At 71.9% G+C, this 55,716-nt stretch carries 58 protein-coding genes and 2 pseudogenes (2 of these 60 cut by a window edge); 42 read left to right on the top strand and 18 right to left on the bottom strand.

Annotated features, from left to right (window positions below; genetic code table 11):
• On the top strand, window positions 1-54 hold the 3' portion of the coding sequence (locus QRX50_RS38940) for a methyltransferase domain-containing protein (RefSeq protein WP_285968068.1). 744 nt of this gene lie to the left of the window's left edge; only the last 54 of its 798 coding nucleotides appear in the window; the start codon falls outside the window, past its left edge; its stop codon occupies window positions 52-54.
• Between the two features lie 60 nt (window positions 55-114).
• Here the strand turns inward: QRX50_RS38940 and QRX50_RS38935 are convergent, their stop codons facing one another.
• Window positions 115-285 carry a hypothetical protein gene (locus QRX50_RS38935; protein ID WP_285968067.1) on the bottom strand — a complete coding sequence of 57 codons (171 nt, stop codon included), beginning with the start codon at window positions 283-285 and terminating at the stop codon, window positions 115-117.
• Window positions 286-539: 254 nt separating this feature from the next.
• Between QRX50_RS38935 and QRX50_RS50105 the strand changes: the two are divergent.
• Both QRX50_RS50105 and QRX50_RS38925 read left to right on the top strand, forming a co-directional pair.
• Window positions 540-650, top strand: a pseudogene (locus tag QRX50_RS50105) (LysR family transcriptional regulator); the annotation flags it as partial.
• 130 nt (window positions 651-780) lie between these two features.
• A complete protein-coding gene (locus QRX50_RS38925; protein WP_285968065.1) occupies window positions 781-930 on the top strand; it encodes a hypothetical protein in 150 nt (49 codons plus the stop codon).
• A 3-nt stretch (window positions 931-933) separates the two neighbouring features.
• Here the strand turns inward: QRX50_RS38925 and QRX50_RS38920 are convergent, their stop codons facing one another.
• From QRX50_RS38920 to QRX50_RS38910, 3 genes are read right to left on the bottom strand one after another with little or no spacing between them, the layout of a single operon-like run.
• Window positions 934-1,428 carry a nuclear transport factor 2 family protein gene (locus QRX50_RS38920; protein WP_285968064.1) on the bottom strand — a complete coding sequence of 165 codons (495 nt, stop codon included), beginning with the start codon at window positions 1,426-1,428 and terminating at the stop codon, window positions 934-936.
• Window positions 1,425-2,081, bottom strand: coding sequence for an enoyl-CoA hydratase/isomerase family protein (locus QRX50_RS38915; RefSeq protein ID WP_285968063.1), 657 nt, complete (start codon window positions 2,079-2,081; stop codon window positions 1,425-1,427). Before QRX50_RS38915 ends, QRX50_RS38920 begins: the two co-directional genes overlap by 4 nt.
• 14 nt (window positions 2,082-2,095) lie before the next feature.
• Entirely contained in the window at window positions 2,096-2,875 is a 780-nt protein-coding gene (locus QRX50_RS38910; RefSeq protein WP_285968062.1) for an enoyl-CoA hydratase/isomerase family protein, read from the bottom strand.
• Window positions 2,876-3,120: 245 nt separating this feature from the next.
• Here QRX50_RS38910 and QRX50_RS38905 point away from each other — a divergent pair, with 245 nt between their 5' ends.
• The 27 genes from QRX50_RS38905 (at window position 3,121) to QRX50_RS38775 (ending at window position 31,463) form a co-directional block, all read left to right on the top strand.
• Window positions 3,121-4,323: an ABC transporter substrate-binding protein gene (locus QRX50_RS38905; protein ID WP_285968061.1), complete on the top strand. Its 1,203-nt coding sequence runs from the start codon at window positions 3,121-3,123 to the stop codon at window positions 4,321-4,323.
• 5 nt (window positions 4,324-4,328) lie between these two features.
• Complete coding sequence (locus QRX50_RS38900; RefSeq protein ID WP_285968060.1) at window positions 4,329-5,840, top strand: ATP-binding cassette domain-containing protein; 1,512 nt, start codon at window positions 4,329-4,331, stop codon at window positions 5,838-5,840.
• A complete protein-coding gene (locus QRX50_RS38895) occupies window positions 5,837-6,688 on the top strand; it encodes a branched-chain amino acid ABC transporter permease (protein ID WP_285968059.1) in 852 nt (283 codons plus the stop codon). Before QRX50_RS38900 ends, QRX50_RS38895 begins: the two co-directional genes overlap by 4 nt.
• Window positions 6,685-7,758 carry a branched-chain amino acid ABC transporter permease gene (locus QRX50_RS38890; protein WP_285968058.1) on the top strand — a complete coding sequence of 358 codons (1,074 nt, stop codon included), beginning with the start codon at window positions 6,685-6,687 and terminating at the stop codon, window positions 7,756-7,758. Before QRX50_RS38895 ends, QRX50_RS38890 begins: the two co-directional genes overlap by 4 nt.
• A 13-nt stretch (window positions 7,759-7,771) precedes the next feature.
• Window positions 7,772-8,950, top strand: a complete 1,179-nt coding sequence (locus tag QRX50_RS38885) for an acyl-CoA dehydrogenase family protein (protein ID WP_285968057.1) — start codon at window positions 7,772-7,774, stop codon at window positions 8,948-8,950.
• Entirely contained in the window at window positions 8,947-9,768 is an 822-nt protein-coding gene (locus QRX50_RS38880; protein ID WP_285968056.1) for a cyclase family protein, read from the top strand. Before QRX50_RS38885 ends, QRX50_RS38880 begins: the two co-directional genes overlap by 4 nt.
• Window positions 9,765-10,397, top strand: a complete 633-nt coding sequence (locus QRX50_RS38875; RefSeq protein ID WP_285968055.1) for a TetR/AcrR family transcriptional regulator — start codon at window positions 9,765-9,767, stop codon at window positions 10,395-10,397. The genes QRX50_RS38880 and QRX50_RS38875 overlap by 4 nt, the downstream gene beginning before the upstream one ends.
• Complete coding sequence (locus QRX50_RS38870; RefSeq protein ID WP_285968054.1) at window positions 10,394-11,734, top strand: phenylacetate--CoA ligase family protein; 1,341 nt, start codon at window positions 10,394-10,396, stop codon at window positions 11,732-11,734. Before QRX50_RS38875 ends, QRX50_RS38870 begins: the two co-directional genes overlap by 4 nt.
• A gap of 52 nt (window positions 11,735-11,786) precedes the next feature.
• On the top strand, window positions 11,787-12,965 hold the full coding sequence (locus tag QRX50_RS38865) for a thiolase family protein (protein WP_285968053.1): 1,179 nt from the start codon (window positions 11,787-11,789) through the stop codon (window positions 12,963-12,965).
• Window positions 12,962-14,455 (top strand): 3-hydroxyacyl-CoA dehydrogenase NAD-binding domain-containing protein, encoded by a 1,494-nt coding sequence (locus QRX50_RS38860; protein ID WP_285968052.1) that lies wholly within the window; start codon window positions 12,962-12,964, stop codon window positions 14,453-14,455. Before QRX50_RS38865 ends, QRX50_RS38860 begins: the two co-directional genes overlap by 4 nt.
• Complete coding sequence (locus QRX50_RS38855) at window positions 14,452-15,552, top strand: CaiB/BaiF CoA transferase family protein (RefSeq protein WP_285968051.1); 1,101 nt, start codon at window positions 14,452-14,454, stop codon at window positions 15,550-15,552. Before QRX50_RS38860 ends, QRX50_RS38855 begins: the two co-directional genes overlap by 4 nt.
• Window positions 15,549-16,361 (top strand): SDR family NAD(P)-dependent oxidoreductase, encoded by an 813-nt coding sequence (locus tag QRX50_RS38850; RefSeq protein ID WP_285968050.1) that lies wholly within the window; start codon window positions 15,549-15,551, stop codon window positions 16,359-16,361. Before QRX50_RS38855 ends, QRX50_RS38850 begins: the two co-directional genes overlap by 4 nt.
• Complete coding sequence (locus tag QRX50_RS38845) at window positions 16,358-17,179, top strand: CoA-transferase (RefSeq protein ID WP_285968049.1); 822 nt, start codon at window positions 16,358-16,360, stop codon at window positions 17,177-17,179. Before QRX50_RS38850 ends, QRX50_RS38845 begins: the two co-directional genes overlap by 4 nt.
• Window positions 17,176-17,934, top strand: a complete 759-nt coding sequence (locus QRX50_RS38840; protein ID WP_285968048.1) for a hypothetical protein — start codon at window positions 17,176-17,178, stop codon at window positions 17,932-17,934. Before QRX50_RS38845 ends, QRX50_RS38840 begins: the two co-directional genes overlap by 4 nt.
• Window positions 17,931-20,087 carry an acyl-CoA dehydrogenase family protein gene (locus QRX50_RS38835; RefSeq protein ID WP_285968047.1) on the top strand — a complete coding sequence of 719 codons (2,157 nt, stop codon included), beginning with the start codon at window positions 17,931-17,933 and terminating at the stop codon, window positions 20,085-20,087. The genes QRX50_RS38840 and QRX50_RS38835 overlap by 4 nt, the downstream gene beginning before the upstream one ends.
• Window positions 20,084-20,830 (top strand): enoyl-CoA hydratase, encoded by a 747-nt coding sequence (locus tag QRX50_RS38830; protein ID WP_285968046.1) that lies wholly within the window; start codon window positions 20,084-20,086, stop codon window positions 20,828-20,830. Before QRX50_RS38835 ends, QRX50_RS38830 begins: the two co-directional genes overlap by 4 nt.
• Window positions 20,827-21,213 (top strand): hypothetical protein, encoded by a 387-nt coding sequence (locus QRX50_RS38825; protein WP_285968045.1) that lies wholly within the window; start codon window positions 20,827-20,829, stop codon window positions 21,211-21,213. The genes QRX50_RS38830 and QRX50_RS38825 overlap by 4 nt, the downstream gene beginning before the upstream one ends.
• Window positions 21,210-21,530, top strand: a complete 321-nt coding sequence (locus QRX50_RS38820) for a MaoC family dehydratase (RefSeq protein ID WP_285968044.1) — start codon at window positions 21,210-21,212, stop codon at window positions 21,528-21,530. Before QRX50_RS38825 ends, QRX50_RS38820 begins: the two co-directional genes overlap by 4 nt.
• On the top strand, window positions 21,527-22,360 hold the full coding sequence (locus tag QRX50_RS38815) for an FAS1-like dehydratase domain-containing protein (protein WP_285968043.1): 834 nt from the start codon (window positions 21,527-21,529) through the stop codon (window positions 22,358-22,360). The genes QRX50_RS38820 and QRX50_RS38815 overlap by 4 nt, the downstream gene beginning before the upstream one ends.
• Entirely contained in the window at window positions 22,357-23,277 is a 921-nt protein-coding gene (locus tag QRX50_RS38810) for an acyl-CoA thioesterase (protein WP_285968042.1), read from the top strand. Before QRX50_RS38815 ends, QRX50_RS38810 begins: the two co-directional genes overlap by 4 nt.
• Window positions 23,274-24,344 carry an NAD-dependent epimerase/dehydratase family protein gene (locus QRX50_RS38805; protein ID WP_285968041.1) on the top strand — a complete coding sequence of 357 codons (1,071 nt, stop codon included), beginning with the start codon at window positions 23,274-23,276 and terminating at the stop codon, window positions 24,342-24,344. Before QRX50_RS38810 ends, QRX50_RS38805 begins: the two co-directional genes overlap by 4 nt.
• A gap of 239 nt (window positions 24,345-24,583) precedes the next feature.
• On the top strand, window positions 24,584-25,477 hold the full coding sequence (locus tag QRX50_RS38800; RefSeq protein ID WP_285968040.1) for an FAD binding domain-containing protein: 894 nt from the start codon (window positions 24,584-24,586) through the stop codon (window positions 25,475-25,477).
• Complete coding sequence (locus QRX50_RS38795; protein WP_285968039.1) at window positions 25,470-25,976, top strand: (2Fe-2S)-binding protein; 507 nt, start codon at window positions 25,470-25,472, stop codon at window positions 25,974-25,976. The genes QRX50_RS38800 and QRX50_RS38795 overlap by 8 nt, the downstream gene beginning before the upstream one ends.
• Window positions 25,973-28,408 carry a xanthine dehydrogenase family protein molybdopterin-binding subunit gene (locus QRX50_RS38790; protein ID WP_285968038.1) on the top strand — a complete coding sequence of 812 codons (2,436 nt, stop codon included), beginning with the start codon at window positions 25,973-25,975 and terminating at the stop codon, window positions 28,406-28,408. Before QRX50_RS38795 ends, QRX50_RS38790 begins: the two co-directional genes overlap by 4 nt.
• Entirely contained in the window at window positions 28,405-29,892 is a 1,488-nt protein-coding gene (locus QRX50_RS38785; protein ID WP_434533184.1) for a CoA-acylating methylmalonate-semialdehyde dehydrogenase, read from the top strand. Before QRX50_RS38790 ends, QRX50_RS38785 begins: the two co-directional genes overlap by 4 nt.
• A 9-nt stretch (window positions 29,893-29,901) precedes the next feature.
• A complete protein-coding gene (locus QRX50_RS38780) occupies window positions 29,902-30,654 on the top strand; it encodes an SRPBCC family protein (RefSeq protein WP_285968037.1) in 753 nt (250 codons plus the stop codon).
• A 32-nt stretch (window positions 30,655-30,686) separates the two neighbouring features.
• On the top strand, window positions 30,687-31,463 hold the full coding sequence (locus QRX50_RS38775; RefSeq protein WP_285968036.1) for an IclR family transcriptional regulator: 777 nt from the start codon (window positions 30,687-30,689) through the stop codon (window positions 31,461-31,463).
• Between the two features lie 263 nt (window positions 31,464-31,726).
• On the opposite strand, the gene QRX50_RS38770 is transcribed toward QRX50_RS38775, so the two are convergent.
• Together QRX50_RS38770 and QRX50_RS38765 are read right to left on the bottom strand one after the other, a co-directional pair.
• The gene (locus QRX50_RS38770) at window positions 31,727-33,154 is read right to left on the bottom strand and encodes a UbiD family decarboxylase (protein ID WP_285968035.1); all 1,428 of its coding nucleotides are present in this window, start codon (window positions 33,152-33,154) and stop codon (window positions 31,727-31,729) included.
• Window positions 33,155-33,236: 82 nt separating this feature from the next.
• Window positions 33,237-33,387: pseudogene (locus QRX50_RS38765) on the bottom strand (YeeE/YedE family protein); the annotation flags it as partial.
• A 14-nt stretch (window positions 33,388-33,401) separates the two neighbouring features.
• Here QRX50_RS38765 and QRX50_RS50535 point away from each other — a divergent pair.
• Window positions 33,402-33,602, top strand: coding sequence for a hypothetical protein (locus tag QRX50_RS50535; protein WP_434533398.1), 201 nt, complete (start codon window positions 33,402-33,404; stop codon window positions 33,600-33,602).
• A 379-nt stretch (window positions 33,603-33,981) separates the two neighbouring features.
• Here the strand turns inward: QRX50_RS50535 and QRX50_RS38755 are convergent, their stop codons facing one another.
• The 4 genes from QRX50_RS38755 to QRX50_RS38740 all read right to left on the bottom strand — a co-directional run bounded on the left by QRX50_RS38755 (window position 33,982) and on the right by QRX50_RS38740 (window position 38,190).
• Entirely contained in the window at window positions 33,982-35,724 is a 1,743-nt protein-coding gene (locus QRX50_RS38755; RefSeq protein ID WP_285968034.1) for a thiamine pyrophosphate-dependent enzyme, read from the bottom strand.
• Between the two features lie 10 nt (window positions 35,725-35,734).
• Window positions 35,735-36,448 carry a flavodoxin family protein gene (locus QRX50_RS38750; protein WP_285968033.1) on the bottom strand — a complete coding sequence of 238 codons (714 nt, stop codon included), beginning with the start codon at window positions 36,446-36,448 and terminating at the stop codon, window positions 35,735-35,737.
• Window positions 36,449-36,584: 136 nt separating this feature from the next.
• Complete coding sequence (locus tag QRX50_RS38745; RefSeq protein ID WP_285968032.1) at window positions 36,585-36,851, bottom strand: ScoMcrA-related endonuclease; 267 nt, start codon at window positions 36,849-36,851, stop codon at window positions 36,585-36,587.
• A gap of 121 nt (window positions 36,852-36,972) precedes the next feature.
• Window positions 36,973-38,190 (bottom strand): PP2C family protein-serine/threonine phosphatase, encoded by a 1,218-nt coding sequence (locus tag QRX50_RS38740; protein WP_285968031.1) that lies wholly within the window; start codon window positions 38,188-38,190, stop codon window positions 36,973-36,975.
• 100 nt (window positions 38,191-38,290) lie between these two features.
• On the opposite strand from QRX50_RS38740, the gene QRX50_RS38735 reads away from it, so the two are divergent.
• The 5 genes from QRX50_RS38735 to QRX50_RS38715 all read left to right on the top strand — a co-directional run bounded on the left by QRX50_RS38735 (window position 38,291) and on the right by QRX50_RS38715 (window position 41,859).
• Window positions 38,291-38,743, top strand: coding sequence for an SRPBCC family protein (locus QRX50_RS38735; RefSeq protein ID WP_285968030.1), 453 nt, complete (start codon window positions 38,291-38,293; stop codon window positions 38,741-38,743).
• Window positions 38,740-39,090, top strand: coding sequence for an ArsR/SmtB family transcription factor (locus QRX50_RS38730; protein ID WP_285968029.1), 351 nt, complete (start codon window positions 38,740-38,742; stop codon window positions 39,088-39,090). Before QRX50_RS38735 ends, QRX50_RS38730 begins: the two co-directional genes overlap by 4 nt.
• On the top strand, window positions 39,087-39,536 hold the full coding sequence (locus tag QRX50_RS38725; RefSeq protein WP_285968028.1) for an SRPBCC family protein: 450 nt from the start codon (window positions 39,087-39,089) through the stop codon (window positions 39,534-39,536). The genes QRX50_RS38730 and QRX50_RS38725 overlap by 4 nt, the downstream gene beginning before the upstream one ends.
• Window positions 39,537-39,627: 91 nt before the next feature.
• Window positions 39,628-40,191, top strand: coding sequence for a carboxylesterase family protein (locus QRX50_RS38720; protein ID WP_285968027.1), 564 nt, complete (start codon window positions 39,628-39,630; stop codon window positions 40,189-40,191).
• 306 nt (window positions 40,192-40,497) lie between these two features.
• The gene (locus QRX50_RS38715; RefSeq protein ID WP_285968026.1) at window positions 40,498-41,859 is read left to right on the top strand and encodes an MFS transporter; all 1,362 of its coding nucleotides are present in this window, start codon (window positions 40,498-40,500) and stop codon (window positions 41,857-41,859) included.
• 171 nt (window positions 41,860-42,030) lie between these two features.
• On the opposite strand, the gene QRX50_RS38710 is transcribed toward QRX50_RS38715, so the two are convergent.
• Window positions 42,031-42,873 (bottom strand): SDR family oxidoreductase, encoded by an 843-nt coding sequence (locus QRX50_RS38710; protein WP_285968025.1) that lies wholly within the window; start codon window positions 42,871-42,873, stop codon window positions 42,031-42,033.
• A gap of 79 nt (window positions 42,874-42,952) precedes the next feature.
• On the opposite strand from QRX50_RS38710, the gene QRX50_RS38705 reads away from it, so the two are divergent.
• Window positions 42,953-43,873 (top strand): LysR family transcriptional regulator, encoded by a 921-nt coding sequence (locus QRX50_RS38705; protein ID WP_285968024.1) that lies wholly within the window; start codon window positions 42,953-42,955, stop codon window positions 43,871-43,873.
• Between the two features lie 145 nt (window positions 43,874-44,018).
• Window positions 44,019-44,465 (top strand): cyanase, encoded by a 447-nt coding sequence (gene cynS, locus QRX50_RS38700; RefSeq protein ID WP_285968023.1) that lies wholly within the window; start codon window positions 44,019-44,021, stop codon window positions 44,463-44,465.
• A gap of 64 nt (window positions 44,466-44,529) precedes the next feature.
• Here cynS and QRX50_RS38695 read toward each other — a convergent pair whose 3' ends face one another.
• Entirely contained in the window at window positions 44,530-44,943 is a 414-nt protein-coding gene (locus QRX50_RS38695) for a VOC family protein (protein ID WP_285968022.1), read from the bottom strand.
• A gap of 11 nt (window positions 44,944-44,954) precedes the next feature.
• Window positions 44,955-45,521: a dihydrofolate reductase family protein gene (locus tag QRX50_RS38690; RefSeq protein ID WP_285968021.1), complete on the bottom strand. Its 567-nt coding sequence runs from the start codon at window positions 45,519-45,521 to the stop codon at window positions 44,955-44,957.
• A gap of 132 nt (window positions 45,522-45,653) precedes the next feature.
• On the opposite strand from QRX50_RS38690, the gene QRX50_RS38685 reads away from it, so the two are divergent.
• The 4 genes from QRX50_RS38685 to QRX50_RS38670 all read left to right on the top strand — a co-directional run bounded on the left by QRX50_RS38685 (window position 45,654) and on the right by QRX50_RS38670 (window position 50,436).
• A complete protein-coding gene (locus tag QRX50_RS38685; protein ID WP_285968020.1) occupies window positions 45,654-46,664 on the top strand; it encodes a sigma-70 family RNA polymerase sigma factor in 1,011 nt (336 codons plus the stop codon).
• Window positions 46,665-46,806: 142 nt separating this feature from the next.
• The gene (locus tag QRX50_RS38680) at window positions 46,807-47,631 is read left to right on the top strand and encodes an alpha/beta fold hydrolase (RefSeq protein WP_285968019.1); all 825 of its coding nucleotides are present in this window, start codon (window positions 46,807-46,809) and stop codon (window positions 47,629-47,631) included.
• 124 nt (window positions 47,632-47,755) lie between these two features.
• Window positions 47,756-48,763 carry an NADPH:quinone reductase gene (locus QRX50_RS38675; protein ID WP_285968018.1) on the top strand — a complete coding sequence of 336 codons (1,008 nt, stop codon included), beginning with the start codon at window positions 47,756-47,758 and terminating at the stop codon, window positions 48,761-48,763.
• A 17-nt stretch (window positions 48,764-48,780) separates the two neighbouring features.
• A complete protein-coding gene (locus QRX50_RS38670) occupies window positions 48,781-50,436 on the top strand; it encodes an MDR family MFS transporter (RefSeq protein ID WP_285968017.1) in 1,656 nt (551 codons plus the stop codon).
• A gap of 2 nt (window positions 50,437-50,438) precedes the next feature.
• On the opposite strand, the gene QRX50_RS38665 is transcribed toward QRX50_RS38670, so the two are convergent.
• The 5 genes from QRX50_RS38665 to QRX50_RS38645 form a co-directional block, all read right to left on the bottom strand.
• Window positions 50,439-51,695, bottom strand: a complete 1,257-nt coding sequence (locus QRX50_RS38665; protein WP_285968016.1) for a cytochrome P450 — start codon at window positions 51,693-51,695, stop codon at window positions 50,439-50,441.
• Between the two features lie 517 nt (window positions 51,696-52,212).
• Window positions 52,213-53,388 (bottom strand): glycosyltransferase family 39 protein, encoded by a 1,176-nt coding sequence (locus QRX50_RS38660; RefSeq protein WP_285968015.1) that lies wholly within the window; start codon window positions 53,386-53,388, stop codon window positions 52,213-52,215.
• A 56-nt stretch (window positions 53,389-53,444) separates the two neighbouring features.
• Complete coding sequence (locus QRX50_RS38655; RefSeq protein ID WP_285968014.1) at window positions 53,445-53,834, bottom strand: hypothetical protein; 390 nt, start codon at window positions 53,832-53,834, stop codon at window positions 53,445-53,447.
• Entirely contained in the window at window positions 53,831-54,358 is a 528-nt protein-coding gene (locus QRX50_RS38650) for a SigE family RNA polymerase sigma factor (RefSeq protein WP_285968013.1), read from the bottom strand. Before QRX50_RS38650 ends, QRX50_RS38655 begins: the two co-directional genes overlap by 4 nt.
• 181 nt (window positions 54,359-54,539) lie before the next feature.
• A protein-coding gene (locus tag QRX50_RS38645; protein WP_285968012.1) for a ricin-type beta-trefoil lectin domain protein crosses the window boundary here: on the bottom strand, window positions 54,540-55,716 show its 3' portion. 212 nt of this gene lie beyond the right edge of the window; 1,177 of the gene's 1,389 nt are visible here — the last part of the coding sequence; its start codon lies beyond the right edge, outside the window; it ends in the stop codon at window positions 54,540-54,542.

The raw sequence follows: 55,716 nt of genomic DNA, 5'->3' as shown, positions 1-55,716 counted from the left end.
GGCCTCGATCTGGCTACCTCTCCGATGATCTCGGCTTCGGGCCGCCTTCCGTAGGCCGCCGGAAGAGCCGGCCACGGTCGGTGCCGGAAGCCGCGGCCACCGTCTCGACGCATCTCACCGCGCCACGAGGCACGGTTTCTTCGGATCGAACGTCCATCCCGACCGCAGGTACCGCATCGCCACCGCGTCGTCGCGCCGGCCCAGCCCGTGTGCCAGATACTGCTCGTGCGCGAGCTCCACCTGCTCCGGATCCAGCTCCACGCCCAACCCCGGCCGTGTCGGCATCGCGATCTCCCCGCCTTCGATGGGGAACGGGCGGTGGTCAGGCGCCGGCCGTCTTGCCAGATCCAGTGGGTGTCGATGGCCGTCATGGTGCCCGGGGCCGCCGCGGCGACGTGGGTGAACATCGTGAGGGAGACGTCGAAGTGGTTGTTCGAGTGCGAGCCCCACGTGAGGCCCCACTCGTGGCAGAGCTGGGCGACCAGGTGCTCGCGGCGCTGGACGAAACGCTGCCCGAAGGGCACGTCGAACTGTCCGAAATGGTCACCAACGACTGGCTAGACGCCCTCGCCCGCGACGAGATCGACCTCGGTCTGGCCCGCCCGGCCTTCGACACCGACGCCTTCGCCTCGCGGCTCGTCCACCGTGAACCACTGGTGCTCTGCGTGCCCGCTCGGCATCGGCTGGCCACCCTCGGCCGCCCGGTGACAGATCCAGACCATGGTCTGGCTGGTCGCCGCTCGCCAGGCCATCGCCTTCGTCCCCGCGTCCGCCACTCGCATGACCATCGACGGTGTGGCCTGGGCCGAGCTCGGCGGCCGCCCCGACCCGTCCGTCGAGCTCCACCTGCTGTGGCCGCGCGAGCACACGAACCCGGTGCTGGTCCCGGCATCGCAGGCGCTGGAGGTCATCCGCCCGGCAGCACGCTGACGGTCAGAACGGCGCGTCGAACCCGGCTGCCAGCCGCGCGATGCGCCACAGGCCGCGGTCGGTCCGGCGCAGCGTGAAGCGATACGGACCGGCGGACACCGGGGTGGTCGTGCGGTCGTGGCTGCTCAGCAGGACGAGGTAGGCATAGGCGAGCACTTCGCCGCCGTCGGGTTCGCCGACCACGATGTTGCTGAAGACGTGGCGCCGCTGGTCGATCTGGGCCGGCCAGAAGCCGGCGAGCCAGGCGGCGATGGCGTCGGCTCCGTGGATCGGCTCGACGTGGTCGCGGCCCATGATGATGCCCTGCCACACGCCGTCGGGGGTGAAACAGGCGGCCAGCGCCGCGCGGTCTCGCTCGTCGTAGGCCCAGCCGTAGCGCGCGATGGTCTCCGCGACGAGCAGCCGGTCGGCGACCGAGCCGGGGGCCGCCTCAGGCAGTGCGACGTGGCCCGACGCACCGGCCCAGCCGGGTTCGGGAAAGAGTTCTCCCTCGCTCATCCGGCGCCGCCCGCGGCGACGTCGGCCAGCCAGGCCTCGTAGTCCAGCACCGTTTCGAGCTCACTTCGCTGGCGCGTGCTGAGCGCGCGCTTGAGCGCCGACGAGCCGGCCGGGTCGGCCGCGAGCCGCTGTGCCAGCGCGCGCGCCGCCTCGGCGTCGCCGGGTCCGAGGAGGCCGCGGCGGGCCGCCTCGTCGGCCGACAGCGTCTCGCCGGTCCAAGCCAGCTGGGCGAACGTCCCGGTGCCGCAGGTCCGGCCGACCAGCCAGCCGGTGCCACCCAGCAGCGCGGCGGCCTTGAGGTCGCCCACCGACAGCGTCGTGCGGGCGGTGGCGAGCCGGACGTCGGCGGCGAGCGCGAGCGCCAGCCCGAACCCGCTCACCTGCCCGTCGAGCGCGACGACGACCGGGTACGCCAGGCCGAACAGATCCTTGACGAGCGACTGGTACCCGGCATCGACCCGGTCGCGGTCGAGCCGGGCCGACGCCACGTCCGGGGCGTGGTGCCACGCGTCGCCGTACACCCGCAGCAGGACCGCGCCCGGCGTCGCGCGGCGCCAGCCCCGGACCTCGCGGGCCAGCGCGGCGCGGACTTCGTCGCCCAGTCGCCCACCGGCACCGGGGTCTTCGAACTCCAGGGTCGCGAACTCGCTCATCGGTGCCGGCCTCCTCATCGTCCGGTGAAGCGCGCCGAGCGCTTCTCCAGAAAGGCGTCGATTCCCTCGAAATGGTCCTCTGTGGACAGAAGCGTGCCGAGCAGCGCCCGCTCGTGTTCCAGGCCGCCGGCCAGCGGCAGCTCCTCCGACGCGCGCACGGCCGCCTTGGACAGGCGCGTCGCGACCGGGCCGAACGCCGCGACCTCGCCGGCCAGCGCGACACCGGCCGCGACGACCCGCTCCGCGGGCACGACCCGGGCCACCAGCCCGTATTCGCGAGCAGTCCAGGCATCGACCGTGCGTGCGGCCAGCACGAGCTCCGCCGCGCGAAAGCGGCCGGCCACGCGGGCCCAGCGTTGGGTGCCGCCCGCGCCGGGCAGGATGCCGAGCCGGATCTCCGGCTGCCCGAACGTCGCCGAGTCGGCCGCGACGATGAAATCGCACGACATCGCCAGTTCGCAGCCGCCGCCGAGCGCGTATCCGGCGACGGCCGCGATCGAAGGCTTGGGGAAGCGCCCGAACCGCGCCCACGCGGCGAGGCGTTCGGACTGCAGGTAGCCGGCGGGTGAGGTGGTGCGCAGCTCCCGGATGTCGGCGCCGGAGGCGAAGATCTTCTCTCCGCCGGTGAGGACGACGGCGCGGATCTCGTCGTCCGCCTCCGCGCGGTCGAGCCCGGCGCACAGTCCGCGCAGGACGTCGGTGCTCAGTGCGTTGCGCGCGGACGGGCGGTCGATCGTGATCATCGCGACGTGGTCGCCCACGTCGTAGCGCACCGCCTGGTCGTCGTCGGCCACCTGGGTCTCCTCACTGGGGAACGCAGTCGGGAACAGGAGTGCCGAGAGACGTACCCCGGCGTATGTCCGAGGCAAAACATACGCGTGCGTATGTAGGTCGGTCAACCGCCAAAGATGATCATTTTTCCTTATGTAGAGCCATAACCGCCGACTAAATGGCTCTTGACGCCAGATTATCCGCCGCATACCTTCTGCTCTACATACGCTGAAGTATGGCGACAACGAGGTCGAAGCTGGAGGCTGGCGTGAAACGGACAAGGTTGTTCCCCGTGCTGGGCCTGGCGGTCCTGCTGGCCGGCTGTGCGAACACGGGCGCGAGCTCGTCCTCACCCAGCGCGGGCGACAGCGGGTCCGGTCCGATCAAGATCGGTGTGATCGTGCCGCTGAGCGGCCCCGCCGGCCCCAACGGCAAGGACGTGCTCGACGCGATCACCACCAAGGCCGACCTGATCAACAAGGCCGGGGGCGTGAGCGGCAGGCAGCTGCAGATCGTTTCGAAGGACGACAAGAGCGACCCGGCGACCGGGGTCAGCGCCGCCACCTCGATGGTCAACGACGGGGTCGCGGTCGTGATGGGCGGCTGGAACAGCCCGGTCACGCTCGCCATCCAGCCGGTACTGGTGCGCGGAGGCGTCCTCAACGTCACCTCGATTCCGCAGAACGCGTCGATCATCGGCCACGCGGATCCCGACGCGGTGCGGATGAACGCGGGCAACGCGGCCGGCGCCTACGCCGCGGCCCAGTACCTCGCGAAGGACCTCAAGGCCAAGCGCGTGGCGATGCTGCTGGAGAATGACGCCTACGGCAACGACGCCGGCTCGTTCCTCGGCAAGCAGCTGCAGGCCGAAGGTATCCAGGTGGTCAGCCAGCAGAAGTTCGACTACGCCGGGACCGATTTCCGCGTGCCGCTGTCGCAGCTGGCCGGCGCCAACCCCGACGTGGTCTTCTCCGCCAACGCCGCCGAGTCCTCCGGCATGCCGGCGCTCGCGGACCAGTACGCGGAATCCGGCATGCCGGCGCCCCACTTCGCCGCGCTGGGCACGGTTTCGCCGAAGGTCGTCGGCCTGGCCGGTGGCGCGAAGGTCGACGGGCTGCTGTCGGCGGACCTGTACTTCCCCGATGTGGCGCCCTTCAACGCCAACCAGGTCAACACCGAGTTCGTGAAGGCCTTCTCCGCGAAGACCGGGCAGCTGCCCGACAAGTACGCCGCGCTCGGGGCCGAAAGCGTGGACGTGTGGGCGAAAGCGGTCGATAAGGCCGGCGGCACCGACCGCGAAAAGGTCGCGGCCGCGATCCACGGCCAGAGCTTCACCGGCACCGTCCTCGGCGACGTCTCTTTCACCGCCAAGGGCCAGCTCAAGACGAAGGTGTACGCCTTCACCGTCAAGGGCGGCAAGGTGGCCGTGCTCGACGAGATCCCGATCCCCGACGCCATCTGGGAGCAGTGAGGCCGATGTCCTCATCGGACTCGGAAGTCCCCGCACTGCGGGTGGCGGACCTCTGCGTGCGCTACGGCAGCTTGCAGGCGCTGAACGACGTGTCCTGGACGGTGTCCGACGGTGAGATCCTCGGCATCATCGGGCCCAACGGCGCGGGCAAGAGCTCGAGCTTCGCGGCGGTGACCAACACCGTGCGCCGCACCGGCACCGTCGAGCTGTACGGCTCGAACGTCGATTCCGTGCCCACGCACCGGCTCTCCCGGCGCGGCCTGCGCCGCACCTTCCAGCAGAACTCCTTCTACAGTGGACTGTCTGTGCTGGACAACGCGGCCGCCACGTTCGCGGTGGAGAACGGGGTGCCGCTCGCCGGCAGCGTGTTCACGCCGTGGCGCGAAGCCAAGCAGCGGTCCCGCACCCGCGCCGCGGCCGCGGACCTGCTCACGGACTTCGGGATCCCGGCCCGCTACCACGGGATGTACCCCGACAACATCCCGTACGGGCTGCAGCGGTGCCTGTCGATCGTGTTCGCCTACGGCGCCGGCGCGAAGGTGCTGCTCGTCGACGAACCGGCCGCCGGCGTCGGCGGCGAGGACATGCACAACCTCGCGGAACTGTTGCTGCAGCTGCGTGACCGCGGCCTCGCCGTAGTGCTCATCGAGCACCACATGGACCTGGTGATGGAGATCGTCAACCGGCTCCTGGTGATCGATCGCGGTGAGCCGATCGCCTACGGCGAGCCGGAACAAGTGCAGCGGGACCCCGCGGTAACTCGAGGCGTACCTGGGCAGGGCGGCATGACGGCGCTGCTGGAAGTCGACGACCTGCGCGTGCGCTACGGGCGCAGCACCGCGCTGTCCGGAGTGGACCTGACCGTCTCCGACGGCGAGCTCGTCGCCGTGGCCGGTGCCAACGGCGCGGGCAAGAGCACCCTGGTCAACGCCGTCGCCGGGTGGTCCCGGGGCAAGGTGAGCGCCACGGGCGCGATCCGCCTCGGCGGCCACGACATCGCCACCTTGCCGGCGCACAAGCGCACGAAGCTCGGCGTGGTGCTCGTGCCCGAGGGCAAGAGCGTGTTCGAGCGCATGACGGTGGAGGAGAACCTCCGCATGGTCCGGCCGCCGCGCGAAGCCTCCGGCCGGCGTTACGAGGTCTCGGACGTCTACGACGTGTTCCCGCAACTGCCCGCCCGGGCCCACGCACGGTGCTCGACGCTGAGCGGCGGCGAGCGGCAGATGGTGGCCATCGGGCGGGCGCTGCGCGCGGCGCCGCGGCTGCTGATCCTCGACGAGCCGTCCGTCGGGCTCGCGCCGCGGCTCGTCGTCGAGGTGCTCGAACACATCCGGGAGCTCGTCACCAGTGGGCTGTCGGTGCTGCTGGTCGAACAGAACGTGCGCGCGACGCTCGAGGTCGCGGACCGGCTGTATCTGCTGGAGCAGGGGCAGGTCGTCGGTGCGGGCCCGTGCACCGAGATGCGGGACGACGACCGGATCGTCTCCGCCTACCTGGGAAGGCTGGGCCGGTCGTGATCCTCGCGCAACTCGTCAACGGACTCGCGCTCGGCGCCGGCTACGCCCTGCTCGCGGTCGGCTGGACCGTGCTGCTCGGCGCCGCTCGCCTGGTGAACTTCGCCCACGGCCAGCTGTACATGATCGGCGCGTTCCTCACCTTCCTGGTGATCACGAAGGCAGGGCTGCCCTACCTGGCGGCGATCCCGGTCGCCGTGGTCGCGGTCGCGGTGCTCGGCGGGATCATGCAGCTGCTGATGCGGCGGCTCACGCTCGACCAGAACATCGTCAGCCTGATGCTGGTGACGCTCGCGTTCGGCTACCTGCTCGAAGGCGGCGGTTCGCTGCTGTTCGGCGGCAACCCGCAGGTCATCGACAGCCCGTTCCAGAACGCGGGGATGTCGATCGGCTCGGCGCGCTTCACCGGGCAGGATCTGCTCATCGTGATCCTCGCCTTCGCGCTCTACGGCGTCACGTGGTTCGTGCTCGGGCGTACCAACATCGGGCGCCTCGTACGGGGTGTCGCGGAAGATCCGAAGCTGGCGCAGCTGTACGGCATCGACGCGGCCAAGGTGTACCTGGGCGTGTTCGTGTTCTCCGCCGCGTGCGCCGCGCTCGCCGGCGCGGTGGTGGCACCGCGCAGCCCTATCCTCACCTCGATCGGGTTCGACCAGCTGGTGATCACGTTCCTCGTGGTGGTGCTCGCCGGCATCGGCTACCTGACCGGTGGCCTGTTCGTGGGCCTGGGGCTCGGCGTGTTCACCGCCTTCTTCGGCGCCTACGTCTCGCCGGCCTACTCCACGGCCGCGGCTTTCGCCGTGCTGCTCGTGGTCCTGATCGTCCGACCTCAGGGGTTGACCGCCCGATGACGAACGCAGTGCGCGCCGGGCGAGCCCCGGCGGGGACCACGACCTCCGACGGCGCCGCGGGACGCTCGCGGCGGCCGGGACCGGGAACCCGGGTCACCGGCTGGCTGGTGCTGGCCGTGGCGGGGTTCCTGCTGCCCACCCTGCTCGGCGGCTCCACCCGTATCTACACGACGTGTGTGCTCGTGGCGATCTTCGCGATGATGTCCTATGGCGCCGACGTCGTGCTGTCCTATCTCGGCGAGGTGAGCCTCGGGCACACGCTCTTCTGGGCGGCCGGCGCCTACGCCACGGCGTACTTCACGGTGAAATCCGGCTGGGGGCCGCTGCCATCGCTGCTGGTGTCCCTGGCGATAGCGGCTCTGCTGGCGCTGCTCGTGGGCCTGGCGACGTTGCGCACGCGGGAGTTCGTGTTCTCGCTAGTGACGTACGCGACCGCGATCATCGGGCTCACCGTGGTGTCCAATGTGGGCGGTCTCGGCGGGTCCGACGGCATCGTCGGCGTCCCGTTGCTGACGCTGCCGGCGATCGGCGGCAGCTACGTCGCCCGGACCGACGTGGACATCTGGCCGATCGCCTATGTCCTGCTCGTGGTCGTGATCTTCTTCATCGCGCGGTTCCGCCGGTCCCGGCTCGGGGCCAACGCGCTCATGACCCAGATGAACCCGGGCCTGGCGACCACGATGGGTGTCGACGTGCGCCGCACGCGGGTGCTGGTGTTCGTCGTGTCGGCACCGATCAGCGCGCTCGCCGGCTGGCTGTACGCGTTCCAGCGCAGCTACGTCAGCCCCGACCTGCTGTCGGCGTCGTTCCTGCTGTTCATGCTCACCGCCGTGATCCTGCCGGGTCGCCGCCAGCTGCTCGGCCCGCTCATCGGGGCCGCGCTGATCACCGCGCAGCAGCAGCTCGCCTCGTTCGGCGGTGATGTCGACAAGATCGTCCTCGGCGGCGTCCTCGCCCTCGTGCTGTTGGTGTCGCCCAACGGTTTCGCGGGGCTGGGGCGCCTGCTGGTGCGCCGCCGCCACCCGGCGGCCGAAGCCTCTCCGGCAGCCACCGCTGCCGCCGACGAATGATGGGAGCCCGACCGTGTCCGTGATCTGGGAGCCGCCGCTGAGCCCGGAAGGTCAGCAGTGGCGGGAGCTCGCCCGCAAGCTGTCCGCGGAGCACTTCGCGCCGCTGGCCGAGGAGCTCGACCGCGAGCAGCGTTATCCGTGGGAGAGCGTGCAGGTCCTGGTCGAGTCCGGCCTTGCCGGCCTGTTCATCGGCACCGAGTACGGCGGCCAGGGCGCGAGCTTCGACGTGGTGTGCGCCGTGATCGAAGAGGTGTCGCGAGCCTGCGCGTCGACGGGCGCCATCCTGACGGCCTACGCGCTCGGTGGCACCCCGGTGGTGCTGGCGGGCACCGACGAGCAGCGCGATCGCTACCTGGGCGGCCTCGCGAGAGGCCAGGCGGTCAGCTTCGCGCTCACCGAGGAGGGCGCGGGCAGCGACGCCGCGCGCATCAAGACGACGGCCGTCCGCGAGGGGGACGGCTGGCGCCTGCGCGGCGAGAAGATCTTCATCGGCAACGGCGGCGCCTCGCAGCATTACGTCGTGTTCGCGCTGACCGATCCCGAAGCCGGAACTCGCGGCATGACGGCGTTCATGGTGGACAAGGACTCCGACGGGGTGGTCATCGACCACTTCGAGGACAAGATGGGCATCCGCGGCACGCAGACGAGCAACCTCAAGCTCGACACCGTCGTCGGCGACGACGCGATGCTCGGCGAGCTCAACAAGGGCATGAAGCTCGCGATGCTCACGCTCAACGCCGGCCGCATCACCGTTGCGGCGCAGTCGATCGGTGTCGGCCTCGCCGGCTACGACGTCGGGTCGCGAGAAGCGGCCCGGCGGCAGACGTTCGGCACGCCGATCATCGACAACCAGGGCATCTCGTTCCCGCTCGCCGACGTGGCCACCCGCCTCACCGCGGCCCGGATGATCACCCACCGCGCCGCCTGCACCTACCAGGAGGGCGGCGACGTCTCGATCCTGGGCGCGATGGCCAAGCTCGACGCCAGCGAAGCTGCCCACCGTGCGGTCGACACCGCCGTGCAGGTCTTCGGCGGCGCCGGCTACTGCAAGCCCTGCCCGGCCGAGCGGCTCTACCGTGACCAGCGGATCCTCGAGATCTACGAAGGCACCTCGGAGATCCAGCGGCTGGTGCTCGGCCGTGCCATCAAGGCGGAGGCGATCAAGGCCGGGGCAATCGGGGCCGCGAAGTGAGCGCTTCCTGGGAACAGCGGGTCGACTTCCCGCCGGCGGGCCGGTTCAAGGTCTACGACCTGGCGCAGCAGCTCTACACCGGCGTGCCGCACCACCCGAACCACCCGCCGTACAGCTTCTCGCTGACCAAGCGCCACGGCGAGGTGATGTACCCGGACGACGTCTCCGCGGCGGCCGAGATGATCACCACCGGCGGGCACGTCGGCACGCACGTCGACGGGCTGGCGCACGTCTCGAAGCTCGGCAAGGTCTACGGCGGGGTCGACATCGTCTCGAACCAGACCTACCCCGAGGGCATGCTCGAAGTCTCCGTGCACGAGCTCGCCCCGATGGCCGGCCGCGGCCACCTGGTCGACGCCACCCGTGCGCTCGGGCGGCCGCTCACGCCCGAGGACGGCGTGGACGCGGACCTGTTCGAGCGGTGGTTCGCCGACAAGCCGGTGCCTGAGCCAGGCTCGATCGTGCTCGTGCGCACCGGCTGGGACGGGCTCTGGGAGGACAACGCCGCCTTCCTCGGCACCAACACCGGGGCGCCGGGTGTGGTGCTTTCGGGCGCGCGATGGCTCACCGACCACGGCGTCGTGGCCAGTGGTTGCGACACCGTGGCCTACGAGCGGATGCCGAATCCGACGCTTCAGGTGCACTGCCATCTGCTCCTCGAACAAGGGGTGCCGATCATGGAGGCCATGAACCTTTCGACAATCGCCGAAGACGAGGTCTGGGACTTCTTCTTCACCGCCTCGCCCTTGTCCATCCGCGGTGGCACCGGATCACCGATCCGCCCGCTGGCCTTCGTGCCCGCCGGGGGCGCCGCATGACCGGCAGGACGTCCCGCTCCGGGACCGGGCCGGGGCCCCGGGAGATCCTCGAGGCCGCGGCGATCGCCTTCACCCGGACCGGGTATGAGGCGACCACGATCGACGGCATCGCCGAGCTGCTCGGCGCGACCAAGGGTCGCGTCTACCACTACTACCGCACCAAAGCGGACATCTTCCTCGACGTGGTCCAGACCGGCATGGAGGAGATGATCGCCGGGGTGGCGCCCATCGCGGCGACCGCGGACATCTCGAGCGCCGACCGGCTGTGGCGCATGGTGCACCACCACGCCGGGCTGATGATGACCCGCAACTCGTTCCAGCGGGTCGCGGTGCAGGCGGTGGAGATGCACCGCCTGCAGGAGAACCAGGCGCACCGCGAGGCGTACCAGAAGGTGATCGCCCTCCGGGACGAGTACGAGCAGATGTTCGCCGACGTGATCGACGAGGGCAAGCGCGAAGGCCTGTTCCGCGACGTCGACCCCCGGCTGGCCACGAAGCCGGCGCTGGGTGCCCTCAACTGGATCAGCCTCTGGTACGACCCCGAGCGCGGGGACTACGCGACCGTGCAGCGGGTGGCCAACGAGTACGCCGACTTCATCGTCAACGGCCTGCGCAGGAGCAGAACATGACCTCTCCGACCACCGTCCGCCCGTACTCCGACCGCTACTGGAGCGAGGTCGAGATCTCGCCCCTGGAGCAGCTCCGCGAACTGCAGCTGGCCGCGTTGCGCAAGCAGCTCGAGTACGTGGGGGCGCACAGCGCCTTCTACCGCGCGAAGTGGCGCGAGCTCGGGTTCGAACCGGGCGACGTGCGCACCCTCGAGGACCTGCGGCGACTGCCGGTGGTCACGAAGGCGGACTACGTCGCCGACCTCGACTCGGCGGCGCCGTGGGGCACCAACGTGACGGCCGATCGCCGCGACGTGCGCCGGGTGCACTTCTCCTCCGGCACCACCGGCAGGCCGACGCCGGTGTGCTGGTCCGCGGCGGATCTCACGCGGTGGGCCGACCTCTATGCCCGCACCGGGTACGCGCAGGGCGTGCGCGACCACGATGTGTACCAGTGCCTGTTCGGGTACGCGTGGTTCGTCGGCGGCCTGGGCGCGACGGCCGGCTACGAGCGGCTCGGGGCGACGGTGCTGCCCGGTGGGTCGAGCGAGACCGAGCGGCAGATCGAGACGATGTTCCGCTACGGCACCACGGCCATCAGCGGCACACCGTCGTTCATCCTGCACCTGGCGGAGGCCGCGGAGGCCAAGGGCACGCCGCTGGCGTGCTCGGCCGTGAGCCGCATCCAGGTCGGCGGCGAGCCCGGCGCCTGCGTGCCCGCGACCCGCGCGCACATCGAACGCCGGTGGGGCGCGAAGTGCTTCGACGGCTACGGCAGCCTCGAGTTCCAGCCGATCGCGTGGGAGTGCGAGGAGCAGGCGGGCGGGCACCTCGTCGAGGACTTCGCGTACGCGGAGATCGTCGACCCGGAGACGCACGAGCCGGTGCCGGACGGCACCCCCGGTGCTCTCGTGCTGACGCACCTCGACAAGCAGGCCACCCCGCTGGTGCGGTGGTGGACCGGCGACATCGTGGTGCGCGACAGCACGCGCTGCGGCTGCGGCCGCACCCACGGGCGGCTCGCCGGCGGAGTGGTCGGCCGAGCCGACGACATGCTCGTGGTACGGGGCGTGAACCTCTTCCCGAGTGCCGTCGAGCAGGTGGTGCGGCGGACCGCGGGCACCACGGGGGAGTACCTGATCGTGCTCGACGAGGACGTCACCGACCCCGCCACCGGTTACCTGACCGGCATCAAGCTGCGGGTCGAGGTCGAGCAGGGCGTGCCGGAGGACTTCGGCTCCCGGCTCGCCGCGGCGGTTCGAGCGGAGCTGACCGTGCGCTGCGTCGCCGAGCCGGTGCCCGAAGGCACCTTGCCGCGCAGCACGCACAAGACCAAGCGGGTGGTGCGCGCCGGCTGACCCATCCCGGGGACCACCTTTCCGCACGCACGCGAGGAACGAGAGGCAGAAGATGAGCAGGGAAGTGTTTCTGGTGGGCGGCGTCCGCACGCCGAACGGGCGCTACGGCGGCGCGTTGCGCGACGTGCGCACGGTCGAGCTCGGCGGCATCGCGGGCGCGGCGGCGCTGGAGCGGGCCGGGGTGCCGGCCGACGCCGTCGACGAGGCCGTGGTGAGCAACTGCCGGCAGGCGGGCAACGGACCGAACCCGGGCCGCCAGGTCGCGCTGCGCGCGGGGGTGGCGCAGCGGGTACCGGCCCAGACCATCAACATGGCGTGCGCTTCGGGCCTGAAGACGGTGCAGCTGGCCCACCAGTCGGTGCTTGGCGGCAGCGCCGACGTGGCGCTCGCGATCGCGGTCGAGAGCATGAGCACGATGCCGTTCATCGCGCCGTACACGCTGCGCTGGGAAGGCACGCGCCGCGGCGACATCACGCTCGCCGACGGCTGGCGCGACGGCGGCACCGACCCGATCTGCGGCATGAACATGGGGCAGACGGCGGAAAAGGTGTCGCGCGAGTTCGGGATCTCGCGCGCCGCGCAGGACGAATGGTCGGCCCGCAGCCACGAACGCGTGATGCGCGCGTGGGACGAGGGCAGGTTCGAAGGTCAGGTCGTGGCGGTCGAGAGCGAGCACGGGTCGCTCGCCACGGACGAGACCTACCGCCGCGACACCAGTCTCGAACGGCTCGCGAAGCTGCGCGCTTCGTTCGAACAGGACGGCACGGTGACCGCCGGCAACTCCAGCCAGATGGCCGACGGTGCCGCGGGCATCGTCGTGGCCAGTGGCGAGGCCGTGGAGCGCCACGGCCTGAAGCCCCGGGCCCGGATCCTGTCCTTCGCCGCCGTCGGGGTCGACCCGAGCATGATGGGCATCGGCCCCACGGCGGCGATCCCGGCGGCGCTCGCCTCGGCCGGACTGTCCACTGGCGACATCGACCTGTTCGAGATCAACGAGGCCTTCGCCGCGCAGATCGTGCAGAACGTCCGTGAGCTCAAGCTCGACGAGGAGCGCGTGAACGTCAACGGTGGCGGCATCGCGCTGGGCCACCCGACCGGGCAGAGCGGGCTGCGGCTCGTGGTGACGCTGCTGTCCGAACTGGAGCGCCGGGGCGCGCGGCTCGGCGTGGCGAGCCTGTGCGTCGGCGGTGGGATGGGCGTCGCCGCGGTGATCGAGGCGGTGGCGGCGTGAGCGATCTCGCCGGGCTGAAGGTCGTCGTGGCGGGCCTCGGGCCGATGGGCCGCGACATCAGCCGCGTCTTCGACCGGGCCGGGGCGGACGTGCGTGTGGTCGACGTCTCGCCGGAGGTGACCGAGGCCGGGCTGGGGAAGATCCGGGCCGAAGCCGAGTCCGCCGGCGAGGCCGTGTCGTCGATCTCGGCCGCCACGCTCGCCGAGGCGGTGCCGGACGCGGACGTGTTCCTCGAGGCGGTGGTGGAGGACATGGACGTGAAGCGGGTGTTGCTCGCCGAAGTGGCCGCACTCGGGCGCGACGAACTGCTGGTCGCGTCGAACACGTCCTCGCTGTCCGTGGGGGAGATGGGCAAGGCGTTCGGAGACCCGGGCCGGGTCGTCGGCATGCACTTCTTCAACCCCGCCACCAAGATGCGGCTCGTCGAGGTGATCGTCGGGGGCGGGACGAGCGAGGCGGTGGCCGAGCGCGCTCGCGAGCTGGCCGAAGCGCTCGGCAAGACCGCCGTGGTGTGCCGGGACTCGCCGAACTTTGTCGTCAACCGCGTGTGCCGGCCGTTGTACTACGAAGCGCAGCTGCTGGTGACGCAGGGCGTGCCGGCAGGTGTGGTGGACGCCGCCGCGTCCGGTGGCCTCGGGCACCCGATGGGACCGTTGACGCTGCTGGACTTCACCGGTCTGCACACGCACCTCGGCTCGTCCGAGACGGCGCTACGTGAGTTCGGCGACCCCCGCTACCGGCCGATCCCGCTGGCCCGCTCGCTGGTGCGCAGCGGCTTCACCGGCCGGGCCGCCGGCCGCGGGTTCTACGACTACGGCACGGAAAAACCGCGGGCCGCGATCGCCCGCCTGCGGCGCGAGCCGGGTTCCGAGGGCGCGGATGTGCGGGTGATCGCCGCGGGTCCGGACGCCCGGGCGTTCGACCTGCCCGCCACGACTGGCGGCCGCACGATCACGCTGTACCGCTGCCACGGCGGCCCAGGCGAAGGCGACGTCGCTGCGGTGCGGAAACTCGCGGGATCCGGCGAGGTCGTGGTGGACAGCTCCGACGGGCGCTGGCTCGACGTGCTGCCCGCCGGCGTCGGCTGGCTGCGCCTGCACCGCGCGCCCGCCGGTGACCTGTTCGCCGAGATCGTGCGCGACGACGTCGCGAAGGTGGCGCCGACACCCGCGGCCACCGCGGTGGTGGACGCCGTCGGTGCGACCTCGGTCGAGGTCCCGGCCCTGCCCGGGCTCGTGGTCGACCGGCTCGCGTACTGCATGGTCAACGAGGCGGCCGGGCTGGTCGAGGAAGGCACCGCGTCGGCCGGTGACGTCGACGTGGCCTTGACCCTCGGGATGAACCACCCGCGCGGCCCGTTCGAGACACTGCAGCTCGCCGGCGCGCCCGCGGTGTACGAGGCGCTGCGGTCGATGGCCGACCTCACGGGGGATCCGCGCTACCGGCCGGCGCAACTGCTGCGGCGGCAGGCGGCGGGAGCGCGGCCGTGAGTACTCCGCAGCCGTTGCGCGGCCGGCGGGTGATCGACCTGAGCCAGTACATCGCCGGCGCGGTGTGCGGGCAGGTGCTCGCGGACTATGGCGCCGAGGTCGTGAAGGTCGAGCCACCGGGCGGCGATCCGTCGCGGGCGCTGGCGGGCAGCCGCTTCGGCAGCAGCTACTTCCGCGCCTACAACACGGGAAAGTCGTCGGTCGCGCTCGACCTGCGCGACCCTGCGGACCGGCTGCGCCTCGACGAGCTGCTCGCCGGTGCCGACGCCGTGGTGCTGAACTTCGGCCGCCGCACCCGGGAACGGTTGCGGCTGGACGCGGCCTCGCTGCACGCCGGACATCCCGGGCTCGTGGTCACCGTAGTCAGCGCGTACGGCGCCGATGACTCGCGGACGTGCTTCGACTCGATCGCCCAGGCGGTGAGCGGGTTCGCCGTGCTGAACGCCGACGAAGAGGGCCGCCCGAGCATCGCGGCCGGCTACCCGACCGACGTGTTCAGCGGCCTGCACGCCGCCACGGCGACCGCGATGGCCCTGCTCGACCCGCAGCGTGCGCCGCGGCTGGAGATCGACGTGCCCATGATCGAGGTCGCGATGGCTTCCCTCACCGGTCCGGCGTCGCTCACCGCCGCCGACGACGCCGCTTTCACCGTGGGCCAGGGCAACCGCGACGCCGCCACCGCACCGTCCAATGTGTACGAATGCCGCGACGGCTTCTGCTACGTCTACGCCGGGCTGGACAAACACTGGGCCTTGCTGCGGCCGCTCGTCGATGGTCCGGACGCGCCCGCGCCGCAGCGGATCGCCGAACGCGCCCGCTTCGACGCGGCCGTCGAGGTCTGGACCCGCCGCCACACCGTGGCCGAGGTCTGCGAGCGGATGCAGGAGTTCGGCATCCCGGCCGGGCCCGTGCGCGACCCCGTCGTGGCACTGACCGCGACCACGGCCGAACGGCCGGGCGCGGTCGTCGCCCGGGAAGCCGGCGGTGAGGCCGTGCCGCAGTACCCCGTTTCGTTCTCCGGACACCGGCCGCGCCGCCGCCCCGCCCCCGTGCGCCCCGAGCACACCACCGTGAATCCCAAGGAGACAGCGCGATGACAGCAGCCACCACCGAACCCCGGGTCCTGGCGAGCGGCACGCTCGACGGCCTGTCCGCGCTGGTCACCGGAGCCGGCAGCGGAATCGGCCGGGCCGTCACGCAGCGGCTCGTGCAGCTCGGCGCCCACGTCACCGGGCTCGGGCGGCATGAAGACTCACTCAAGGAGACCGGCGACCTGCTCGACGGGCCGGGCGGCTACGACCACCGCGTGTGCGATGTCCGCGACACCGAAGCCGCCGCGGCCGCGCTCGTCGAGGTCGGCGAAAGCCGCGGGCTCGGCCTGCTGGTGAACAACGCCGGTGGCCAGTTTTTCGCCAAGGCGCTGGACATCTCGGTCAACGGGTGGAACTCCGTGCTGGACCTCAACCTCACGAGCATCTTCCATCTCACCAAGGCCGCGCATCCGTACCTGGCGCGCACGCACGGTAGCGTCGTCAACCTCTCGCTGTCCGGGGTGGAGCGGGGCGGGATGGGCATGGCGCACTCGATCGCCGCCCGCGCCGGCGTGCTCGGCCTGACCCGCACGCTGGCGCTCGAATGGGCCACCGACGGCATCCGCATCAACTGCGTGGGCCCCGGCACGGTCTTGACCCACGCGCTGAACGACGAGGCGAGCGACCACGTGCTCGGCAACCTCGTGCACAAGGCCACGCCCATGCAGCGCCCGACGCCGACGGCCGACGTCGCCGAGCTCGTCGCGTTCCTCGCGAGCCCGGCCGGTGCGTTGATGACCGGCCAGCTGCTGCAGATCGACGGCGGCGCGCACCTCGGCGCCGGCCTGCACATGCTGCCGGAGGCCTACCGGTGACGCGGCCGTTCTCACTGGCTGACGCCGTCCGGACCCACGTGCGTCCGGGCACGCGCGTGTATCTCGGCAATTTCGGCGCGCAGCTGTTCAGCGTCGGCCACGAGCTGATCCGCCAAGGGCTGCGCGATTTCGACGCGGTGATCGCCTCGGGTGGCTTGCTGCTCGACCAGCTCCTCGGCGCGGGTGTGCTGCGCTCGGCGACGTTCGGGCACTGCTGGAGCCCCGTCGGTCCGGCGCCGGCCTGGAACTTCCGCCGGCTGGCCGAATCGGGCGCCGGCACGGTCGAACTGCACGAGCTGAGCCTCGGCCTCTTCAGCAGCGCGCTGACCGCCGGCGCGCACGGGGTGCCGTTCCTGCCCGTCACGGGACTGCCCGGCACCGGGTACACCGACGAGGACTGGACCGGCGGACAGCTGGCCACTGTGGACAGTCCGTTCGGGAGCGCCACCGTGGTGCGCGCCGAGCGGCCGGACGTCGCGTTCATCCACGTGGACGTGGTCGATGCCGAGGGCAACGGCCACATCCGCGGGCCGCTGGGCGAGGTGCTGCTGGCCGCGCAGGCGGCGCAGCGCGTGGTGCTCGTTGCCGAGGAAGTCGTCCCTGCCGACGAAGTGCGCGCGTTGGGCGTGACCATCCCGGGGTTGCTCGTGGACGGGTTCGCGCGAGTGCCAGGCGCGGTCGCGCCCGACGGCACCGTCGGCCGCTACGAGCGCGACGTCGACGCCTACGAGCGTTACGCCGAGCGGTCGCGGACTCCGGCGGGGTTCCAGGAGTGGCTGGCGGACGAGGTCTTCGCCGTCGCGGAGGTGGTTTCGTGAACACGCCCACCGTGGACTTCCTCGTCCGCGCCGCCCGCGAGTTCCGCCGCGGCGGCTGGGTGTTCACCGGCTTCCACTGGCCGGTGCTGGCCGGTCAGCTCGCTCACGCGCTCGCCGGCGAGCCCTTCGTCCAGGTCTTCGAAGCCGGCGCCGGGTGCTGGGAGGCCGGGACAGCGGTACCGACGAGCACCACCGACTACCCGGCCTACGCCAACGCGCTGGGCTGGCGGGCCACGACGTCGGACGTGCTGCTGGGGATGGCCCGCCGGTTCGACCGGGTCGTGCTGGACGCGAGCAACATCGACGTCCTCGGCCGCGTCAACTCCTCGTTCCTCGGCCCTCGGGAGAAGCCGTCCGTGCGGCTGCCGGGCGGAGGCGGGGCGCCGGACGTCGCCGCGGCGGCCCGGGAGCTCGTGTGGCTGCACGGTGGCAGCGACCTGCGCCGGATCCAGGACCGCGTCGAGCACGTGACCGCCGCGCCCGGATCGCACTCGCTCGTCCGGATGCACACGCGCTGGGGCAGCGTCCGGCTCGGTGCGCAGCCGAGGCTCGAGGAGCTGGCTGAGGCCGCGCCCGGCACCGACGACTTCGTCGCCCACCTGCGCGGACTGGGCGTCGATGTCTCCTCACCGGAGTCGCGCACGGAAGTCTCATCGGAGGACCGCCGTGCGGCAGCACAGGTTCTGGCCGAAGCTGCTGGACGTGGGTACGCGGTGGCTCGCCGGGCCCACGCCGAACTGGAGGTGCTGCGTTGACCGAGGATCTGACGACGGATTTGACGACACTGCGGGCGCAGGTCCGGGCGTTTGCCCGGGAACGGGAGGAACAGGGCCGGTTCACGCCGAAGTGCGATGCCTGGCTGCGCGGGCACGACCCGGAGTTCAGCCGGGAGCTGGCCGCGCGCGGTTGGGTCGGCATGACGTGGCCGGCCGAGTTCGGCGGTGGCGCCCGGTCGAACCTCGCGCGGCTGGTGGTGACCGAAGAGCTGCTGCGCGCCGGCGCGCCGGTCGCCGCGCACTGGATGGGTGACCGGCAGATCGGCCCGGCCATCCTCCGCTACGGCTCACCCGAGCTGCAGAAGACCTACCTGCCGCTGATCATCCGCGGCGACGTGTCGTTCTGCCTGGGCATGAGCGAGACCGAGTCCGGCTCGGACCTCGCGTCCGTGCACACCGTGGCCGGGCCGGTGCTCGGCGGCTGGCGGGTGCGCGGGCGCAAGATCTGGACCAGCCACGCCCACCGCGCGACCCACGCGTACGTGCTCGCGCGCACCGACGCGAGTGGTTCGAAGCACGAAGGGCTCACCGAGTTCATCGTCGACCTCACGTCCGCGGGCGTGGACATCCGGCCGATCTTCGACCTGCGCGGCGACCACCACTTCAACGAGGTCGTGTTCGACGACGTGTTCGTGCCCGCCGACCACGTGCTCGGCGTGCCCGGCAACGGGTGGCAGCAGGTCACCGAGCAGCTCGCGTTCGAGCGCGGCGGCATGGAACGCGTGCTGAGCACCTACCCGCTGCTCGCGGCCGTCGTCGCCCACAGCACGGCGCCCACGCCGGACGCCGCGGTCCGCATCGGCGAGGCGCTCGCCCGGCTCGCGACCCTGCGGCAGCTCGCGTGGCGCGTCGCGGTGGCGATCGACGGCGGCGCGGCGCCGGTGCAACAGGCGGCGGTGTTGAAGGATCTCGGCACCATCTTCGAAGGCGACGTCAACGAACTGGCCCGCGCGGTCCTCGACCTCGAACCCGATCCCTTCGCCGAGGGCGAAGCGGGCCTGCTTGCCCAGGGCGTGCTGGCCGCGCCCGGGTTCACGATCCGCGGCGGCACGACGGAAGTGCTGCGCACGATCATCGCCCGCTCGGCCGCTGCCGCGGGCCGCCCGGCTGACGAGTCGGGGCTGCGCGCCGTCGCCGACGACGTGCTGAGCGGTCACGGCGGAGATCCCGGCGCCACCCTGCCTCCGGTGTGGACGACAGTGTCCGAGCTGGGCTGGCCCGGAGTCGGCACTCCGGAGGGCCTCGGCGGTTCCGGGGGAGGGCTGGCCGAGCTGGCCGAACTCGTCGAGGCATGCGGGCGGCACACGGTTTCGCTGCCGCTGCTGGAAACGGCGTGGGCGCGGCTCGTGGCCGGGGCGCTGCCGCCGGGCCCGGCGACCGTGGTGCTCTCTCGCGCCGGGGACGACCTGGTCGTGGCCGACGGGGTCCTCTCGGGCGCGGCGAGCCGAGTGCGGTGGGCCGGCGTCGTCGAGCGGTTCGTCGTGCCGGCGCGGACGCCGGACGGGGCGCAGGTTCTGGTCGTCGTCGAGGCGGACGCGCCGGGCCTCGAAATCGAGCCGGGGGCGAACCTCGCGGGTGAACCGCGTGATCTCGTACGGTTCGGGAACGTGCCGGCCTCGCAGGTCGGCGCGGTTCCGGAGTTTCTCGCCGCGATCGGTGCGCTCCTGCAAGCCGCGGCGATGGTGGGCGCGCTCGAAACGGCGGTCGCGCACACCGTGGCGCACGTGACGGTGCGTGAACAGTTCGGCCGTCCGCTCATCAAGTTCCAGGCCGTCGGCGCGACGCTCGCGCGGATGGAGTCGCAGCTGACGCTGGCGCGCACGGCGGTCGCTTCGGCTGTCGCGGCGAGTCGTGGCGAGGTGGCACTCGACCGCGTGGCGGCGGCGGTGGTGATCACGGCGGCCGCGGCCACCGAGGTCGCCCGCGGCGCACACCAGCTGCACGGAGCCATGGGCGTGACGCGCGAACATCCGCTGCACCTCGCCACCCGCCGGCTCTGGTCGTGGCGCGACGAGTTCGGCGGCGAGCGGTACTGGGCACGCGCGCTGGGCGAACGGTTCGCCCGGCTTGGCCCAGACGCGGTGTGGGACTGGGTCACCGAAGACCTCTCCGGAGCGGAGGACGGACGATGAGCAAGGTCGAACTGGAGAACAAGGACGGCCGGTGGTCGCTGACGCTGGCCGCCCCCGATCGGCGCAACTGCCTCGACGCGCGGATGTGCCAGGACCTCGCGGACGCGCTCGCCACGGTGGCGGCCGACGCGGACGCCCGGGCGCTGGTCGTCACCGGTGCGGGCAAGGCGTTCTGCGCCGGAGCCGACCTGCCGGCAGTGTTCGGTGAGACGGGCCGCGAGGTGGCGCAGATCCGGCGTGATCTGCACACGATCTACAACAGCTTCCTGCGGCTGCGCGGGCTGGCGATCCCGACGGTCGCCGCGGTGCAGGGTGCGGCCGTCGGCGCCGGGCTGAACCTCGCGCTGGCATGCGACGTCCGGATCGCCGGGCCCCGTGCGTCGTTCGCCGCGACGTTCTCGCGGATCGGCCTGCACCCGGGTGGCGGCTGCACGTGGTTCCTGGTCGACGTGCTCGGGTCCCAGCGGGCGTTGGCGGTGCTGCTCGACGGGGGAGCGCTCAGTGGCGAGGCGGCCGTGCGGGCCGGGCTCGCGTTGGAGCTGGCGGACGATCCGGTGGCCGTGGCGATCGCCTACGCGGACCGGTGGGCGGCCGCGGATCCCGTGTTGGTGCGCGACATCAAGAAGGCCGTCGGACTCGCGCGCACGGGTGGTTTCGAGGCCACGCTGGAGTTCGAGTCGTGGGCGCAGGCTTCCTCGGCGACGGGGCCGGCGGTGCAGGCGGCCGTCGCGAAGTTCCGATGAGCGCGCTGCTGAGCGTCGCCGACCTCGACACCGGTGGCGAATGGCTCCCGCTCGACGTCGGCGCCGAGCTGCTGCCGGCCTACTGCGCGGTCACCGGGTGGTCCGGCGCCGAACCCCCGGCCGGACTCGCGTCCGTGGTGGGACGGCTCGCGTACACCCGCGGCCGGGAGATGCCACCGGGCGGCGTGCTGCGGGAGATCTCGCAGACGACCCGGGGCCCGGTGCCGGCCGACGGCCGCTGGCAGGCGCGTATCTCGTCCACTGTGCTCGGTGAACGCTCCGGCCGCCGCCGGCTGGCGATCGTAACCGACCTGCGTTCCGCGCTCGGCGCACCGGTGGCCTCAGTGCGGTTCCTGGTGGACTGGCCGGCGGGTGCCGCATGAGCGAGCTCCCGCTCGGCCCCGCGCTGATCTCCGCGTGGGCCGACGTCGTCGACGACCACAACCCGCTGCACCTCGATCCCGCCTACGCCGCGACGACCCGCTTCGGCGTCCCGATCGTGCACGGCTCCCTGCTGTTCGCCCTGGCCTGTGACGCCCTGCAGGCCGGCGGCAGCCCGGGCGCGGTGACCCTGCGCTTCCGGGCACCGGTGCCGGTCGGCTCCACGGTCTCCCTCACCGTCGACGGCCCGGACCTGCGGCTGCGCTGCGGCGACGCGGAACCGGTCGAGGCGCACGTCGAACCGGAGGCCACGTCGTGACCGCATCGTGGGGCTACAGCCTCACCGACCTCGTCCGCTACTCCGGCGCGGCCCAGGACTTCAACACCATCCACCACGACGCGCCCGCGGCCCGCGACGCCGGATTCGCCGGCATCGTGGCCCACGGCATGCTGACACTCGGGTGCGTCCTCGCGCACCTCGCCGACGACGCCGGGCCGGCCGGCCTCACCGCCTGCCGGGCCCGCTTCCGCGCCCCGGTCTACCTCGACACGCCCATCACCGTCACGGCGAAGGACCGCGCCGGCGGTGCCGACCTCATCGTCACCTGCGGCGACACGGTCGCCCTGACCGTCGAAGCGGACCTCGGCTCCCGGCCACCGTTGCCGGCCCTGCCCGGCGAAGAGCCCGTTGCAGACCACTGCCTGTGCGTCGAACGCGGCGCGCTCACCAGGCTCGCCCACGCGGTCGACGCGAAGTCGCCGATCTGGTACGACGCGCGTGCCGCCGCCGAAGCGGGTTTCGCCGATGTCCCGGGCATCCCGACGCTCGCCTTCGCACTGCCCGCCCTCGGCTGGTACCCCGACGGGCAATCCGGCCCGGGCTCCGCACGCCCGGACCCCGTGGCCGATTCGGCGCGCTGGGCCCGCAGCAGCGGACCCGTCGTCCACGGTGGACAGACGTTCGCCTACCACCGCCCGCTCGTCGCCGGCGAAACCGTGCGTTCCCGGCACTGGATCACCGGCCGCACCACCAAAACGGGCCGCGCGGGGGAGCTGCGCTTCACCGACGTCACCCAGCTGATCACCGGCTCCGGCGGCGAGCCCGTCGTCTCGGCTACAGCCACCCTCCTCGCGACGGGGCCGGTATGAGGAGCCCGGCGCTGCAGTACCTCCTGCAGCGGCTCGACCTGGAACCCGTGGCACCGGGCGTGTTCCGCGACCCTGGCGGGGCCGACCCGTTGCACCGGCTCTTCGGCGGTGAAGTCGCCGCGCAGGCACTCGTCGCCATGGGCCGGACCGTCACACCGGACCGCCCGGTGCACAGCCTCCATACGCGCTTCATCCGGCCCGGCCGGAGCGGAGTCCCGATCGAACTGCACGTGACCACGGTCAAGGAGGGCCGCAGCTTCGACCTCCGCGGCGTCGAGCTGCGGCAGGACGGCGCCCTCGTCCTCACCGCGACCGCGTCGTTCCAGGTCCCCGAGCCCGGCCCCCGCCATCCCGGCCCGACCCCCGCGGCGATCGACCCGGAAACCCTGCCCCGCTGGGAAGAGCGCTTCGGTGACCGGCGCGACCGGCTCAGTCCACTGTGGACTCGGTCTCGTCCGATCGACCTGCGCTACGTGGACCCGCCACCACCGCTGGATCCGACCTTGCGCGACCGGCCGCGCCGCGCGCAGACCACCCTCGTCCGCGCTGACGGTCCGCTGCCGGACGATCTGCTGCTGCACGCGGCCGCCGTGGTCTACGCCTCCGACATGACGCTGCTCGAAACCGCGCTCCTGCCGCTCGGCGTGGTCTACGCCGACGGCGAGTTCGACTGCGTGAGTCTCGACCACACGATGTGGTTCCACCGTCCGCCGCGCGCCGATCGCTGGCTGCGCTACGAGCAGGGCGCCGAAGTCATGGCCGGCGCGCGCGGCCTGGCCTCGGGCCGGATGTACGACGAGAACGGAGAACTCGTGGTGACCGTGATGCAGGAAGGGCTACTCCGTCCCACCGGGGGCACCGGCAGCTGGCTCGCCGGCACGGCCGCGGACCGCACGATGCCGGAGCCCCGGCGATGACCGTGCTCGTCGCCGGAGCGAGCGGGCTGGTCGGCGCGGCGTGCGTCACGGCGTTCGCCCAGGCCGGGTGGGATGTCCTGGCTGTGTCGCGCCGCGCGCCGGAGACCGACGAGCCCTTCGAGCACGTGCCCCTCGACCTCACGGACGCGGCCGCCGTGGCCGGCGTGGCCGGGCGGTTCGCGGACGTGACTCACCTCGTCTACACCGCCGTCTTCGAAAAGCCCGGCCTGGTCCGCGGGTGGCGCGACCCGGACCAGATGCGGACCAACGAGCGCATGCTGCAGGCACTCACCGGCGCACTGGCCGCCGCGCCCCTGCAGCACGTGACCCTGCTGCAGGGCACCAAAGCGTACGGCGTGCACCGCCACTCCATCCGGATCCCGGCCCGTGAACGGCACCCGCGCGACGAGCACGAGAACTTCTACTGGCTGCAGGAGGACCACCTCCGCGCGCTGGCCGGCGAGCGCGGCTTCGGCTGGACGATCCTGCGCCCGCAGCTGGTGGTCGGCCCGACCCACGGCGTCGCGATGAACCTGCCGCCGGTGATCGGCGCCTACGCGGCCATCTGCCGGGCCGAAGGGCTGCCCTTCGGCTTCCCGGGCGGCGCGCCGTACGTGACGGAAGCCGTCGACGTCCGCCTCGTCGCGAACGCCGCGCTGTGGGCCGCCACGGCGCCCGCGGCCCGCGACCAGCACTTCAATCTCACCAACGGCGAGGTCTTCGCCTGGCGCGACCTGTGGCCCGCGCTGGCCGAGGAGCTCGGCGTCGAACCGGCACCGGACCACCCTCGGCGCCTCGCCGAGTTTCTGCCCGAGCACGCGGACACCTGGGACCGCGTCGTGGCCCGCCACGGCCTGCGGCCCACCCCGCTCGCCGCCCTGCTCGGCGAATCCCACCACTACGCCGACTTCCACTTCGCCGCCGGCGCGGAAACCGCGCCGCCACCGGCGTTCGTCAGCACCGTCAAGATCCACCAGGCGGGCTTCACCGAAACCTGCGACACCGAGGAGTCCTTCCGCCACTGGCTCCGGGTTCTCGGCGAGCGCCGGATCCTTCCGGTCCTCTGAGGACACCGTCGCCGGTGGCAGACCGCGCGGTCGCTCTACGACGACCTGAACCACCCGGCGGCCGAGACCGTCCGGGCCCGCATGGCGACCAGAGCGTACCGCCGCTGACCACCGAACGGGTGCCTCGAGCACCCGCTGAACTTGACAGCACCCCCGGCTCTTCAGAAGACTCGTTCTGGAAATCGAACAGCGTTCAGCATTTCGAACACTGACCGGAATGAGCAAAAGGGGGCGAATCGGTGAAACTGCCAGCTTTCGGCTATCATCGGGCCGAATCGCTGGGCGACGCGGTGGCGGTGCTGACCGAGCACGGGCCCGACGCGCGAGTACTCGGCGGTGGGCAGAGCCTCCTCCCGGTGATGGCGCTGCGCATGTCGAACCCGAGCGTGCTCGTGGACATCACCACGGCGAAAGACCTGCAGGGCCACGCTTTCCGCGACACCGACGGCCTCGTCGTCTCGGCCGCGGTCACCACGCGCGCGCTCGAGACCGACGCCGAGACCCGCCGGCGCCACCCGCTGGTCGTCGAAAGCCTCGCGCAGGTCGGGCACCCCGAGATCCGCAACCGCGGCACGGTGTGCGGCTCGCTCGCGCACGCCGATCCCGCGGCGGAGCTGCCCGCCCTGTTGCTCGCGCTCGGTGGGTCCGTGCGCGTCGCCGGGGCTGAGCGGCGGCGCCGGATCGCCGCGCGCGACTTCTTCCTCGGCCCCTATCTGACCGCGTTGAGCGACGGTGAGGTCGTCGCCGGCGCCGAGCTGCCGCTCGTGTCCGCGACGGCCGGCTGGTCGATCCGCGAGATCACCCGCCGCAGCGGCGACTTCGCCCTCGTCGGCGTGATCTCCGTGCTGGACACCGATTCCGCCGGGCGCTGCACCGACGCGCGGATCGCGCTGTTCGGCATCGCCGGCACCCCGCGCCGCGCCACCGCCGCCGAGGCGATCCTCACCGGTGAGATCCTCGACGACGCCGTGCTCGCCGAAGCCGCGGCGCACGCGTTCGACGAGATCGACGTCGTCGGCGACATCCACGGCTCCGTGACCTACCGCCGCCGCGCGGGCACCCGGCTCGTCGCCGCCTCGCTCGCCGAAGCCGCCGCCCGCAGCCAGTCCGAAGTGGAGAGTGCCCGTGCTTGACGCCCACGAGCCGACGCAGGTTTCCCTCACGGTGAACGGGAAACCCGAGTCGGCGCGGACCACGCCGCGGACCACGCTCGCCGATTTCCTGCGCCACGACCTGGGCCTCACCGGCACGCACCTCGGCTGCGAGCACGGCGTCTGCGGCGCCTGCACCGTCCGGCTCGACGGCACGGCCGTGCGCAGCTGCCTCACCCTCGCCGTACAGGCGCACGGATCCACAGTGGACACCGTCGAGGGGCTGGGTGAGACGGCCGGCACCGAAGACGTGCTGCACCCGCTGCAGCAGAAGTTCTGGGAGCACCAAGCGCTGCAGTGCGGCTTCTGCACGCCGGGCTTCCTGATGGCCGCCGTCACCGCCGTCGAGGAGAACCCGGGCCTCTCCCGCGACGAGATCCGCGAGCGGCTGTCCGGGAACCTGTGCCGCTGCACCGGGTACGCGCCGATCGTGGCCGCGATCGCCGAATACGCCGAGCAGGTGCGGGAGGCGCGGGCATGAGTATCACCGAAGGCTGGGTCGGCCGCCGCGTCAAGCGCGTCGAAGACCCGAAGATCCTGCTGGGCCGCGGCCGTTACGCCGACGACGTGACCCCGGCCCGCTGCCTGCACGCCGCGTTCGTGCGCGCCCCGGTCGCGCACGCGCTGATCACGGCGATCGACGTCGAGGCCGCGAAGCAGGCGCCGGGGGTGGTCGCCGTGTTCACCGCGGGCGACTTCAACCCGATGTGCCGCTCGTGGAAGGGCCTGCTCGACTGGCCGGGCCTGGTCGGCGGCGACCAGCGGCCGCTGGCCACCGGCAAGATGCACTACGTCGGCGAGCCCGTGGTGATGGTCGTCGCCGAAAGCCGCGCCGTCGCCGAGGACGCGCTGGAGCTGGTCACCCTCGACTACGAGGAGCTCGACCCGGTCGTCGACTCCATCGCCGCCCTCGACGCGTCGGCGGCGAAGGTGCACGACGAGTTGCCGTCCAACCTCGCCTTCGAAGGCACCTTCGGCACCGGCGACGTCGAAGCGGCCTTCGCCGAAGCCGCCGTGGTCGTGGAGACCGGCATCAGCACCGCGCGGCACACGGCCGTCGCACTGGAGCCCCGCGGAGTCGTCGCCGAGTTCGACCCGTCGGCGAAGTCGCTCACCGTGCGGCTGTCCACGCAGGCGCCGCACATGCTGCAGTCCGTGTTCGCCGAGCTGCTCGGCCTGCGCGAGAGCAACATCCGCGTGCTCACCGACGAGGTCGGCGGCGCGTTCGGCATGAAGGCGCACGTGTACTCCGACGAGGTCGCCACGTGCGCGGCCAGCATCCTGCTGCGCCGCCCGGTGAAGTGGATCCAGGACCGCGTCGAATCGCTGCAGTCGGACACGCAGGCGCGCGACGAGCGGGTGTCCGCCGCGCTGGCCGTCGCGGCCGACGGCCGGATCCTCGGTATGCGTTCGGAGGTCGTCAGCGACGGCGGCGCCTACTCCGTGTACCCGCGCAGCATGGTCACCGAAGGCATCCAGGTCGCCACGATCATGCCCGGCCCCTACCGGATCCCCGTCTACTCGGGACACCTGCGCGTCGCGATCACGAACAAGGCGCCGCTGGCGGTGTACCGCGGGGTGGGGCACCCCGTCGCCATCCTCGCGATGGAGACGCTGCTCGACGAGACCGCACGCAGGCTCGGGCTCGACCCGGCGGAACTGCGGCGCCGCAACCTGATCGCGCCCGACGAGCTGCCCTACACCTCCGTGACCGGCCAGGTCTACGACAGCGGCTCGCACCAGGAGTCGCTGGAGAAGCTGCTCGCCATGCTCCCGGCCGGGCCGGACCTCGACAAGCGCAAGGCCGAGGCGCGCGAACGCGGGCGTCTGCTGGGCGTCGGGCTCGCCTGTTTCGTCGAGGTCACCGCGCCCGGCGTGATGTTCTACGGCAAGCGCGGCGCCCCGATCACCGCGCACGACCAGGTCGAGGTCCGCGTGGAGGCCGACGGCTCGGTCACGGTGCTGCTCGGCACGCCCGGCCAGGGCCAGGGCCTGCAGACGACCGCCGCGCAGGTCGTGGCGGACCACCTCGGGGTCTCGTTCGACCGGATCAGCGTGGTCAGCGGCGACACGGCGGTGGTGCCGCACGGCACGGGCGTGTGGGCCAGCCGTTCGGCCGTGGTCAGCAGTGGTGCCGCCGCGTCGGCCGCTCGCGAGGTGAAGGAACGGCTGCTCGCGATCGCCGGGCACCTGCTGGAGGTCGACCCGGCCGACCTCGAGATCGGCAACGGCGTGGTCCAGGTCGCGGGCGCACCGAACGTCCACCTCGGAGTTGAGGAGCTCGCCGAGGTCGCGCACTTCCGCACCCACCGCCTGCCGCCGGAGCTGCGGATCGGGCTGTCGGTGGTGGGGGAGTACAGCGGCCCCAACGTCACCTTCAACAACGGCGCGCACGCCGCGGTCGTCGAGGTCGAAGAGGACAGCGGGCTCGTGCACATCGTCGACTACGCGTGCGTCGAGGACTGCGGGGTGCTCATCAACCCCGAGATCGTGGACGGGCAGATCCGCGGCGGTGTCGCACAGGGCATCGGCGGCGCGTTGTTCGAGCGGCTGTACTACGACGAGAACGGCCAGCTGCTCACCTCGACCCTGCTCGACTACCTCATGCCGACCGGCCCGGAGCTGCCGGACGTGCGCATCACCCACCTCGAGACGCCGAGCCCGATCACCATGCTGGGCGTCAAGGGCGCCGGGGAGGCTGGGGCCGCCGGCGCACCCGCGGCCGTGCACAACGCCGTGAACGACGCGCTCGCCCCGCTGGGCGCGCGGGTGTGGCACGAGCCGATCACCCCCGAACGCGTTGTCCGGGGCCTCGACGAAGCGGCCGGCCACCACTGGCCCGAACCACCCGACACCCCACCCGTGCCGGCTCTCCCGAACCTCGGCTCGACTGTCGAGAAAGGACACTCGTGAACACCATCCAGCACTTCGTCGGCGGCGCTTTCGTCCAGGACGAACCAGCCGCGTGGGCCGACGTGCACGACCCCGCCCGCGGCGCCGTCGCGAGCCGGGTCGCGCTCGGCGACGCCGGTGCCGTGGACCAGGCCGTGAAGGTGGCACTCGACGCGCAGGCCGCCTGGGCCGAGGAGTCGCTCGGCGTGCGCCAGCAGGTGATGCTGGAGTTCATCCGGCTCGTCGAGCGTTCGCGGGACGAGCTGGCCGAGCTCGTGACCGGCGAGCACGGCAAGACACTCGCCGACGCCCGTGCGGAAGTCAACGCGGGCCTGGACGTCGCGAAGTTCGCGGCCGGGATCCCGCACCTGCTCAAGGGCGACTACAGCGAGAACGTCTCCCGAGGGGTCGACACGTACTCGATCCGCCAGCCGCTGGGGGTCGTCGCGGGTATCACGCCGTTCAACTTCCCGGTGATGGTTCCCATGTGGATGTTCCCGATCGCGGTCGCGTGCGGGAACGCGTTCGTGCTCAAGCCAAGCGAGAAGGACCCGTCGGCGTCGAACCGGCTGGCCGAGCTGGCGCTGGAGGCCGGGCTGCCCGCCGGTGTGCTCAACGTCGTGCACGGCAGCGCCCCGGCCGTCGACGCACTGCTGGCCCACCCGGACGTCGCCGCGGTGAGCTTCGTCGGGTCGACACCGGTGGCCCGGCACGTCTACGAGACCGCGGCCAAGCACGGCAAGCGCGTGCAGGCCCTCGGCGGCGCGAAGAACCACCTCGTGGTGCTGCCGGATGCCGACCTCGACGCGGCCGCCGACGCCCTCGTCTCCGCTGCCTACGGTTCGGCGGGGGAGCGGTGCATGGCGATCTCGGTCGCGGTGGCCGTCGGCGGGGTCGGCGACGCGTTGCGCGACCGGCTGGTGGAGCGCATCGGCCGGCTGTCCACCGCGGACGGTCACGACGAGGGCACCGACATGGGCCCGCTCGTGACCGCCGACCACCTGCGCCGCGTGAGCGGTTACGTGCAGGCCGGCGCCGACGCCGGCGCGGACCTCGTGGTCGACGGCCGCGACGTGCGCGTTCCGGGGCGGGAGAACGGGTTCTTCCTCGCGCCGACGCTCCTCGACCACGTGCGCCCGGACATGACCGTGTACACCGACGAGATCTTCGGCCCGGTGCTGTCGATGCTGCGCGTGGACACTCTGGACGAGGCCGTCGGGCTGATCAACGGCGGCGAGTACGGCAACGGCGTCTCCCTGTTCACCCGCGACGGTGTCGCCGCGCGGAAGTTCCAGCACACCGTGCAGGCCGGCATGGTCGGGCTCAACGTGCCCATCCCCGTGCCGATCCCGTACTTCCCGTTCGGCGGCTGGAAGCACTCGCTCTTCGGCGACTCGGGCCAGTACGGCGAGGACGGCATCCGGTTCTTCACCCGCCGCAAGGTCGTCACGAGCCGGTGGGCGCCTTCGGCCGGCTCGCGCGTCGACATGCGGTTCCCGGCCTAGGGGGCGTTCGTGCGACTGGAGAACAGCTTCACCGTCGGCCTGCCGCCTTCGCAGGCGTGGGCCGTGCTCACCGATCCGGAACGGGTCGCGCCGTGCATGCCCGGCGTGCACCTGGCCGAGGTCGACGGCGACGACGTCCGCGGCGGCCTGCGGGTGAAGGTCGGGCCGATCGCCGCCGAGTACTCGGGCCTGGCGCGGTTCCGCGAACGCGATGAGGCGGCGGGGGTCGTGGTCGTGGCGGCGTCGGGCCGTGAGGTGCGTGGCCGGGGTTCGGCTTCGGCGACCGTCACGTTGCGGCTGGCGCCGGCCCCGGAAGGCACACGCGTCGACCTGGCTACGGAGCTTGCGCTGACGGGACGGCTGGCGCAGTTCGGGCGTGGTGTGCTGGGCGAGGTGACGGGGCGGCTGGTCGACGAGTTCGCCCGGGCGCTGGCGGACGAGGTGGCCGGGTCGCGGGCTCAGACCGCGGCGGTGCCGCGGGCCGCGGTGTCCGGTGTGGTGGCGGTGGCCGCGGTCGAGCCGGTGGCCGACGTCGTCGATCTGGCGGCGCAGGAGTGGCCGGACGACGAAACCGTGGGTGCCGCTCCCTCGGCCGAGCCCGCCGGTGCGGCTCCGGTCGTGCGGACGGGCGACCCGGCGCGTGCTCGCAACGCGGACACCGTCGTCCTGCGTGCCATCGCGATCCCGGTCGCGAAGCGCGTGGTGCCGGCCGTGGCCGCCGTCGTCGCGGCGATCGTCCTCGCCCGCCGGTTGCGCCGATGACGGAATCTCCCGAATCTCCCGCATCTCCCGCGATGACCGGTTCCCCTTCCTCGGCCGGGCTGCCGGTGCCGTCGGTGGCCCGCGCGGCATACGTGCTCGACACGCTCGCCGCCGCCCCCGACGGGCTGCCGCTCAGCGAGCTCGCGCGGGCCATCGGCGCGCCCAAGAGCAGCTGCCTCGCCGTGTGCACGACGCTCGTCACGACCGGCCTGCTCACGCGCACCCCGGGTGGGCACTACCGGCTCGGCTGGAAGGTCGTCCCGCTCGGGCGCGCCTACCTCGCGAAGTCGGGGTTCGTCCTGGAGTTCCGGCGCGTCGACCAGGAGCTGGGGCTGCTGCCCGAGGACACCATCGTGCTGTCCCTGTTGGACGGACGCCACGTCGTCTACGTCGAGACGCGGCCGGGCCAACGGACACTCGCGATGTCCTACGAGATCGGCCTGCGCCTGCCCGCCCACTGCACGGCGAGCGGCAAGTCGCTGCTCGCTTCGCTGACCGACGACGAGATCGCCGGCCGCTACGGCGACGGCCGCTTCGAAACCCTGACGCCGCACAGCATTACGCGGATGCCGAAGCTCATGGCGGAGATCGAGAACACCCGCGCCCACGGATACGCCGTCGACGACGAGGAGACCGCGCCGGGCATGATGTGCGTCGGCGCCGCGGTCGCCGGGCGCGGCGGGCAGCCCGTCGGCGCGCTTTCGGTGAGCATGGTGAAGTCGACTGTGGACGACGAACGGCTGAAGCTCTCGACGTCCGCCATTCTTCGCCTGAGTACCGCCATCACCGAACGCCTCGGCGGGCTGTAGGCTTCTCCGAATCCGGTGGCGCTGACTGTTTGCCTCGGCGGAGCCGAGGCAAACAACACAGGTCGAGCCGCTGGTTCAGGCTGGCCACCGACCTATGGCTGCTCAGCGTCCCCGACGAGCCGTTGGCCGACGCGCAGCTCGGCAGCGCGGTGACCGGGCAACTGCGGCGCCTCGCCCCGGTGTGACGGCTGTCCATCCGAAGTGGACAGCCGTCACGTCCGGCCAGGCAAGCCCGTCACGGCTGAGGCCCGTCGTCTACCTCGTCACGCCCACCCGGGCAGGTCGGTCACGGACGTGATCGTCTCGATGGCGTCCACGTCCACCGCCTGCATCGCCTCCTCCGGCACCCGCGCGCGGGCCGGGAAGACGACCGGCGGGGCCGGTTTCGTCGCGTCGACGATCACGGCGGAGGAGCGTTGCGGGGTGCGGCCGCCGGCTTCGTCGTAGGACCAGTTGGTGGGGAGCAGGCCGCCGGGGCCGTTCCAGCGGGGGATGATCTGCAGGTCGTGCGACGCGTCGAAGCGGGTGCCGATGGCCCAGGCGACTTCGCGTTCGTCGTAGACGTCGATGTCGTCGTCGACGATGACGATGGCGCGCAGGTTCTCCGGCTCGGTGTTGAGGGCGGCGAAGGCGGCGCGCGTGGGGTCGGTGTCGGAGTTCTTGCGGATCGACAGGTAGCAGTGCATGCGGGCGTGCAGCGGGATGTTGACCGCGCGCAGGCCCGGCACCTTCTGCTGCACGGCCTCGTGGATGCTGGCGATACGCGGCAGCGCGCCCATCAGGCGGTGCTCGCGGCCGGAGGCCTGGATGTCCTGGAAGATCGCGTCGTGGCGCATGGTGATGGCGTCGACCTCGATGACGGGCTTGCGGCCGCCGCCGACGTAGTGGCCGGGCCATTCGGCGAACGGGCCTTCCTCCTCGAGCTCGTCGGGCAGGATGTGGCCCTCGATGACGATCTCGGCGTGCGCGGGCACGGGGATTCCGGAGGTCACGGTAGGCACGGTTTCGACCGATTCGCCCAGGTAGGCGCCGGCGGCGTCGTACTCGCCGCCGATGCCGGGCACCCGGGAGACCGCACCCATGAGGAACGCCGGGTGGTGCCCGATCACCAGCGCGATCGGGGTGGGCTCGCCGCGTTCGGCGTAACGGCGGTGGATCGTGCCGCCGTCGTGTGAGCCGAAGAACCACACACCGAGGCGCCGCGGGCCGTAGATGTGGTGGCGGTAGATCCCTGCGTTGACCGCGCCCGACTCGGGGTCGCGAGTGACGCCGACGGCGGCGGTGAGGAACGGGCCGCCGTCGAGCTCGTTGTGGGTGGGGATCGGCAGGCGGGTGAGGTCGGCGTCCGCACCGCGCCACACCACCTCCTGCACCGGCGCCGCACCCTTGAACTCCACCGGCGGGTGCGCCGCCCGGCCCTGGCCCGCGACGGACGAACGCACGAGCGTCTCGACCTCGACCCCGAGGGCCAGCGCCATCCGCTCGTGCGTCGCCACGAGGTTGGTCAGGCAGCGCAGTTCGCTGCCGGCGACGTCGCTGAACAGCAACGCCGGGTAGTCGCCGCGCTTGTCGTACCACGCTCCGTAAGCGGTGACACCGAACCGCGGGTCCACCTGCTTCGACACGTGCTTGACCTCGCCCGCACCGGTCGAGACCACCTCCGCGAGAAACGACCGCAGATCCTTCGTCACCGTAAGCCTCCCAAAAGACGTCAGACGTCTGACGCACTATAGGAACGAGGCTCCGGCCCCGACAAGCCTTCCCACCACCTGGTCAGCAGATGCTGTCGCTCGGCCGGGGGTTGGTGAGCCCGAACAACGGCCGCAGCCGCAGCCCGGCCCAGGTGCCGCCGAGGGCGAACAGGCCCCACAGCCAGCCGTGCAGGCTGCCGGTGGAGATCCCGGGCGAGGTACGCGCCGATGTGTGCCCGGAAGGTTCTTGACGTCCTTCACGACGGTGTCGGCGATGTTCTCGTCACCGGCCCACACGAGCAGCCATTTCTTCGGCGTGCCCGACTTCGCGGTGAGATCCTTCGACACCAGGTGGTTCTGCACCCAGTACTGCTTGCCGTCGGCGGCGGTTTTGGTGTCGGTGGACACCTGGACATCCGCGTACGCGCTCGTGCTCGCGCCGGTGTAGGTCACCGCCGCTATCGCGAGCGCGGTGGCCATCGACCCCGCCACCACCTTCCGCCAACGCGGACTGGATCGCATGCGCGTTCTCCTTCTGCTCGTTTTCCGGGCACGACAAAAACACCCGTGGTCCCGTACTGGTTTCTGCGAATCCCGGCGGTTACTCGGTGACGAGCGTCCCGGGTTCGGACATGCGCGAAATAATTGCGCCATTCAGACCAACCGTCAATCCGGTGATCACCCCCTGAGACGCCGCCGAATCGGGTGAATCCCCGGCGCGGGCGTCTTCCCAGCTGAGCCGGTCTGCGTCACCCGTCCGTGTGAATGGCGCAAAACGAAAGAGGCCCGACCGTCACCGGTCGGGCCTCTTCGGGTGGTGGAGCTGGTTACGCCTTTTCGTCGACGTCGTGCGCCGAGATCAGGGTCTCCTCGATCTTGGCGATGGCGAAGCCCCACGCCTGGCTCACGGTGGGCTTCGGCGGGATCACGATCTCCTCGGCGTTGGTGACGACGTCGAGCAGTACCGGGCCGGCGTGGGCGAGCGCGTCGCGCACGGCCGCGTCGACCTGGTCGGGGTGCTCGACGCGGACGGCGTGGATGCCGCAGGCGCGGGCGACGCCGGCGAGATCCGGGTTCTTGAGCACGGTGCCGAACTCGGGGATGCCGCCCTGTTCCTGCTCCAGCTTGACCATGCCGAGACGGGAGTTGTTGAACACGAAGACCTTCACCGGCAGGTCGTAGGCCGCGACCGTGAGCAGTTCGCCCATGAGCATGGTGAGGCCGCCGTCGCCGCAGAACGCGATGGTCTGGCGGGTTGGGTCGAGCTGGGCGGCGCCGAGGGCGTGGGGCAGGGCGTTGGCCATGGAGCCCAGGTTGTACGACCCGAGCAGCTGCCGGTTTCCGCGCAGGGTCACGAAGCGGGCGAGCCACACCGTGGACATGCCGGTGTCGGAGGTGAACACCGCGTCGTCGGCGGCGTGGCGGTCGATCGCCGCCGCGAGCACCTCGGGGCGGATGGCCCGCTCGCGGTTGTCGAACTGCTTGCGCACGCGGCCGACGACGCTCGAGTCGTAGCCGGGGTCGGCGAGGTGGTGCTGGCGGTCGCTCCAGCTCGTGTAGCGCTCGCGGGACGCGGTGAGGTGCTCGCGCGACGGCTTCGCCCGGAGCAGCGGCAGCAGCGCGGCCAGCGTGGTGCGGGCGTCGCCGACCAGCGCGTGGTCGACGTGGGTGCGGCGGCCGATGCGCATCCCCTCGTGGTCGATCTGCACCACGGTCTTGCCCTTCGGGTACCAGTCGCGGTACGGGAAGTCGGTGCCCACCATCAGCAGCACGTCGCCGTGGGTCAGCGCGTGCTGCGCCGCCGGGTTGCCGATCAGGCCGGTCTGGCCGACCTGGTAGTCGTTGTCCCGTTCGAGGGTTTCCTTGCCCTTGAGCGTCAGCACCATCGGCGCGGCGAGGGTTTCCGCCGTCGCCAGCACCTCGTCGCGGGCCGGGCGGGCGCCGGAGCCGACGAGCATGGTCACGGTGTCCGCGCCGTTGAGCACGGCCGCCACCGCACCGAGCGCCCCGGCGTCCGGGGTCACCGGCGGGTGCTGGCTCACGAACCGCGGCTCCTGCGTGCCGTGCGGCAGCTCGCGGCCCGCGACGTCGCCCGGCAGGGTCAGCACGGCCACCCCGTTGCGTGCGTACGCCGCGTTCACCGCCAGCTCCAGCAGGTACGGGAACTGGGCCGGGTCGGTGATCGTGCGGGAGAACACCGACACGTCGCGGAACACGGCGTCGTTGTCGACTTCCTGGTGGTAGTCGCTGCCCATCTCGGCGCTGGGCACCTGGCCGCAGATCGCGAGCACGGGGGTGTGGGACTTCTTCGCGTCGTAGAGGCCGTTGAGCAGGTGCAGCGAGCCCGGCCCGACGGTGCCCATGCACACGCCGATCCGGCCGGTGAGCTGCGACTGCGCGCCCGCGGCGAACGCGCCCGCCTCCTCGTGCCGGACCCCGATCCAGCGGATGCGGGGCTCCTGGCGCAGCGCGTCGGTGATCGGGTTCAGCGCGTCGCCGACCACACCCCACATCGCGGACACGCCGTGGTCGGCCAGGCTTTGCACGAGCATCTTCCCGACAGTGGTCATCGGTGTCCTCTCAGCGGTACTCGGGGTTGGGATGGGTGAAGTCGAACCGCTCGCCCTCGTCCCAGGCCGCCCGTTGGTTGCCGTACGCCGGGATTCCGCCCGCGTCCTTCAGCATTTTGGCCAGGTGCATGAGGTTCCACGTCATGAACGTGGTGTTGCGGTTCGTGAAGTCGTTCTCCGGCCCGCCCGACCCCGGGTCCAGGTAGGACGGACCGGGGCCGATCGGCCCGATCCATCCGGCGTCGGCCTGCGGCGGGATCGTGTAACCGAGGTGCTGGAGGCTGTAGAGCACGTTCATCGAGCAGTGCTTCACCCCGTCCTCGTTGCCGGTGATCAGGCAGCCACCGGCGCGTCCGTAGTAAGCGTACTGGCCGGCGTCGTTGAGCAGGTGCGAACACGCATAGAGCCGTTCGATGACTTTCTTCATTTCGGACGAGTTGTCGCCGAGCCAGATCGGTCCACACAGGACGAGGATGTCGGCCGCCAATACCTTTTCGTACAGGGCGGGCCATTCGTCGCTTCCCCAGCCGTGCTCGGTCATGTCCGGGTACACGCCGACGGCGATGTCGTGGTCGATCGTCCGGATCACCTCGACCTCGACGCCCTCGCGCCGCATGAGCTCCGCGCTCACCCGGATGAGCCCTTCGGTGTTGCTCGGCTCCGGCGAGCGCTTCAGCGTGCTGTTGAAGAACACGGCGCGCAGGCCGTCGAATCGGGGACTCACGGGCACTCCAGGGTCGGTGGGCGGTGGATCTCACACCCTAGGGAGCTTCACGCGTGGTCACCATTATCGGGACGTTACGGCGGGTCTGGCGAAAGTGTGCACCAGGTTTCGAAGGCCGTCGCCGAGATGGGGTCGCCTACGGGTGGCGCTGCTCGATCGTGAACCCGAGCTTCCCCAGTACCGTCACCGCGCCCGCTTTGCCGCCTTCGAAGTCGCCGGGAGCGAGGCGCTCACCGGTGGCGAACTCGTACGCCGTACCGAGCAGGGCCTTGTGCGGGTACCGCTTGCCCTCCCACACCAGCTCGTAGGTGCGCGACGGGCCGAATCCGTGCTCCGCGAAGAACGCCTCCGCCCCGAGCCGGTCGTACTCCTGTGCGGCGCGCACCACGTCCGCCTCGCTCACGCGGTTCCACGACACCATCTCCGCAGGACCTCCCGGGTTGGGCGACACGTCGTGGCCCAGCGTGGGTCCGGCGCGGGGTGCTTCGCATCGGGGAACTCCCCGGTGGGCTCCCGCGCGGAAGCTACGGGCGCACCGGCCGTTTCGTCGCCACCAGGAGCGCGACGTCGTCCTGGGCGGGGTTCGTGCCGACGAGCGCGGCCATCACGCGAGCGCACACGGCTTCCGGGTCGCCCGTGGTCATGGCGGTGGTCAGTTTGCGGAAGCCGTCGTCGAGATCGGCGTCGCGGCGTTCGACGAGGCCGTCGGTGTAGAAGCCGAGCGCGCACTCCGGCGGCAGCGCGACCACGGTGTCGCGCCGGTCCGCGGGTGGCAGGCCCAGGCCCACGGGCAGGTCCGGCGGCACGTCCAGCAGGCGCGCGGGCGAGCCGGGCGTGGCCAGGACGGGCGGCGGGTGCCCGGCGAGGGACAGTACGAGGGTTTCGCGGTCCGGCGGCACGACGGCGTACGCGACGGTTGCCATGATGCCCTTCTCGAAGTGGTTCATCTTGCGGCTCAGCTTGCCCAGCGCCTCCGCCGGGCTCGCGGCGTCGAGTGCGTAGGCGCGCAGGGCGCTGCGCAGCCGGCCCATCACCACGGCGGCGCCGAGACCGTGGCCGGCGACGTCGCCCATCACGATGCCGAGGCGGTCGCCGGGGAGGGGGAACACGTCGTACCAGTCGCCGCCGACGGCGAAGTCCGCGCCGGGCACGTAGCGGGAAGCGAAGTCCATGCCGGGCACGGAGGCGATGCGCGCCGGCAGGAGGCTCCGCTGCAGTGCGGTCGCGGCCGCCCGGTCCTCGCCCGCGGCCTCGGCCACCATCGTCAACGCGAGGCGGGCCGCGGCGACCTGCAGGAGCTCGATGTCGTCCGCGTCGAACGCGCGCTTCACTGTGGACCCGATGTGCAGCACGCCCACGAGCTCGCCGCGGGCCAGCATCGGCACGCCCAGCAGCACTTTGAGACCGCGTTCCCACAGCAGCGCGTTGATCACGGTCGACTCGTCGACGTGGTCGATCAGCACCGGCGCGCGCTGCGCCGCGACCCGCCCGGCGAACCCGGAGCCCACCGCCACCCGCACGCCCTGGAAGACCTCTTCCTCGATGCCCGCCGACGCGATGGCGGTGAGCTGCCCGGCGGCCTCGTCGTGGCGCAGGACGGTCGCGGTGTCGACGTCGAACAGCTCGCGGACCCGCTCCAGGAGCGTGCGCAGCAGCGGCTCCAGGTCCAGTCGGCCGAGGGCGGCGTCGGTGATCGACTCCAGCCGGCGCAGCCGGTCACGAGCGGTGGGTTCGACGGGCATCGGGCTAGGCTACTGGGCCACCGCACCCGCAACAGATGGTTGCGCGTCGAGGCGGCGTCCCCTAACGTGCAACCACCGGTTGCGAATAGGGAGGACGGCCATGGAGAACGGCACCATCGAGCGCGAGATCCGGGTGGCGGCGACGCCCGAGGTCGTCTACGAGGTGATCACGCGGCCCGAGCACATCGCGGCTTGGTGGGGGTTCGACGCGGTGTTCGAGGGGAGCACGGGAACCATGAGCCGGCCGCGCCGGGACGGGAGCGGGACGGCCGTCGTGCCGGTGTCCGTGGTCGAGGCGGAGCCGCCACGGCGGTTCGTGTTCCGCTGGGTGCAGCCCGACGGCCAGGCGGCGACGCCGGAGAACTCGTTCCTCGTCACGTTCGAGCTGGTGCCGGAGGACGGCGGCACGCTGCTGAAGCTCACCGAGGCCGGCTTCCGTGAGATCGGGTGGGAGGCGGCGCGGCTGGAGGAGTACTACCGCGACCACACCGCGGGCTGGGACGAGCACCTGCCCCAACTCGCGGCGTACGCGGCGGGCCTGGTGCGCTCGTGATCGACGACGAGCTGTGGGCCGCCCTCGGCGACCCCACCCGGCGGCACCTGCTGGACCTGCTGCTGGCCGACGGGTTCGGCACGGCGACGGGCCTGAGCGAGCACCTGCCGGTGACGCGCCAGGCGGTCGCCAAGCACCTCGGCGTGCTGGAGCGCGCGGAGCTGGTCGTGGCCCGCAAGGACGGGCGCGAGGTCAGGTACGTCGTCAACGAGGCGCAGTTCGCCCGCGCCGTCGCGCAGCTGACCTCCGTCGGCGCGGCGTGGGACGCCTGGCTGCGGCGGATCAAGACGATCGCGGAGTCGATCCAAGCTCTGCGTTCGGCCGAAGGGAAGGAAACCCCGTCATGACCTCGGACTACCAGAAGACCGTCTCGGTCGACGCCGCCCCCGACACGCTGTTCGACGCGCTCACCACCGTCGCCGGCCTCGGCGCGTGGTGGACCCGCGTCATGGGAACCGGTGACACCGGCGGCGAGCTCCGGTTTTTCTTCTCCCACCCGGATCCGTGCGTGATGCGGGTGGACGAAGCCACGCGGCCGAGCGTGGTGCGCTGGACCGTGACCTCGTGCGACTTCCTGCCGGACTGGGTCGGCACGCGGCCGGCCTTCACCCTCGTGCCGGTCGGCGGCGCCACGGAACTCCGCTTCCGCCACCACGGCCTGACCGGGGAGCTCGACTGTATCGACATGTGCACCAGCGGCTGGAACCACTTCACCGAAAGCCTGCGCGCCTACGCGGAGTCGGGCGTCGGTATGCCGAGCGGCAGTGTCGAGGATCTGGCCCGCCGCGGGTGAGCCACGGAAATTGAACGGCCCCCCACGCTCGGTCGCCGTACGCTCGACGACCTCGCGGCCCGCCGCACCGGCCGCGGGGGAGGAAGCCGCGATGAACGTCCCCGAGATCCGCGCCGAAGCCGGCCGGGTGCGGGGTCGCACGGAAGGACGGCCAGGCCGTGTTCCGCGGCATCCCGTTCGCGCGGCCGCCGGTGGGGAGCTCCGGTCCGCCGCGCCGCAACCGGTGCCGGCGTGGGACGGCGTGCGCGAGGCGCTCGCGTTCGGGTCGTCGCCACCGCAGTCGCTGCTGCTCGGCCCGCCGTCGAACGCGGTGGCCGGCGACGACTGGCTGACGCTCGACGTCTGGTCGCCGCGGCCCGGGGCGGGTGCCGCGGTGCCGGTGATGGTCTGGATCCACGGCGGCGCTTTCCAGTTCGGGCACGCGGCCGATCCGACCTACGACGGCGCGCGGCTGGCTCGCGAAGCGGGCGTTGTCCTGGTGACGTTCAACTACCGCGTCGGCGTCGAAGGGCTCGGCCACCTGCGGGGCGCGCGGGACAACCGGGGAATGCTCGACCGGCTCGCCGCGCTGGAGTGGATGCGGGCGAACATCGCCGCGGGCCATCGTCCAAAGTGGATCGGGTTCTTCGCCCGCCGCCGGCCGCCGACATCATGACCGAGATCGCCGCCCGAACGGGCCGCAAGCCGACCGTCGAGGACCTGCGCGGGGTGGCGGCGGCCGAGCTCGTCGCCGCTGCCGACTCGATGAGCGGCGAGATGCGGTCCGGCGCCGGACGCTGGGGCGCGGCCGCGCACATCGCGGTCGGACTCTCGCCGGTCGTCGACGGTGAGGTGCTGCCTCGCGCACCGTTCGAGGCGCTGGCCGCCGGCGCGGGCTGTGAGGCCGGGCTGACCGTTGCCGGCGCCTCGACCGGTGATCCGCTCGCCTGCGATTCTCGCGCTCCGAGGGGGAGAAGGTGGCATGACCGGCAAATGGGGCGGGCGCACCGCTTTGCTCGCGGGCTTCTTCGTGATCCTGCTCGACACGACCATCGTGGCGGTGGCGAGCCCGGCGATCCAGGCCGAGCTGAAGCCCGACGTGGCCGGGTTGTTCTGGGTGACGGCCGGCTACCTGCTCGCGTTTTCGGTGCCGTTGCTCGTGCTCGGGCGGCTCGGTGACCGCTTCGGCCCCAAGCGGGTGTACCTCGTCGGGATGGCGGGCTTCGGGGTCGCGTCGGCGTTGTGCTCGCTGTCGCCTTCGGTCGGCTGGCTGATCGCGTTCCGGGTCCTGCAAGGCCTGGCCGCGGCGGCGATGGCGCCGCAGCCGCTCACGCTGATCCGGCGGCTCTTCGCCGAGGACGAACGCGGGCGCGCTCTCGGCGTGTGGGGTTCGGTCGCGGCGGCGGGCGCCCTGCTCGGGCCGGTCGCGGGCGGGCTGCTGACCGCGACGCTCGACTGGCGCTGGATCTTCTGGGTCAACGTGCCGCTCTGCGCGGTCGCGCTGCTGCTCGGCCTGCGCCTGACTCCCGGCAGCCCGGGCCGGGCCACGCGGTTCGACGTCCCGGGCGCGATGGCGAGCACGGCGGGGCTGAGTCTTCTCGTGTGGGCGCTGCTGTCGTGGCGTTCGCTGTCCCTGCTCGCCGCAGGCCTGTCCGCCGTGCTGCTGCTTTTCTTCTTCCGCAGGGAACGCGGCGAAGGCGAGGAAGCCCTTGCACCGCTGGAGCTCTACCGCTCGCCCGGGTATTCCTCGGCCAGCCTGGCGATGGCGGCGCTCGGCGCGACGGTGCTCGCCATGGCCCTGCCGACGATGCTCTACGTGCAGGACGTGCGCGGGTTCGGTCCCGTCGAAGGCGCGGCGGTCCTGGCGCCGGACGCCCTCGTCGCGATGGTCCTGTCCCCGTGGACCGGCCGCTGGGTCGACCGGATCGGTCCGCGGCGCCCGGCGGTGGCGGGGATGGTTCTGCTGACGGTGAGCCTGCTGATCGTGGGCCTGGTGGTCGTGCTGCGCCTCAACGCGTGGTGGGTCGCGGCCGGAGCCGCGGTGCTGGGCGCGGCCAACGCTCTGGCCTGGGCACCGCTGTCGGTCACCGCGATGGGGTCGGTCGCCCCGTCGATGGCGGGCGCCGCTTCGGGGCTGTTCAACACGGTGCGGCAGGTGGGCGCGGTCGCGGGCGTCGCGGCAACGGGGGCGATCCTCGCCGGACCGGCCGCCCGGCCCACTCCGGCGTTCGGCATGGTGTTCGGCTTGATCACGCTCACGGCCGTCGCGGGCACGGTCGCGGCCGTGCGCCTGCCGAAGACCCTGACCGAGGCCGAGGTGGCTACCGGAGAGCGGCTGCCGTGAACGTGGTCGATGAGGCCGAACCCCGGTCCCGCGCGGGTGGCGGCGTCGACCGGGCGCGTGACGATGGCCGCGATCAGGGCGCGATCCGGACGGCTTTCATGACGTGCGGTTCAGGGTCCGACCCGGTGGCAAGCCCGCTTTCCTGACGAGAGCGGACTTGCCGGAACCGGCTCAGCGGTGCGCGGGCACGGCGTCGGCCGTGGCGGCGTTGGCGCGCTGGGATTCGACGTCGGCCAGCCGCTGCCGCAGCGCGGAGGTCATGAGGTGCCAGGCGTCCGAACCCAGCACGAGGCGGCGCGGCGGGTGCGCCGAAACCGCCGCGCGCACGACGGCGGCGATCGTGTTCTCCTGGCTGTCCGTCATCTCCGACACGGGGATCGGTTCCCGGTCGGCCGGCCCGCCGCGGTACGGGGCGCTGACCGGCACGCGGTCGGCGGCGTCGAAGAAGCCCGTGCGGACCATGCCCGGCTCGATCAGCGTGGTGTCGATGCCGAACGGCGCGACCTCCTCGGCCAACGCCTCGAAGAAGCCCTCGATACCCCATTTCGTGGTGTGGTAGAGCGAAAACGCGGGGAAGGCGAGGTGCCCGCCCATGCTCGACAGCTGCAGCAGCCGGCCGCCGCCCTGCGCCCGCAGGTGGGGCACGACCGCGCGGGCGAGCTGGATCGAGCCGGTCAGGTTGGTGGCGATCATGCGGTCGATCTGCGCGTCGGTGAGGTCCTCGGCGGCGGCGAACACGCCGTGGCCCGCGTTGGACACGACCACGTCGATACGCCCGAACGCGGCGAACGCTTCGTCGACGACGGTGCGCAGCTGCGCGGTGTCGGTGACGTCCAGCGCGCGCACCCACAGACGGTCGCGGTAGCGGGCGGCGAGGTCGTCGAGCTGCCCGGGCCGGCGCAGGGTGGCGGCGACGCGGTCGCCGCGCGCCAGCGCCTGCTCCACGAGCTCGCGGCCCATCCCGCGCGACGCTCCGGTCACGAACCAGGTGTTGCTGTTCGGTGTGATGTCCATACTGGGGAGAACCCGTTGCACGGGGCGAAAAATCCATCCGGGAGATGAGAGTACCGGATCGCCACGATACGGTTGACGCATGAGTGAGCTGACCTTGGCGGGATTGCGGGTCGTCCGGGAGATCGCCTTGAGCGGATCGTTCACCGCGGCCGCGCGGCTGCTGGGCTACTCGCAGCCGGCGATTTCGCGCCAGGTCGCGGCGATGGAGGCGGCGGCGGGGCAGGAGCTGTTCGTCCGCGAGGGCCGCGGCGTGCGGGTCAGCGCGGCCGGCGCCGTCGTGGTCGAGCACGCGGGCCGGATCCTCGCCGGGATGCGGGCGCTGGAACAGGATCTCGCGGGCCTGGACGACCGGCTCGCCGGCCGCGTCCGGCTCGGCGCCTACCCGTCGGCGACTGCCGTGCTGGTGCCCCGCTCCGTCGCTCGGCTGCGCACCGAGCACCCGGGCCTGGAGGTGGCGCTGACTGAAGCGGCGACGCCCACGCTGCTGCGGTACCTGCGGGCCCGGCGGCTGGACGTGGCCGTGATCGGCGTCGGCGCCGGGCTGCCCGACTACGACCTGGCCGGGCTCGACCAGGAGGTCGTGTCGGCCGGCGGCCTGTGCGTCGCGGTCCCTTCGGGGCATCGGCTGGCCGGCACCGACGTGGTCCCCGTGGCCGAGCTGGCGGGGGAGACCTGGATCGCCGGCGGGCCCGGCCACGGCGACGATCCCCAGTTCCGCGCCTGGCCGACACTCGCCGAGCCCGTGATCGGCCACACCGTGCGTGGGTGGCCGGCGCGGCTGGGCCTGGTCGCCGCGGGGCTGGGTGTGTGCCTGATGCCCGAGGTTGCCGCGCTGTCCGTTCCGGCCGGCGTGGTCGCCGTCGGCGTCGACGACCCGGGCTGGCCGGGCCGCCGGACGGTCGCCGTGTTCCCGGCGGTGCGCAGCGCGGAAGCCGAGGGTGTGGTCGCCGCCTTGCGCCAGGCCGGAGACGACCTCCGGGCCGGCCGAGCGGCTTCGTGAGAGGGGCGCTTGCCCGAAGCTCACGCGAGTGGGCCGGTTCGGTTCCGTGCTTGATGCGCCGTCCCTATGGGCTCATGGTGAAAGGCAGTCAGCACGGAAAAAGAATGGATGGATCGCGCGTGAGCGGGCCCTTACGCTCGATCGCATGACTACCAAGAAGCAGGCGGCCGACGCGGTCCTCGAGGCCAAGGTCCGGCTCGGGCTCACCTGGGCCGAAATCGCCGATGCCCTCGACGCTCCCCTGGCGTGGACGACGTCGGCGCTGCTCGGGCAGCACCCGGTGCCCGCGGACAAAGCGGCGAAGGCCGTCGCGATCCTGGAGTTGGGCGACGACGTCGCGCAGGCGCTGCGGCTCCAGCCGACGCGCGGCGCACTCGAGGAAGCCGTGCCGACCGACCCGACGATCTACCGCTTCTACGAGGTCCTGCAGGTGTACGGCCCCACCATCAAGGAGCTGATCCACGAGCAGTTCGGCGACGGCATCATGAGCGCCATCAACTTCAAGATCGACGTCGGCCGCCGCGAAGACCCGGGCGGCGAGCGCGTGGTCGTGACGCTCGACGGGAAGTTCCTGAAGTACCAGTGGGGCTGAGTGCCCGCGGGCGTGACCGGATCGCCTGGCCCCGCTCAGGGCAAGGCGATCCGGCGCCGGGCAGCTACGAAGCCGACCACACGGCGAGGACGTTGCCTTCCGGGTCCCGGAAATGGAACCGCCGCCCGCCCGGGAAGTCGTAGGCCGGTTCGACGATCGTGCCTCCCGCGGCGACGACGGACGTTTCACTCGCGCCCAGGTCGTCCGAGTACAGGATGCAGAGCGGCCCGCCCGCGGCGACCTCGTCGTCGACGCGAAAGCCGCCGACCTCCGGGTACGCCTCGGCCGGATCGGCCCGGATGCCGGCGTACCCGGGCCCGTAGGCGTTGAAGCCCCAGCCGAACGCGGCGCGGTAGAACGCCGTCGCGCGGTCGAGGTCGGTCACGGCGAACTCCGTGTAGTCCAGTCGGTGGTGCGTCGAAGCCATGACGATCCTCTCGGTCGGCTCGGTGGCCTCGCCCATCCTGTTCGCCGCCACCGACAAAAGCGTCAGGCCGGCCGGTAGGTGAGGAGAACGAGGCTTTCCCCGACGGTCCTCGTGACCACCAGCCGCATCGGTTTCACCGCGCTCGTCTCGCCGAAGAGCCGTTCGCCCGCGCCGACCACGACCGGGTAGGTCATCAGGCGCAGCTCGTCGACGAGATCCCGCTCGGCCAGGGTGTGCGCCAGCCGGCTGCTGCCGTAGACGACGAGGTCGCCGTGCACCTCCTGCTTCAGTTCCGGGACTTCCGCGGCCTTCACGACCGTCGAGTTGGTCCACTCGGGACCGTCGAGGGCGGAGGAGGAGACGACGTACTTCGGCAGAGCGCGCAGCCGGTCCGCCCAGGCGCCGTCGCGGGACTCCCAGCCCCGCGCGACGAACCACGCGTGGGTGCGCCGCCCCATCAGCAGGGCCGCGGCACTCACCGCTTCTTCGAACTCGACCTTCGCCCAGGCCTCCCGGTCCGCGTCCCCGATGCACGTGAACCAGCTGCCCCGTCCGAGGCCGTCCTCGCCGGTCGGGTCCTCGACGACTCCGTCGAGCGAGACGTTCTCGCTGATGACGATCTTTCCCATGGCCGTTCTCCCTTTTGTTGTCGGCTGTCGGGGATACCGACGCCGCGGGATCGGGAAAAGGGGCGCACCGTCCCCTTCGCGCCCCGGCCGGCGTCAAGACAGGATGGGAACGCCGACCGGAGAGAGGTGGCCATGGAACGGGCGAGGACCGACCTGCTCAGCCGGGCGAGGGGTGGTGACGGCGAGGCCTTCCGGGCGCTGACCGAACCGCACCGGCGCGAGCTGCAGGTGCACTGTTACCGGATGTTCGGCTCGTTCCAGGACGCCGAGGACGCCCTGCAGGACACGCTGCTGTCCGCCTGGCGGGGCTTGAGCGGGTTCGACGGCCGCGCGTCGATCCGCACCTGGCTCTACCGGATCGCCACCAACCGGTGCCTCAGCGCCCTGCGCGCGGCGAAGCGCCGCCCGGCCAAGGAGTGGGACATCCCCGGCGTCGAACCGCCGGAACCCACGCGGCTCGGCGAGGTCGCGTGGCTCGAGCCCTATCCCGACGCCCTCCTCGACGGCGCGATCGCCGTGCCGCTCGGCCCGGAGGCCCGCTACGAGCAGGCCGAGTCGATCTCCCTGGCCTTCGTGACCGCCCTGCAGGCGCTGCCGCCGCGGCAGCTGGCCGTCCTGATCCTGCGCGACGTCCTCGGGTTCCCCGCCGCCGAGGTGGCGGGCATGCTGGACACCACCGTGGAGTCGGTCAAGAGCGCTCTCAAACGGGCGCGCGCCGGTCTGCCGCGACGGCGGCCGACGGTCACCGAACCCGCTCCCGCCGCCGGCTCGCCCGCGGAGGACGCGCTCGTGGCGAGGTTCGTCAGCGCATACGAGACCGCCGACATCGCCGCGCTGGTGACACTGCTGACCGACGACGCGTTCATGTCGATGCCGCCGCTGCCCTTCGAATACGAAGGCCGCGAGGTCGTGGGCCACTTCTGCGCGAGCCTGTTCGGCGCGGGCCGCCGCTTCGACCTCGTGCCGACGCGCGCCAACGGCCAGCCCGCGTTCGGCGCCTACCTGCGCACCCCGGGCGGCGTCCGCCACGGCACCGGCCTCTACGTCCTCACCCTGACGGGTGACCGGATCTGCGGGATGAGCCGGTTCGAGAACAGTGTGTTCCCGGCGTTCGGGCTCCCGCGCTCGCTCCCGGACCGGTAACCGGGGCGGGCCTGAGCCGACGGTCACCCGTCACCGGCACAGTCATCTGTCTGGCGCTGTGCGGACTCGTCCCGGCGACGATGGTCCCCGTCAACCAGGGCGAGCCCGGAAAGCCGGGCCGCCGAACGAACGGAGACCACCCATGCCGACGATCACCACCGCCGACGGTGTCGAGATCTTCTACAAGGATTGGGGCACCGGGCAGCCGATCGTCTTCAGCCACGGCTGGCCGCTGTCGTCGGACGACTGGGACACCCAGATGCTGTTCTTCCTGCAGCAGGGCTATCGCGTCATCGCCCACGACCGGCGCGGTCACGGCCGCTCGGCGCAGGTCGCCGAGGGACACGACCTCGACCACTACGCCGACGACCTCGCCGAGGTCACCGCGCACCTCGACCTGCACGACGCCATCCACATCGGACACTCCACCGGCGGCGGCGAGGTCGTGCGTTACCTGGCCCGCCACGGCGAGTCCCGCGTCGCGAAGGCGGCCATCCTCGCCGCCATCCCGCCGCTGATGCTGCAGACCGAGGCCAACCCCGGCGGGCTGCCCCTGAGCGTCTTCGACGACATGCAGGCCCAGCTCGCGGCCAACCGGTCCGAGTTCTTCCGCGCGGTGGCCTCGGGTCCGTTCTACGGCTTCAATCGGCCGGGCGCCGAGCCGTCCGAGGCGCTCATCCAGAACTGGTGGCGCCAGGGCATGATGGGCTCCGCGCTGGCCCACTACGAAGGCGTCGTCGCGTTCTCCCGAACCGACCAGACCGAGGACCTGAAGAAGATCACCGTGCCGACGCTGGTCATGCACGGTGACGACGACCAGGTCGTGCCGTACGAGGACGCGGCCCTGCTGTCGGTGAAGCTGCTGAAGAACGGCACGCTCAAGATCTACCCGGGCTTCCCGCACGGCATGCCGACCACCGAGGCCGCGACGATCAACGCCGACCTGCTCGAGTTCATCCGCTCCTGATCCCTCCGCGCACCGGCTCCGGGTGCGGCCCGGACCGGCGACCGTCGGTGCCCCAGTCATCTGACGGGCGCTGGCCCGGGCCCGCCCCGCCGACGATGGTCCCCACCACGACTGCGGAGGCACGATGAGCTCGACGGACAGACCCGGCGCGGTGATGCGCGCGGCGTACTACGAAAAGCAAGGCCCGGCCCGGGAAGTCCTGCAGGTCGGTGAGGTGCCCGTCCCGGAGCCGGGGCCGGACGAGGTCCGGGTCAGGGTGGTCGTCTCCGGCATCCACGTCGGCGACGTCGGGAAGCGGCGCGGCTACTGGGGCTCGACGATGGCCTACCCGCGCGTGATCCCGCACGGCGACGGCGCCGGGGTCGTCGACGCGGTGGGCGAGTGCGTCGACCCGGCCCGTATCGGCGAGCGTGTGTGGGTGTACCTCGCCCAGTCCTACCGCCCGTTCGGCACCGCGGCCGAGTACACCGTCGTGCCCGCCCGGCACGCCGTCGCGCTGCCGGACGAGGTAGACCTGGACCAGGGTGCCCTGCTCGGCATCCCGGGCATCACCGGACACCGCGCCGTGTTCGCCGGCGGCCCCGTCGAGGGCCTGACCGTGCTCGTGACCGCGCCGCTGGGCGGAGTGGGCCGCGCGGCGCTCGCCGTGGCCCGCCGTGGCGGCGCCACCGTGCTCGCGACCGTGCGGCACGCCGACCAGGTCGACGCCGCGCTGCGGGCCGGCGCCCACCACGTTGTCAACGTGCGTGAGGGCAACGCCGCCGAGAAGATCCGGGCGATCGCCCCCGAGGGCGTCGACCGCATCGCCGAAACGGACCTCGCCGGCAACGCGACGCTGGACGTCGAGGTCCTCAAGTACCACGGCTCGATCGCGACCTACGCGACGAGCAACGCCGATGCGCCGCTGCCCTACTGGCCCGCCGCGTTCAAGAACATCACCGTGCAGTTCCTGAGCAACGACGACTTCCCCGAGTCCGCCAACGTCGCCGCCGCGGCCGACCTGACCGCGGCCGTCGCCGCGGGCGACCTGCGCTACCCGATCGCCGGGCGGTTCCCGCTCGACCAGGTCGCCGAAGCCCAGGACGCCACCGAGAAGGCCGGCGCAACCGGACGGATCGTGCTCGACATCTGAGATCGAACGGAGACCCCATGGAGCACCCAGACCACTCGGCCATCGCGGGTGCCGCGACCGGCGGGCACCTTTCGCAGCGACAGATCCTCACCGTGTTGTCCGGGCTGATGCTCGGCATGCTGCTCGCGGCACTGGACCAGACGATCGTGTCGTCGGCGATGAAGACGATCGCGGACGAGCTGCACGGGCAGAGCCTGCAGGCGTGGGCGACGACGGCGTACCTGATCACCGCGACGCTCTCGACGCCGCTCTACGGCAAGCTGTCCGACCTGTTCGGCCGCAAACCCATGTACCTCACGTCGATCTCCGTCTTCCTGGCGGGCTCGCTCGCCAGCGGAACGGCGACGTCGATGTACGAACTCGCCGCGTTCCGCGCCGTGCAGGGCCTCGGCGCGGGTGGTCTCATGTCCCTCGGGCTCGCGATCATCACGGACATCACCTCGCCGCGGGAGCGCAGCAAGTACCAGGGGTACTTCACGGCGGTCTTCGGCATCTCCAGCGTGGCCGGTCCGGTGGTCGGCGGGTTCTTCGCCGGGGCCGGCACGGTCGCGGGGATCACGGGCTGGCGCTGGGTGTTCCTGGTCAACGTGCCCATTGGGCTGATCGCGCTGTTCGTGGTCAACAAGGTGCTGAACCTCCCCACGACGAAGGTCCACCAGCGCATCGACTTCCTCGGCGCCGGCGCGCTCGTCCTCGGCATCGTGCCCCTGCTGCTCGTGGCCGAGCAGGGCCGGGACTGGGGCTGGGGTTCGCCCGCGTCGATCGCGATGTTCGTGGTCGGCGTGGGCGGGGTGGCGCTGTTCGTGCTGCAGGAACGCCGGATGGGGGACGCGGCCCTGCTGCCGTTGCGGCTCTTCGGCTGTTCGGAGTTCCGCGTGGCCACGGTGGTCACGGTGATCGTGGGCATCGGGATGTTCGGCGCCATGTTGTCGTTGCCGCTGTACCTGCAGATCGTGAAGGGCGCGACGCCGACGGCGGCCGGCCTGCAGATGCTCACGCTCACAGCGGGCATGATGATCTCCAGTACCGTGTGCGGGCTGGTGACCACGAAAACCGGGCGCTACAAGGTTTTCGCGGTCGTCGGGCTCGGGCTGCTGACCGCGTCGATGTTCGGGCTCGCCACGATCGGCGTGGACACCCCGGTCACCGTCGTCATGGGCATCGCGTTCGTGATCGGGCTGGGGCTCGGCGCTTCGATGCAGACGCTCACCCTGGCCGCGACCAACGACGTGCTGCCCGGCGACATCGGCGTGGCGACCTCGGCGTCGACCTTCTTCCGCCAGATCGGCGGCACGGTGGGTGCCGCGGTGTTCCTGTCGATCCTGTTCAGCACCGTCGGCGGCAGCATCGCCTCGGCGCTGCGCGCGGCCGCGGCTTCGCCGGCCTACGTCGCGGCTGTGGCCCGGCACCCCGGGTTCGCGCAGCAGCTGAGCGGTGGCGTCGACGTCAACGACACGTCGTTCCTCAAGACCCTCGACCCGGTCCTGGCCCACCCGATCCTGGAGGGCTTCGCCGGGTCCATGCGCTTGGTGTTCCTCATCGGCGGGATCGTGGCGGCGGTGGCGTTCGGCGTGGTGTGGCTGCTCGAGGAAAAGCCCCTCTCGGACAAGTCGGCGATGGAACGGCGGACCTCGGAGGCGGAAGGGGCCGGCGCCCCCGAGCCCGCCGTGTGACGTCAGTGAGCGGGCACCGGGGCGCTCCACTCGACGAGCATGCTCACCGGGCCGCGGAACGAGATGTTGCGCGGATAGCGCACGTCCTGGCCTGCGGCGAGCCGCAGATCCGGGAACCGCTGCGAAAGGTGCCGGAGCACGATCTCCGTCTCGACCCGGGCGAGCAACTGGCCCAGGCAGTAGTGGATGCCCCGGCCGAAGGAGAGCTGGACCTTCGCGTTCGCGCGGTGGATCTCGAACTCCTCCGGCTCAGCGAACACGGCCGGGTCGTGGTTGGCCGCGCCGAGGCCCAGCACCAGCCGCGCGCCGTCGGGCACGACGGTGTCGCCGATCGTCACCTCGCGGGTGGTGACGCGCCGCCAGGCGATCACCGACGAGTCGTAGCGCAGGGTTTCCTGCACGGCCCCGGCGATGGTCTCGGGGTCACGGCCGATCTCAGCCCACAGTTGCGGGCGGGAGAGCAGGTGGCGCAGCGCGTTGCCGATCAGGTTGGTCGTGGTCTCGTGCCCGGCGAAGCTCAGGGCGAACACGATGCTCGCGACCTCGCGGTCGTCGAGGGCGCCGGGGTCGGTTTCTCGCTGGCGAAGCAGATCGCTGGTGAGATCGTCGCCGAGGTCGTGCTTGCGCGTCTCGACGTAGTGCTCGCAGTAGTCCCAGAACCGGACGATGTTGGTCGTGGCCCGCAGTTGGTACTCGGCGTCGGGCCGGCCCCAGTTGATCTCCAGCTTCTCGCCGCACCAGGCCTTCAGCTGTTCGCTGTCCTCGTCCGGGAAGCCGAGCAGGCGGAAGAGGGTCAACGCGGGGAGGGGAAACGTCAGGGCCTCGACGATGTCCACGCGGCCCCGGCCGGCGAACGCGTCGACCAGCTCGGTCGTGAACTGCTCGATCCGCGGCGCCAGCTGCGCCATCCGGCGCGGCGAGAACAGCGGCGCCAGCAGACGCCGGACCCGGGAATGGCCCGGGGGATCGAAGTTCGAGAGCACCGGGGTGTTGCGCAGTCCGTTGTGGAGGATGCCGCTCGCTTCCTCGGTGAGGCCGGAGAGCGGAGCCTGCGCGTTGGCCGCGGAGAACGTCGCCGGGTCGGCCAGGATCGCCGCGATGTCGGCGTAGCGCGTGACGAGCCAGTGGTCCAGCGACGGCACGTAGTGCACCGGTGCCTGCTCACGCAGGAGGTTGAGCTCGGGGTAGGGGCTGCTCAGGTAGCTCTCGGCGAGCGGGTCGAAGTCGTGGGCGACGGGGCAGCCGGACGTGCTCGTCATGGGATCGGGTTCCCTCCATTGTGGGCGGTCCCCGAGGGCGTGGGTTCGCCGTCCGGGTCGCTCGGCGGGCGACCCGGCGCCGCGGGCGGCCCGGGTCGGTGCAAGGGTGAAACGAGGTTAGGCCGCGCGAGCCATGCCCAGCCAATGCCTAAATCGCCGCCTGCCATGCCCCCGCGCACATAGCGGCCGACGCCGTTTCACCGGACCGCACTGGCCGCCCGGCGCGGTTGCCGGGGCGCCATGCCTGGCGACGACCCGGCGGCCGGTCGGCACGACCCGTCTGGGGACGCCGGCCGGTGTCGGCGGCGTCGGGAAACCAGGCTGGCGTTGCGGGCCGCCGACAACGTGCGCCGCCTGTTCTCGGACGGCGGCTTGCTGGTGGAGCCGGCGGACGCCTCGCTCCGGGCGTCGTCGTCGCCGACAAGCTCGGTCTGCGGGCTCTGGTGGGCGGACGGTGCACGCGCGCATGGCCGCTTCGGTGTGATCCCTTTCGGTATCCACTGTGGACACCGATTGGTCAGATCGCGTAGCGCCAGCCAGTGAGGGCGTAGGCGCTGAACCAGCAGCCGACGAGGACGACGCCGGCGGTCGCCGCGATGGCGGTGCTCCGCCGGCGTCCGGTGAGGCCTTGGGCGAGCGGCAGCAGCAGGACGAAACCGGGCAGCAGGAACCGCGCCTTCGCGAACGGGATGCCCGCGGTGCCGGCCACGAGCACCACCATGCCCACGCCGAACAGGATCAGCGGCCACCAGCTCGGGCGCTCGCGCAGCCTGAGCAGGAGCAGCACGGCCGCGATGATCGCGAGGAACACCACGAAGACGTTCCCGACCTCCATCACCGACCGGCCTTGCACGAGTTGCCGGCCGACGAAGCCGAAGGTCTCCGCGCCGGCGTCGAAGCGCGTGTTCCACCCGTGCCACTCGAGGTCGAACCAGCCGAACAGGCTGCCCGTCCGGTTCGCGACCCACAGCCAGTAGCCGACCAGCCCGACCGGCGCCGCGGCCGCGGCCACGAGCGGCGCCGGCCGCGGTGCCCGCACGAAAGCCACCACACCGGCGAACACGACCACCCCCACCAGCACCACTGCCGTCGGCCGCGTCAACCCGGCGGCGACACAGCACAATGCGGCCAGGGCCCACCGCTTCTCGACGAGCCCGACGAGCGCCCACGCCACGAACGCCGTGAACAGGGCTTCCGTGTAGACCATCGAGAGCGTGATCGACAGCGGCGCGCCCGCCCACAGCGCGACGAGCAGCAGCCCGGTGCGCTCCTCGCCGGCCCTTTTGCCCAGGCGGTAGACGCCCAGCGCCGCCACGATCCCCGCGATGGCGCTGATCAGCAGCCCGGCGGTGGTGCTGTCGAGCCCGGTGCCGGTCGCCAACGCGTGCATGAGGAACGGGTACAACGGGAAAAACGCCAGCGGCGTGTTCGGGGCGAAGTTCCCGGCGGCGTCGACGAGCCCGTGGGTGATCCCGCTGTAGCCGTCGTCCGCGATCGCCAGGTACCACTGCCCGTCCCACGCGGTGAGCCGGTCGAGCAACGGCTGCCCGGTACTCGACGCGAACAACGCCAGCACCACCACCCCGACCACTCGCACCGCGAGGTACACCCCGGCGGCACGCAGGTAACCGAGCCGCGCGGAGGCTCCGGTGGGGGTCGTGGCCGGAGTCGGGGCGGACAACAACGTGGTCATGGCGGGTTTCCGTTCAGGGGCAGCGCGTGGTCGGCGCTGTTGGGCTGGTTCGGCGGTCACGACGTGGTGGTCGGTGGCAGGCGGTGGCTGGTCGGCGAGAAGCCGGGGCTCGCGGGGGAGTGGGAGGTCACCATGGCGGGGGTCGTGCCCGGTGGGGGCGGGGTGTGGGTGGTGTACGTGACGGTGGGGGTCGTGGTGGAGGTGGCGGGGGGCGGGGGTGGCGCGGCGGGGCCCAGGTGCTCAGGGGGCTGGGCGCGCAGGAGCAGGGGGACGAGCACGAGGGCCGCGGTGGCCAGTGCGCTGCCGGAGCTAGCCAGGCCGCGGCGGAGGGCGCGGTGGCGGCGGCCCCGGCGCAGCGCCGAAGAGAGGGTGGCGTCGAGGTCGGTGGGGGTCCGGCTGTCGGGGCCGGCCAGGTGGATGAGGACGCGTGCCTGTTCTTCGTTCATCGCTCGCTCTCCTCGGGGAACGGGTCGCGGAAACCCGGCGGGCCGAGCGCGCGTTTGAGCGTGGCGAGGCCGCGGGCGGTCTGGCTTTTCACGGTGCCCTCGCTGCACCCGAGGGCGGTGGCCGTCTCGCCGACGCTGAGGTCGTTCCAGAAGCGCAGCACGAGCACGGCCCGCTGCCGCGGCGGCACCTGCGCCAGCGCCGCGCGCACGGCGAGCCGGCCGGCGTGGTCGGTTTCGGGCAGAGCGGTGGTGTCGGGCGGGGCGGAGGAGGTCAGTTCCAGCTGGCGCCACTTGCGCCGGTTCTCCCGCACGAATGTGCGCACGAGCACGGTGCGCGCGTAGGCGTCGAGGCCACCCTGGCGCACCAGGCGCGGCCAGATCACGTAGAGCTTGACGAGGGTGGTCTGCACCAGGTCGTCGGCGCGGTGCCATTCGCCGCTGAGCACATACGCGGTGGTCCGCAGCGCCGAGGCACGACTGTGCACGAATGCGGTGTAGTCCGCCTCCCAGTCCCGGTGACCCACTGCGCTGCTCCTCGATCGGACCGCCGGTCAGCAGCCCTCACTCCACAAAGGCCATGGACCGGCCCTGCGGTTGCACGGGATTCGAGTGACGCGCGTCACCACGGCGAACACAGCAGAACGCCCGTGACCGGAGAAGTGCGGTCACGGGCGTGGCGGAGGGAAATACGTCCGGTGTGGACTGTTACGCCGGGACGGACCAGCGCTGGTTGGGGCCGCCCGAGCAGGTCCAGATCTGCAGCTTGGTGCCGTTGGCCGTCGAACCGTCCCTCACGTCCAGGCACTTGCCGCTGCCCGCGTTGACCAGCGAGCCGTTCGCGCCGGTCGACCACTTCTGGTTGGGCGCGCCGAAGCAGTCCCAGAGCTGGACCGCCGTGCCGTCGGCGGTGCCGTTGCCGCTGACGTCGAGGCACTTGCCCAGGCCGCGGACGGTGCCGTCACTGGAGAGCGTCCACTGCTGGTTCGGGCCCGACGTGCAGTCCCACAGCTGCGGCTGGTTGCCGTTGACGGTCGAGCCGCCCGTGACGTCGAGGCACTTCCCGCCGAGGCCGGAGATCGGGCCGGTGCGGCCGGTGGGTGGGGGAGTGGTGGTGCCGCCGCCGCTGCCGGGCCAGGTGAACGTGGCCATCGAGCCGCCGGGCAGCTGGTAGCCGAAGGACTGGCCGCCGAAGGAGACCTGGAAGTTCTGCGTGCCGCCGGTGTTGAGCGCGACGAGCACGATCGTGCCGTCCGGGTTGCGGAACGCGACGTTTTCGACACCGCCCTCGCCGTAGCCGGTCGAGTCGATCCGCACGGCACCGGGCTGCACGAACTTGCTCAGGTGCCCCAGCACGTAGTACTCGGCGTTGTAGGAGACGTTGCTGCCGGTGACGGTCGCGACGCCGTTGCAGTTGCCGCAGCTGCCGATGACCGGGCCGTGGTTGTTGTCCAGCGCCATGTTCCACAGCGCGACGGTGCGCGCGTAGTTGCGCGGGGCGCCGATCGTGAGGTTCATGCCCTGCCACCGCAGCGTGTCGGCGAAGGTGTTCGCGACGTTGTCGGAGTCGTGGCCGGAGCACTCGGTGAAGAAGATGTCCTTGTGCTGGTCGTTGAACACCTTGGACTGGGCCGACGGGTCACCGCCGTAGCAGTGCCACGCCGAGCCGGCCACGTTGCTGCCGGCCTGGTTGTTCACCTGTTCGGCGAAGTCCGTGACGTCCCAGTTGTGGTCGTAGCCCAGGATCTTCGCCGGCAGGCCCGCCGCGCGCAGCTTCGGCGCCAGGGTGTTGATGATGTTCGCCTGCTGGGCGGGCTCCATGTACATGCTGGGGTAGCCGGGCGCGGAGAACCGCGGCTCGTTCTGCACGCTCAGGTAGTCGATC

Origin of the sequence: Amycolatopsis sp. 2-15 (genome assembly GCF_030285625.1) — a bacterium.
GTDB classification, from domain to species: Bacteria; Actinomycetota; Actinomycetes; order Mycobacteriales; family Pseudonocardiaceae; genus Amycolatopsis; species Amycolatopsis carbonis.
Note: the sequence above shows the minus strand (reverse complement) of the source record. Positions and strands in the feature narration are given on the sequence as shown.

Bases quoted from the DNA above. Each gene is read 5' to 3' on its own strand.
- QRX50_RS38935 (WP_285968067.1), bottom strand. From the start codon at position 285: ATGCCGACACGGCCGGGGTTGGGCGTGGAGCTGGATCCGGAGCAGGTG.
- QRX50_RS38925 (WP_285968065.1), top strand. From the start codon at position 781: ATGACCATCGACGGTGTGGCCTGGGCCGAGCTCGGCGGCCGCCCCGAC.
- QRX50_RS38920 (WP_285968064.1), bottom strand. From the start codon at position 1,428: ATGAGCGAGGGAGAACTCTTTCCCGAACCCGGCTGGGCCGGTGCGTCG.
- QRX50_RS38915 (WP_285968063.1), bottom strand. From the start codon at position 2,081: ATGAGCGAGTTCGCGACCCTGGAGTTCGAAGACCCCGGTGCCGGTGGG.
- QRX50_RS38900 (WP_285968060.1), top strand. From the start codon at position 4,329: ATGTCCTCATCGGACTCGGAAGTCCCCGCACTGCGGGTGGCGGACCTC.
- QRX50_RS38890 (WP_285968058.1), top strand. From the start codon at position 6,685: ATGACGAACGCAGTGCGCGCCGGGCGAGCCCCGGCGGGGACCACGACC.
- QRX50_RS38875 (WP_285968055.1), top strand. From the start codon at position 9,765: ATGACCGGCAGGACGTCCCGCTCCGGGACCGGGCCGGGGCCCCGGGAG.
- QRX50_RS38870 (WP_285968054.1), top strand. From the start codon at position 10,394: ATGACCTCTCCGACCACCGTCCGCCCGTACTCCGACCGCTACTGGAGC.
- QRX50_RS38865 (WP_285968053.1), top strand. From the start codon at position 11,787: ATGAGCAGGGAAGTGTTTCTGGTGGGCGGCGTCCGCACGCCGAACGGG.
- QRX50_RS38850 (WP_285968050.1), top strand. From the start codon at position 15,549: ATGACAGCAGCCACCACCGAACCCCGGGTCCTGGCGAGCGGCACGCTC.
- QRX50_RS38830 (WP_285968046.1), top strand. From the start codon at position 20,084: ATGAGCAAGGTCGAACTGGAGAACAAGGACGGCCGGTGGTCGCTGACG.
- QRX50_RS38825 (WP_285968045.1), top strand. From the start codon at position 20,827: ATGAGCGCGCTGCTGAGCGTCGCCGACCTCGACACCGGTGGCGAATGG.
- QRX50_RS38820 (WP_285968044.1), top strand. From the start codon at position 21,210: ATGAGCGAGCTCCCGCTCGGCCCCGCGCTGATCTCCGCGTGGGCCGAC.
- QRX50_RS38810 (WP_285968042.1), top strand. From the start codon at position 22,357: ATGAGGAGCCCGGCGCTGCAGTACCTCCTGCAGCGGCTCGACCTGGAA.
- QRX50_RS38805 (WP_285968041.1), top strand. From the start codon at position 23,274: ATGACCGTGCTCGTCGCCGGAGCGAGCGGGCTGGTCGGCGCGGCGTGC.
- QRX50_RS38790 (WP_285968038.1), top strand. From the start codon at position 25,973: ATGAGTATCACCGAAGGCTGGGTCGGCCGCCGCGTCAAGCGCGTCGAA.
- QRX50_RS38775 (WP_285968036.1), top strand. From the start codon at position 30,687: ATGACCGGTTCCCCTTCCTCGGCCGGGCTGCCGGTGCCGTCGGTGGCC.
- QRX50_RS38755 (WP_285968034.1), bottom strand. From the start codon at position 35,724: ATGACCACTGTCGGGAAGATGCTCGTGCAAAGCCTGGCCGACCACGGC.
- QRX50_RS38740 (WP_285968031.1), bottom strand. From the start codon at position 38,190: ATGCCCGTCGAACCCACCGCTCGTGACCGGCTGCGCCGGCTGGAGTCG.
- QRX50_RS38735 (WP_285968030.1), top strand. From the start codon at position 38,291: ATGGAGAACGGCACCATCGAGCGCGAGATCCGGGTGGCGGCGACGCCC.
- QRX50_RS38725 (WP_285968028.1), top strand. From the start codon at position 39,087: ATGACCTCGGACTACCAGAAGACCGTCTCGGTCGACGCCGCCCCCGAC.
- QRX50_RS38720 (WP_285968027.1), top strand. From the start codon at position 39,628: ATGAACGTCCCCGAGATCCGCGCCGAAGCCGGCCGGGTGCGGGGTCGC.
- QRX50_RS38715 (WP_285968026.1), top strand. From the start codon at position 40,498: ATGACCGGCAAATGGGGCGGGCGCACCGCTTTGCTCGCGGGCTTCTTC.
- QRX50_RS38710 (WP_285968025.1), bottom strand. From the start codon at position 42,873: ATGGACATCACACCGAACAGCAACACCTGGTTCGTGACCGGAGCGTCG.
- QRX50_RS38705 (WP_285968024.1), top strand. From the start codon at position 42,953: ATGAGTGAGCTGACCTTGGCGGGATTGCGGGTCGTCCGGGAGATCGCC.
- cynS (WP_285968023.1), top strand. From the start codon at position 44,019: ATGACTACCAAGAAGCAGGCGGCCGACGCGGTCCTCGAGGCCAAGGTC.
- QRX50_RS38690 (WP_285968021.1), bottom strand. From the start codon at position 45,521: ATGGGAAAGATCGTCATCAGCGAGAACGTCTCGCTCGACGGAGTCGTC.
- QRX50_RS38685 (WP_285968020.1), top strand. From the start codon at position 45,654: ATGGAACGGGCGAGGACCGACCTGCTCAGCCGGGCGAGGGGTGGTGAC.
- QRX50_RS38680 (WP_285968019.1), top strand. From the start codon at position 46,807: ATGCCGACGATCACCACCGCCGACGGTGTCGAGATCTTCTACAAGGAT.
- QRX50_RS38675 (WP_285968018.1), top strand. From the start codon at position 47,756: ATGAGCTCGACGGACAGACCCGGCGCGGTGATGCGCGCGGCGTACTAC.
- QRX50_RS38670 (WP_285968017.1), top strand. From the start codon at position 48,781: ATGGAGCACCCAGACCACTCGGCCATCGCGGGTGCCGCGACCGGCGGG.
- QRX50_RS38665 (WP_285968016.1), bottom strand. From the start codon at position 51,695: ATGACGAGCACGTCCGGCTGCCCCGTCGCCCACGACTTCGACCCGCTC.
- QRX50_RS38660 (WP_285968015.1), bottom strand. From the start codon at position 53,388: ATGACCACGTTGTTGTCCGCCCCGACTCCGGCCACGACCCCCACCGGA.
- QRX50_RS38655 (WP_285968014.1), bottom strand. From the start codon at position 53,834: ATGAACGAAGAACAGGCACGCGTCCTCATCCACCTGGCCGGCCCCGAC.